The organism is Richelia sinica FACHB-800 (assembly GCF_014698825.1).
Taxonomy (GTDB): domain Bacteria; phylum Cyanobacteriota; class Cyanobacteriia; order Cyanobacteriales; family Nostocaceae; genus FACHB-800.
Map to the genome: position 1 here is coordinate 115343 of NZ_JACJTT010000005.1, position 57671 is coordinate 173013.

At 40.8% G+C, this 57671-nt stretch carries 45 protein-coding genes (2 of these 45 running past the window's edge); 26 read left to right on the forward strand and 19 right to left on the reverse strand.

What is annotated here, in order from left to right; all coding sequences use genetic code 11:
* Nucleotides 1-18: the end of a gamma-carotene 1'-hydroxylase CruF gene (gene cruF / locus H6G73_RS06380; protein ID WP_190602382.1), read on the forward strand. It extends 894 nt beyond the left edge of the window; 18 of the gene's 912 nt are visible here — the last part of the coding sequence; its start codon lies beyond the left edge, outside the window; it ends in the stop codon at nt 16-18.
* 232 nt (nt 19-250) lie between these two features.
* Entirely contained in the window at nt 251-1435 is a 1185-nt protein-coding gene (gene cruG / locus H6G73_RS06385) for a 2'-O-glycosyltransferase CruG (protein ID WP_190602384.1), read from the forward strand.
* 62 nt (nt 1436-1497) lie between these two features.
* Here cruG and rnhA read toward each other — a convergent pair whose 3' ends face one another.
* Together rnhA and H6G73_RS06395 are read right to left on the reverse strand one after the other, a co-directional pair.
* Nucleotides 1498-2406 (reverse strand): ribonuclease HI, encoded by a 909-nt coding sequence (gene rnhA / locus H6G73_RS06390; RefSeq protein ID WP_190602386.1) that lies wholly within the window; start codon nt 2404-2406, stop codon nt 1498-1500.
* A gap of 103 nt (nt 2407-2509) precedes the next feature.
* Nucleotides 2510-3793: a GAF domain-containing sensor histidine kinase gene (locus H6G73_RS06395; RefSeq protein WP_190602388.1), complete on the reverse strand. Its 1284-nt coding sequence runs from the start codon at nt 3791-3793 to the stop codon at nt 2510-2512.
* Nucleotides 3794-4840: 1047 nt separating this feature from the next.
* Here H6G73_RS06395 and H6G73_RS06400 point away from each other — a divergent pair.
* Nucleotides 4841-5794, forward strand: coding sequence for a sensor histidine kinase (locus H6G73_RS06400; protein WP_190602390.1), 954 nt, complete (start codon nt 4841-4843; stop codon nt 5792-5794).
* Entirely contained in the window at nt 5791-6465 is a 675-nt protein-coding gene (locus tag H6G73_RS06405) for a response regulator transcription factor (RefSeq protein ID WP_190602393.1), read from the forward strand. Before H6G73_RS06400 ends, H6G73_RS06405 begins: the two co-directional genes overlap by 4 nt.
* 13 nt (nt 6466-6478) lie before the next feature.
* Here H6G73_RS06405 and H6G73_RS06410 read toward each other — a convergent pair whose 3' ends face one another.
* Together H6G73_RS06410 and H6G73_RS06415 are read right to left on the reverse strand one after the other, a co-directional pair.
* Nucleotides 6479-7213, reverse strand: a complete 735-nt coding sequence (locus H6G73_RS06410; RefSeq protein ID WP_190602395.1) for a DUF4079 domain-containing protein — start codon at nt 7211-7213, stop codon at nt 6479-6481.
* A gap of 265 nt (nt 7214-7478) precedes the next feature.
* On the reverse strand, nt 7479-7859 hold the full coding sequence (locus H6G73_RS06415; RefSeq protein ID WP_190602397.1) for a hypothetical protein: 381 nt from the start codon (nt 7857-7859) through the stop codon (nt 7479-7481).
* A gap of 196 nt (nt 7860-8055) precedes the next feature.
* On the opposite strand from H6G73_RS06415, the gene H6G73_RS06420 reads away from it, so the two are divergent.
* Nucleotides 8056-9117 (forward strand): DMT family transporter, encoded by a 1062-nt coding sequence (locus H6G73_RS06420; RefSeq protein ID WP_190602399.1) that lies wholly within the window; start codon nt 8056-8058, stop codon nt 9115-9117.
* Nucleotides 9118-9199: 82 nt separating this feature from the next.
* On the opposite strand, the gene H6G73_RS06425 is transcribed toward H6G73_RS06420, so the two are convergent.
* The 3 genes from H6G73_RS06425 to H6G73_RS06435 form a co-directional block, all read right to left on the reverse strand.
* On the reverse strand, nt 9200-9967 hold the full coding sequence (locus H6G73_RS06425) for a PspA/IM30 family protein (RefSeq protein WP_190602400.1): 768 nt from the start codon (nt 9965-9967) through the stop codon (nt 9200-9202).
* A 208-nt stretch (nt 9968-10175) separates the two neighbouring features.
* Entirely contained in the window at nt 10176-10880 is a 705-nt protein-coding gene (locus tag H6G73_RS06430; RefSeq protein ID WP_190602402.1) for a PspA/IM30 family protein, read from the reverse strand.
* A 185-nt stretch (nt 10881-11065) separates the two neighbouring features.
* Nucleotides 11066-12499: an SPOR domain-containing protein gene (locus H6G73_RS06435; protein ID WP_190602405.1), complete on the reverse strand. Its 1434-nt coding sequence runs from the start codon at nt 12497-12499 to the stop codon at nt 11066-11068.
* Nucleotides 12500-12700: 201 nt separating this feature from the next.
* Here H6G73_RS06435 and H6G73_RS06440 point away from each other — a divergent pair, with 201 nt between their 5' ends.
* Together H6G73_RS06440 and H6G73_RS06445 are read left to right on the forward strand one after the other, a co-directional pair.
* Entirely contained in the window at nt 12701-13264 is a 564-nt protein-coding gene (locus tag H6G73_RS06440; protein WP_190602407.1) for a DUF721 domain-containing protein, read from the forward strand.
* A 628-nt stretch (nt 13265-13892) separates the two neighbouring features.
* Entirely contained in the window at nt 13893-14207 is a 315-nt protein-coding gene (locus H6G73_RS06445; protein WP_190602409.1) for a hypothetical protein, read from the forward strand.
* A gap of 138 nt (nt 14208-14345) precedes the next feature.
* Here the strand turns inward: H6G73_RS06445 and menB are convergent, their stop codons facing one another.
* A complete protein-coding gene (menB, locus tag H6G73_RS06450) occupies nt 14346-15179 on the reverse strand; it encodes a 1,4-dihydroxy-2-naphthoyl-CoA synthase (protein ID WP_190602411.1) in 834 nt (277 codons plus the stop codon).
* 338 nt (nt 15180-15517) lie between these two features.
* On the opposite strand from menB, the gene H6G73_RS06455 reads away from it, so the two are divergent.
* Nucleotides 15518-16132, forward strand: coding sequence for a TMEM165/GDT1 family protein (locus H6G73_RS06455; RefSeq protein ID WP_190602414.1), 615 nt, complete (start codon nt 15518-15520; stop codon nt 16130-16132).
* Between the two features lie 134 nt (nt 16133-16266).
* Here the strand turns inward: H6G73_RS06455 and H6G73_RS06460 are convergent, their stop codons facing one another.
* Nucleotides 16267-17175, reverse strand: a complete 909-nt coding sequence (locus H6G73_RS06460) for a tetratricopeptide repeat protein (RefSeq protein WP_190602416.1) — start codon at nt 17173-17175, stop codon at nt 16267-16269.
* Between the two features lie 379 nt (nt 17176-17554).
* Here H6G73_RS06460 and H6G73_RS06465 point away from each other — a divergent pair, with 379 nt between their 5' ends.
* A complete protein-coding gene (locus H6G73_RS06465) occupies nt 17555-18562 on the forward strand; it encodes a hypothetical protein (RefSeq protein ID WP_190602418.1) in 1008 nt (335 codons plus the stop codon).
* Nucleotides 18563-18683: 121 nt separating this feature from the next.
* Here the strand turns inward: H6G73_RS06465 and H6G73_RS06470 are convergent, their stop codons facing one another.
* Together H6G73_RS06470 and H6G73_RS06475 are read right to left on the reverse strand one after the other, a co-directional pair.
* Nucleotides 18684-19853 (reverse strand): homocysteine biosynthesis protein, encoded by a 1170-nt coding sequence (locus tag H6G73_RS06470; RefSeq protein WP_190602420.1) that lies wholly within the window; start codon nt 19851-19853, stop codon nt 18684-18686.
* A 199-nt stretch (nt 19854-20052) separates the two neighbouring features.
* Nucleotides 20053-22581, reverse strand: a complete 2529-nt coding sequence (locus H6G73_RS06475; RefSeq protein WP_190602422.1) for a mannose-1-phosphate guanyltransferase — start codon at nt 22579-22581, stop codon at nt 20053-20055.
* A gap of 439 nt (nt 22582-23020) precedes the next feature.
* On the opposite strand from H6G73_RS06475, the gene H6G73_RS06480 reads away from it, so the two are divergent.
* A complete protein-coding gene (locus H6G73_RS06480) occupies nt 23021-23212 on the forward strand; it encodes a hypothetical protein (protein WP_190602425.1) in 192 nt (63 codons plus the stop codon).
* Nucleotides 23213-23714: 502 nt separating this feature from the next.
* Complete coding sequence (gene glgP / locus H6G73_RS06485) at nt 23715-26279, forward strand: alpha-glucan family phosphorylase (protein WP_190602427.1); 2565 nt, start codon at nt 23715-23717, stop codon at nt 26277-26279.
* 26 nt (nt 26280-26305) lie between these two features.
* Here glgP and H6G73_RS06490 read toward each other — a convergent pair whose 3' ends face one another.
* Nucleotides 26306-27034, reverse strand: coding sequence for a DUF429 domain-containing protein (locus H6G73_RS06490; RefSeq protein WP_190602428.1), 729 nt, complete (start codon nt 27032-27034; stop codon nt 26306-26308).
* 37 nt (nt 27035-27071) lie between these two features.
* Nucleotides 27072-28871, reverse strand: coding sequence for a M10 family metallopeptidase (locus H6G73_RS24740; protein ID WP_190602431.1), 1800 nt, complete (start codon nt 28869-28871; stop codon nt 27072-27074).
* A gap of 1395 nt (nt 28872-30266) precedes the next feature.
* Between H6G73_RS24740 and H6G73_RS06500 the strand changes: the two genes are divergently transcribed.
* The 13 genes from H6G73_RS06500 (at nt 30267) to folP (ending at nt 46795) form a co-directional block, all read left to right on the forward strand.
* Nucleotides 30267-32084 (forward strand): GMC family oxidoreductase, encoded by a 1818-nt coding sequence (locus H6G73_RS06500; protein WP_190602432.1) that lies wholly within the window; start codon nt 30267-30269, stop codon nt 32082-32084.
* Between the two features lie 60 nt (nt 32085-32144).
* A complete protein-coding gene (locus H6G73_RS06505; RefSeq protein ID WP_190602434.1) occupies nt 32145-33233 on the forward strand; it encodes a ferritin-like domain-containing protein in 1089 nt (362 codons plus the stop codon).
* A gap of 73 nt (nt 33234-33306) precedes the next feature.
* Nucleotides 33307-33801, forward strand: coding sequence for a hypothetical protein (locus H6G73_RS06510; RefSeq protein WP_190602436.1), 495 nt, complete (start codon nt 33307-33309; stop codon nt 33799-33801).
* Between the two features lie 73 nt (nt 33802-33874).
* Nucleotides 33875-34543 (forward strand): pentapeptide repeat-containing protein, encoded by a 669-nt coding sequence (locus H6G73_RS06515; RefSeq protein ID WP_190602437.1) that lies wholly within the window; start codon nt 33875-33877, stop codon nt 34541-34543.
* A 136-nt stretch (nt 34544-34679) separates the two neighbouring features.
* Complete coding sequence (gene iolE, locus H6G73_RS06520; RefSeq protein ID WP_190602439.1) at nt 34680-35795, forward strand: myo-inosose-2 dehydratase; 1116 nt, start codon at nt 34680-34682, stop codon at nt 35793-35795.
* A 160-nt stretch (nt 35796-35955) separates the two neighbouring features.
* Nucleotides 35956-36348 (forward strand): YybH family protein, encoded by a 393-nt coding sequence (locus H6G73_RS06525; protein WP_190602442.1) that lies wholly within the window; start codon nt 35956-35958, stop codon nt 36346-36348.
* A 120-nt stretch (nt 36349-36468) separates the two neighbouring features.
* Complete coding sequence (locus H6G73_RS06530; RefSeq protein ID WP_199317631.1) at nt 36469-37473, forward strand: sugar phosphate isomerase/epimerase family protein; 1005 nt, start codon at nt 36469-36471, stop codon at nt 37471-37473.
* Nucleotides 37474-37482: 9 nt separating this feature from the next.
* Nucleotides 37483-39438, forward strand: coding sequence for a galactose oxidase early set domain-containing protein (locus H6G73_RS06535; protein ID WP_190602443.1), 1956 nt, complete (start codon nt 37483-37485; stop codon nt 39436-39438).
* A gap of 44 nt (nt 39439-39482) precedes the next feature.
* Nucleotides 39483-40895, forward strand: a complete 1413-nt coding sequence (locus tag H6G73_RS06540; protein WP_190602445.1) for a Dyp-type peroxidase — start codon at nt 39483-39485, stop codon at nt 40893-40895.
* 67 nt (nt 40896-40962) lie between these two features.
* Complete coding sequence (locus H6G73_RS06545) at nt 40963-42057, forward strand: hypothetical protein (RefSeq protein WP_190602447.1); 1095 nt, start codon at nt 40963-40965, stop codon at nt 42055-42057.
* Nucleotides 42058-42119: 62 nt separating this feature from the next.
* A complete protein-coding gene (locus tag H6G73_RS06550; protein ID WP_190602455.1) occupies nt 42120-44660 on the forward strand; it encodes a glycoside hydrolase family 15 protein in 2541 nt (846 codons plus the stop codon).
* Between the two features lie 427 nt (nt 44661-45087).
* A complete protein-coding gene (tpiA, locus tag H6G73_RS06555) occupies nt 45088-45813 on the forward strand; it encodes a triose-phosphate isomerase (RefSeq protein WP_190602457.1) in 726 nt (241 codons plus the stop codon).
* A 115-nt stretch (nt 45814-45928) separates the two neighbouring features.
* Nucleotides 45929-46795 (forward strand): dihydropteroate synthase, encoded by an 867-nt coding sequence (gene folP / locus H6G73_RS06560; protein WP_190602459.1) that lies wholly within the window; start codon nt 45929-45931, stop codon nt 46793-46795.
* Between the two features lie 3 nt (nt 46796-46798).
* Here folP and H6G73_RS06565 read toward each other — a convergent pair whose 3' ends face one another.
* Nucleotides 46799-47641 (reverse strand): SPFH domain-containing protein, encoded by an 843-nt coding sequence (locus H6G73_RS06565; protein ID WP_190602461.1) that lies wholly within the window; start codon nt 47639-47641, stop codon nt 46799-46801.
* Nucleotides 47642-48256: 615 nt separating this feature from the next.
* Nucleotides 48257-48904, reverse strand: coding sequence for a TetR/AcrR family transcriptional regulator (locus tag H6G73_RS06570; protein WP_190602463.1), 648 nt, complete (start codon nt 48902-48904; stop codon nt 48257-48259).
* Between the two features lie 134 nt (nt 48905-49038).
* Here H6G73_RS06570 and H6G73_RS06575 point away from each other — a divergent pair, with 134 nt between their 5' ends.
* Nucleotides 49039-50442 carry a cytochrome P450 gene (locus tag H6G73_RS06575; protein WP_190602465.1) on the forward strand — a complete coding sequence of 468 codons (1404 nt, stop codon included), beginning with the start codon at nt 49039-49041 and terminating at the stop codon, nt 50440-50442.
* A gap of 23 nt (nt 50443-50465) precedes the next feature.
* Here H6G73_RS06575 and lnt read toward each other — a convergent pair whose 3' ends face one another.
* The 3 genes from lnt to H6G73_RS06590 all read right to left on the reverse strand — a co-directional run bounded on the left by lnt (nt 50466) and on the right by H6G73_RS06590 (nt 56315).
* Nucleotides 50466-52028 carry an apolipoprotein N-acyltransferase gene (gene lnt / locus H6G73_RS06580; protein ID WP_242034128.1) on the reverse strand — a complete coding sequence of 521 codons (1563 nt, stop codon included), beginning with the start codon at nt 52026-52028 and terminating at the stop codon, nt 50466-50468.
* Nucleotides 52009-54597: a DNA topoisomerase (ATP-hydrolyzing) subunit A gene (gene gyrA / locus H6G73_RS06585; protein WP_190602470.1), complete on the reverse strand. Its 2589-nt coding sequence runs from the start codon at nt 54595-54597 to the stop codon at nt 52009-52011. The genes lnt and gyrA overlap by 20 nt, the downstream gene beginning before the upstream one ends.
* An 803-nt stretch (nt 54598-55400) precedes the next feature.
* The gene (locus H6G73_RS06590; RefSeq protein ID WP_190602472.1) at nt 55401-56315 is read right to left on the reverse strand and encodes a restriction endonuclease; all 915 of its coding nucleotides are present in this window, start codon (nt 56313-56315) and stop codon (nt 55401-55403) included.
* Between the two features lie 134 nt (nt 56316-56449).
* On the opposite strand from H6G73_RS06590, the gene H6G73_RS06595 reads away from it, so the two are divergent.
* Nucleotides 56450-57076 carry a hypothetical protein gene (locus H6G73_RS06595; protein WP_190602474.1) on the forward strand — a complete coding sequence of 209 codons (627 nt, stop codon included), beginning with the start codon at nt 56450-56452 and terminating at the stop codon, nt 57074-57076.
* 99 nt (nt 57077-57175) lie between these two features.
* Here the strand turns inward: H6G73_RS06595 and aspS are convergent, their stop codons facing one another.
* Nucleotides 57176-57671: the 3' portion of an aspartate--tRNA ligase gene (gene aspS, locus H6G73_RS06600; RefSeq protein WP_190602476.1), read on the reverse strand. The gene runs 1298 nt beyond the window's last position; only the last 496 of its 1794 coding nucleotides appear in the window; its start codon lies off the right edge, out of view; the stop codon is at nt 57176-57178.

The following is a 57671-nucleotide window of genomic DNA, read 5'->3' on the forward strand; positions in this document are numbered from 1 at the left end:
AAGGTTGCTCTTAAGTAAGCTGAATGAAAAGGTGCTGAGTAAATTCAGTAGACAAATACTCAGCACGCTTCATGCTTGTCTTGGGGGTGTGAAGCGCCTCTTCACACCCATACCCCTATTTTTGCTTGCAACTTGCTTTATCTGCGGATAAAGTCTGGGAAAATTTAATAATTGTTTAGACTCTTCTAGTTTGATTATCTGCACGTCTTAAGACGGCAAAGCGTCCACAAAGTTTTAATAGCTGAGTATTTTGATTATAGACAGCCTTCTCCCTCTCCTCTTACTCTTATTTCAAGTCCCAGCCACAGCCATTCTTTTATCTCGACTGTTGAAGGGGCCTATGCGCCATCCACCTCTACAACCACAACAGCCAACACCGGAAATGTTAGGTAGTGTGAGCATTGTAGTCCCGACTCTCAATGAGGCTTTACGAATTAGCCCTTTATTGGCTGGTTTAAGTCAACAAAGTTATGAAGTGAGGGAAATCATTGTTGTTGATAGCAGGTCTGTAGATGGTACACCAGACTTGGTAAAAGCTGCTAATACCAAAGACCCCCGCTTTCGTGTGTTTACTGATGACCCTTTACCACCTGGTTGGGTGGGTCGGCCTTGGGCTTTACATAATGGTTTTTTGCAAACTGCCAAAGGAAGTAAGTGGTTTTTGGGGATGGATGCAGATGTTCAGCCTCATCCTGGCTTGGTAGCAAGTTTAGTGGAGACGGCAGAAGCAGAGGGTTATGATTTGGTGTCCCTGTCACCCCAGTTTATTCTCAAATATCCAGGGGAATGCTGGCTGCAACCAGCTTTATTAATGACCCTGCTATATCGATTTGATTCTGCTGGTGTGAATAGTTCCCAAGCAGAAAGGGTGATGGCCAATGGACAATGTTTTTTATGCCGTCGTGAGGTTTTGGGGGCGGTAGATGGTTACAGTAGTGCTAAGGGTTCGTTTTGTGATGATGTCACTTTGGCGCGGAATGTGGCAGCACAGGGCTTCCAGGTGGGTTTTTTAGATGGGGCCAAGGTGCTCAAGGTCAGGATGTATGAGGGGGCGTGGGAAACATGGAAGGAATGGGGACGTAGTCTTGATTTGAAGGATGCTTCTTCCCGCGCGCAAATTTGGGGTGATTTGTGGTTACTGTTAGCTGTTCAGGGTTTACCTTTGATAGTTGTTTTGAGTTACCTCCTCATTTCCCCACCTATTCATCTGACCATGTCTTTGTTGCTGGGTCTGAATATATTTCTGCTGATAATTCGCTTTGCTTTATTATTAGCGATCGCTCCTTCTTATGATCGGACAAATTCCCAAGGTGGTTGGTTATTTTGGCTTTCTCCCCTAGCTGACCCCTTAGCAGTGTTGAGAATTTTTCTATCTGCATTCCGCCAGCCACGAGAATGGAGGGGCAGAGAATACGCTGATATGGTGTCTGGTTGAAAGAAAGCAGGGGTTATTGGTATGGCTGAGGCCATACTCCTGAACTTCTCAGTTACTTCACCCTATTCCACATCATTGCCTAGCTTGTCACCACGTTCTAATTCCCAAAGAATTTGATTTCCTTCTCTGCGTACCCGTGAAACTATCCAGTTACGCCAGCGCCATTGGTCTCCACGACTGGTGACAGCACTAGCATGAACATCCATTAAATCTGCTAATTCAGAACTGGTAATTAAGTAGCCTTTTTCTGCAATTTCATCAGCAATACGCAATGTTTCCACCAAGTTACGGAGTTGGGAAACTCTCATTTCCGGCGGTTTTTCGTCATTTGTGGTTGCAGCCGATGCTGTAGGTGGTTCCATAGTGGTTAAGTCTGATGCAAAAGTATTGCAATCCTGTGTATCTTTGTTAATTATTGTAGAGTTTAGTGCGGATTCTGATACTTTTGCTACTTTTGTTAAAGTTAATTTAGGTAAAGATTGGTAAATATTGGTAGATGGTAATTGTTGCAAAGAGGGGATTTTACCAGTAGCAAAAGAACGTGCGATCGCATCACATCTTTCGTTACCGATATTACCGGAATGTCCTCTCACATGTTGCCAGTTGATTAGCCGATTATTAAGATTGTCAAGACTTTCTAACAAATCTTGATTTTGGACTGGGTTGCCATCGGCTTTTTTCCAGCCTTTCTTCTTCCAGTTTTTCACCCATTTGGTGACACAGTTGATCAGATACTCGCTATCAGTGTAGAGATTGATTGGTTGGCTTTGTCCAGAGGCTTGGAAATATTCCAAGGCAGCGATCGCTGCCTGCATTTCCATTTTATTATTGGTAGTATGGCGGGAACCATCGCCCATTTCATAGACTGAGCCATCATTAAAATAAACCACCACACCCCAACCACCAGGGCCAGGATTACCTGTGCAAGCGCCATCAGTATATATACTTTCTATTATGCGTTGGGTAGACATAGTCAGCGATTTCAAATTCATCAACAAAGCAGAAAATTACAGAAAAATTAATTAGTAATCAAGCTAAAGAATAACTAAGATTAACACAATCATCTCCACAATGTTATTTAACATTAGGTGGCAGAATATTCAATAATAAGGGTAATTGTACACTTACTATTGTGCCTATATGGAAATCAGAGCGTATATTTAAATCTCCACCATGGGCATTAACAATTCGCTTACTAATTGCTAAACCTAAGCCAGTACCATCAGGTTTAGTGGAAAAAAAAGGCTGCATCACCTGAGTTAATATATTTGGGGGGATAGGTTCTCCATCATTTTGAATATCAATAGTAATTTGACCTGGACAACTCAAATTTAAACTGCATTTGACAACAGCACCTGGTGAACTAGCCTCAAAGGCATTACGCATCAAATTAATAAATACTTGTTTGAGTTTATCCCCATCTGCTAAAACTTTTACCATTTTATTAGCCGGAATAAATGCAATTTTTTTATCTTGTGCCTCTGCCATTGATTGCACATATATCAACAATGTTTGGATAAATTCATGTATTTCTAGTTCAGCAAGCTGTAAAACTTGAGGTTTGGCATATAATAAAATTTCATTTAGCAATCTTTCTAAACGATTGGCTTCACTAAGTGCTAAAAATAATCGCTCTTGAGCATCATCATTAAAAATATGTTTTTGAAAATACTTTAATCCCATTTTCATCGTTGTCAAGGGATTGCGAATTTCATGAACTATACTAGCTGTAAATTCTCCAATTGCTGCTAGAGTTTCTTGCTCAATTAATTTCCCTTGTGCTGCCTTTAATTCAATTGTTCGTTTTTCTACTTCTGCTGCCAAAATTCGATTAAATTGACACTGTTGTTGATAAAGTTGATAATGATCAATTGCTGTAGCGGCTCTTTCTGCAAATAATTCGACGATTTCAATTTCTTCAGGACTATATTTGCGCGGTTGTTGATGAAATGAGCAAATAGTACCAATGATTTCACCTTGAGCAGTTCGCAAAGGGATTCCTAAATAGGAACAATATCCTGCTGGTGCTTCTCCATATTCAGGATGTTGATTGACATCTTCAACTGCTAGGGAGTGACCAAGTTCTATGACTGTTCCTGTCAGTGAACCGTGCAAGGCATAAATATGTTCTCCTGCACCCATATCAATGCTACTAGCTAAAACATTTTCTAACCCAGCTTGACAAAGGGTAACAACTGACCAATGGACATCTATCAGTTCACTCACTCCACAGGCAATTTTTTGTAAATAAAGACTTAATTCTCCAGTCCGATAATTTAAAGACGATAAAAGCTCTATTACTTTTAACTGGCGTTTAATTAACTGGTTTGAAAAGTTTTGATCATCACTAGCTTGCATCGGTTGTTGTTTTAAATAGCCAGATATTAAGAGTATGTTGAATATTTGTATATATTTTTTAGTGAAATTTTACATTTATCAATGTAGCATCTAGATCATTAACGTGGATATGTTTTCCTTTTCAGCCTGTGTTTTTCTGTGTTTTCTATCCCTTCCAGATTAGGTGGTTTCTTGTTTCATGAATGAGACACGCTTGCATACAGAGTTTATATGAGATGTTCCTGAGAAACTGATAAAAAAATTTTCAACATCATATCATTTATAGAATAAGTAAATTTTTATTGTGAATAATCTTAAAACTTGTTTCTTGTATTAATATTATCTATTAATCAAATCCATAGATGAACAAGTGCAACTACATACCCTTGTCAAGGATGGAGATTTTACATTTGATGTCTATACAATAAACAATCTGAAAATAATATCACAAAAATCATAAATATTTATGAGTTACGCACAATTTACAGAATAATGAACCATGAAGACAATGAAGCAATAAGGTTTGAGAGAAATTTTGTGTAAGTTCTCATATTATTATTTCCGTGATGTTAACACATTTTCTAGCATGGTAGCTACTATATGAACCCTCAAATTATAGGGATCATCCCAAATGTGTAAGTTTATTTTTTCTGAGTTTTTAACTTAAAAAAGACATGACATGAACAAACCACGAAGATACAAATAACACGTATCGCTAAAGCGAAAGCTTCGCTAACGCGGAGCCTTTTCGGCTAATTATTCCGCGTTTTTGCAAAATAGAGATGCTCCCAAATCATAAGTTACAAAACTATATTGTATAGGTTATTATTGATGATTATATCAAAAGATAAGTTCTCACTTATTCTCTCCTTTGGGGATTAATCACTTAGTTTGGTTATAGTAATGAATGTGAATGCAAGTAATAGTGATGGTATAGACAGATTTATTTACGGAAAGATTCAAAATTTTTCCCTAAAATCACGCTTGATTATGGGAATTATATTTATATTTGCGTTCGGAGTATTTGGCTTAAATATATGGATAAATTTAGAAATTCATCAAATGATTATGAGGACTAATCCTCAAGCCAATTTATACATTTTAAGTTTAATTCCCCAAGTGAGAAATATGAGTATATTATGGCTGGTGCTGACAACAGTCATGACTAGCTTATTTATCAAGCAATCCCTCTTTTCATTACAACAAATGAATGATTGGGCTATCACTTGTATTACCAACCCAAATCCACAGGAAATCAAGTTAAAAGGTATCCCTAAAGAAATTAGAACCTTAGCACATAGTTGGAATGAACTGTTAATGCAGTTGCACAATATTAAAGAGCAACAGAGACAATTAATTAATGATTTAGCCCATGAATTACGCACGCCATTAACAATGATTTTTGGCTATTTGCAACGCACCTTAAAACGTAGCCAAAATTTAACTGATGCTCAAAAAGAAACCTTAGAAATGGCAGTAGCAGATGCAGAACGCATGATTGAAATTTTACAAGATTTCCTAGATTTAGCCAGAGCGAGTAATAGTGTCATGCCCTTACCTGCAACTATAGTCTTGATCAATGATGTATTGATAGACATGGCACAAATTACAGCTAAATTTGAACATAGAAAAATTGATTTAGATTTACCTCCTGTTTCGATTAAAGTCAAGGCAGATTATCAACAATTAATGCAGGTATTTAAACATTTACTCAATAATGCAGTGAAATTTTCAAATGATAGGGAACCAATTACTTTACAACTAAATGAAGGGAATGGTTGGGTAACTGTGCAAGTGAGCGATCGCGCTCCCACAATTCCCGAACAAGAATATGCTCGCATCTTTGAGCCTTTTTACCGCATCGATTCATCTCGTACCCGTGCAACTGGGGGGACTGGTTTGGGTTTAGCCATAGTCAAACGTTTGGTAGAAAATATGGGTGGTCAGATTGCAGTCCAACCCAGACCCATGCAAGGAAATACTTTTATGATCAAACTACCTAGCATAGATTCAAAAATATGACAGCACATATCCTGATGGTGGAAGATGAAGTTAAACTGGCCCGCTTTATTGAATTAGAACTCAACAGCGAAGGATATCAGGTCAGTGTTGCTCATGATGGAATTACAGGTTTAACCTTAGCACGAGAGTCTACACCAGATTTATTAATCTTGGATTGGATGCTCCCGGATTTATCTGGTGTAGAAATTTGTCGTCGGTTGCGAACTACAGGCAATCTAGTACCAGTAATTTTGTTAACAGCGAAGGATGAAGTAAGCGATCGCGTCACCGGCTTAGATGCAGGTGCGGATGATTATGTAGTCAAGCCATTTAGTATTGAAGAATTACTCGCGAGAATCCGTGCTCATTTACGTCGAACTCAAGAAACCGATAAAGACATACTATCATTTGATAATTTAAGTTTAAATCGTCGCACCCGTGAAGTATTTCGAGGTAATCGCACCATCGAATTAACAGCTAAAGAATTTGATTTATTAGAATATTTCCTCACTTATCCTCGTCAAGTTTTAACTAGAGAACAAATTTTAGAACAAGTGTGGGGTTACGATTTCATGGGAGATTCTAATATTATCGAAGTTTATGTTCGTTACCTCCGGCTAAAATTAGAAGAAAATCAAGAAAAACGTTTAATTCATACAGTGAGAAGCGTCGGTTATGCTTTGCGCGAATAACACTAATAATGAATCAACGCTGGGGAGATAACTGAGGAGATTCAATTGTACACATTTGAGTATCACACTTATATTCATACAATTTATAAATATAAGGCTCTTGCCAAGATAGAGAAACTTCTAATAGTGCTTTACTGCCGCTCATACCTTGGGCTATAAACAATAATAACGCTATACTATTTAAGATAATGTGAACACGCCGCCAAACATTGGTTTTATCTTTATAAATATCTGGTAAAATAGCTAAGGAAAAAATCATTAATAAAGCCGCAGTTAAACCATAGTAATAATGAGAAATATACCATTTATCAGTTTGCCGATAAATTCCCTCTTGACAACCAAGTATCACTAAACCCATACCAGTTAAAGTGGCAAAAATTCCCCGCCACCGTTTATCCTTGGCTTTATATAACAGAGCTTGGGCAGCAATAGTAGCAAGAAATAAGACAACAATAAAAATGACTTGAAAAGAATTCTTACTCCAAATTTTTTCATCAACAATATGACCGAAAATATCATTGCCTAAAGCTAAAAGGACAATCCCAACTACAGCACCTGTTAACCACCGACCAAATTGAACATGTTCTTGGCCGACTGCTGGAGAAATTTTGCTTTTACCTGTAGCTTTAGCTTCTAAACGACGTTGACGAGTTTGCCATGCGCGATGCACGATAATACCAATTAAAGGAAAAACTACAATTACAGCAATTACCGGATGTAATAATAAAATTATATCTCTGTAGGCCATATTCAGTACCTAAGCAAAATTAATTGCACATATTTATTGAAAACAAAAATCTCTGTATTTCTTACCTGTGAAGATTATCTCTCTTCAATATCAAATTTATTGGGCATGACTATTGATTAACTGAAAATGTGAGTAAATCAAGAAGGCAGAATACAGAAGAATAAAAGATTGTACAGCTAAATGCAGGACGAAAATTGATGACAAATATATGACGTAAAAATCTTGAAATTTTAACTTCTGAATTCTGCTGTCTATTGCTTTCCCCTTATTTAACTTCTTCTGGTGCAAAGGCAGTGATCTTACCAGATTTTAGGGCAACTACAACATCATAAGTTGCACAGTAAGAAATTGTAATATTATTTGCTTTGTTGTAGAGATTTACTACCATACCTGCACCACCAGGTTGCACAGAAATTGGTTCTAAATCACCAAAAAAATAACGTCTCAGTTGATCACCACTACCAAATTGCCCCTTACTTTTATTCAGCATATCGATTTTTTGTTTACTGCTTAAGCCTGTAGCATCTTTCATTTCCTGCTTCATTCCTTGGGCCGAGACAGGATGAATAGCAGGAAAAGGAGCATTAACAACAGCAAGCATTCCAGCGACAATTACAGTAGCAATGAAGGGAGAATGAGATTTCATTTGTCTATCCTTAATAATGCGACTATATTCAGGTTCACATTTACTACTGAATTACATCTGAAACCTCAATACTAATTATCTGAATTTATGCCTATAAATAATTAACAGGTCATTCAGCATTTTCTCAGAATCAGCTTATCTCAGTTTCAATTTTATACCTTAGAATGGATCAAATTGCTGGCAGAATTGTGGCTTTATGGGTGAAAAACGAAAAAAGAGGTCACATCTTATACTTAAAATTCCCGGACAAGCATATCTGTGGCTAGCAGTCTTGATTTTTGGTGCATCTAACGCTGTCACCCGCAAGTTAACAGAAATTGGTGCTCAAAATTTTATAGGCGATCGCAATCCCATTTCTTTGTGTAACGTTTTATTAGTGGGTAACTTGTGTGCGTTGTTAGTATTGATCACCATATATTGGCAACAGTGGAACCAGACCAACTTACAACAAATTTCAAAACAAGATTGGTTTTATCTCTCCATAGTTGCTATCTTATCTGGTGCTATTGCTCCCGGTTTGATTTTCCAAGCATTAGCACTAACTAACGTCAATAATATTATTTTAGTAGGTCGCCTAGAACCCCCCCTAATCATCGCTTTATCAATCTACGTACTCAAAGAAACAGTCAGTCTATGGGAAATTTTCGGTTCCTTGGTGGCTTTTTTCGGTGTAGCGTTAACCATTTTTCTTCAGACTCCCAAAACAACCATGGTTAATATGGCAGGTTTCACCTTGGGACTGGGGGAAGTATTGGCTGCGATAGTGGCAATTATCACCGCCATTTCCACAATTATTGGCAAACAAAAAATATCTCATATTCCCGCAGGTATCTACAATATATATCGCACTGCACTAGGCAGCATTATATTTTTTTTTATTGCCTTAACTCTCTATGGTGCCGACCATTTTATGGATGTATTCTCACCTTTTTTATGGAAATGGATGTTAGTTTATGGAGCAATAATCGTAGTTTTAGGGCAGTCATTTTGGTTAAAAGGTTTAAGAAGCACTACTACATCTGAAGCCTCCTTAGCAGGTTCTATGACCCCACTAGCAGGCATTTTAGCTGCCTATTTAATCTTAGGTGAAGTGCCGAACCAAGCTCAATATTGGGGTGGAAGTTTAATATTACTAGGAATTATCCTCAGTCAAATTGGGATTCACAAGCAACTTGCTGATCAAAGAAAATCTGCTGGGCAAAATTCTCTAACTAAAGAGCAAATGATTGAATCTGCTATGGGATTCAAGGGATTATAATTTCTTTTCTCATTTCACCAGAAATGCAAAATCCCACCACCAAGAGGTGTGGGATTGCATCAAATTATCATTATGCAAAACTTTACAGCTGATCCAATTGCTTGCGGAGGGCATCTAACTCAGCATCAACAGGTTCAGCGGCTTTAGGACTGGGGGTTTCTTGTGCTGCGGGGAGGGTTTTTGGTTCTGGTGCAGGTGCGAGGGATGCTTTCAACGCAGCTAATTCATCATCAATATCGCTGCTACCTTCCAACTGAGCAAATTGGTGTTCTAAATCTGCACCCACTAACTCCGCAGTAGATTGAGCGCGAGCTTCTTGCATTAATACCTTCTCTTCCATCCGCTCAAAGGCTGCCATGGCGCTGCTGGTATTCATGCCACTAACCATTGCACCCAATTGCTCTTGGGCTTTGGCTGCGGTAATCCGTGCTTTGAGCATTTCTTTCTTGGTTTTGGCCTCAGACAGTTTGCTCTCTAACTGAACCAGATTGCGCTTGAGAGTTTCTACCTGGGTTGTCTGCTGATCTAGACTGGTTTTGAGAGCAGTGCTAGTTTCTGAGTAGGTTTTCTTGCGCTCTAGAGCTTGACGGGCTAAGTTTTCGTCACCTTTTTGGATCGCTAGTTGAGCGTTACGTTGCCACTTATTAATTTCATTTTGGGCATCATTGTACTGTTTCTCAGTGCGTTTTTGTGCAGCGATCGCTTGAGCCACACCCTGACGCAACTGTACCAAGTCCTCCTGCATCTCCAGGATGGCTTGTTCTAGCATTTTCTCTGGGTCTTCGGCTTTACTGACCAAATCATTCAGGTTAGCACTAACTACTCGTTTCAGGCGATCAAATAATCCCATAATTTTGTTTTTCCTTTTGAGGTTTACGCACTTGGTGGACAGTGAGCTTGTTTAATTTTTAATAGCTACTTTTCAATCTAATCTTTTTACTTGGCATTAGTCTCTCTTTCCATTCTGAATCATCAAGAGGTAAATTAGCTAGATTCACTGCCTATACTCAGGATGAATCATCTGGAAATCAGGATTTTTGCTCAAGTTGCACCTTAGTTTATGTAGATTGTTGAGGGTTATTATCTGGTTGTGTGGTATCTGGTGGCATTAGCATTTGATTTTTCATCGCCGCCAATTCCCCATCTATCTCATTAGTAGATTTCAAATCCGCGAATCGTCGTTCCAGATTCTCGCCACTAATTTGGGCGATCGCTTCCGATTGTGCTTCAATTTGTATGAGCTTCTCCTCCATACGTTCAAAAGCCGCTAGACTAGACGCGTCACTCAGCCCATGGAGCATTTCCTGAAGACGATAAGCAGCTTCAGCTGAACGAGCGCGAGCAATATACATATCTTTTTTCGTTCGCACTTCGTTGATTTTTAACTCTAAACTCCGCATATCCTGTTTCAGCTTCTCCACCACCTCTTTTTGCTGCTCGATTTGGCTGAAAAGGGCTGTCGCAGTTTCTTGGTAAAGCCGACGTTTTGTCAGGGCTTCCCGTGCCAGTAATTCATTTCCTTGCTGTAAAGACAACTGAGCGCGACGATACCATTCTTCCTCATAGGAGCGGGCTGCTATGGCTTGTCGTTCCGTGCGTTTTTGAGTAGCGATCGCCTCCGCTACCCCGCGCCGAAATTGCACCAAATTTTCTTGCATCTGGGCAAAGGTCTTTTCCAGCATCATTTCTGGATCTTCCCGACTGGCTACCAAACTATTGAGGTTAGCGCGAATTACCCGCAGCATCCGCTTCATCACTTCCATTTCGCCTCTCCTTTCACTGTTTACCAGCCAGGAAACTATGGATTTTAGATTTAATTACAGGGAACAGGTAAGAACCTGAAATTCCCTTTCAGCCCAAAATTCCCCAATTCCAAATTGGTATTTTGGAGAGATGGGACTGCTACCTATATTTTGCTATATTTCTGTTCTATCTGGATTTGAGATGATTATTGTGCTTGTAACCGGGCTTTAATTCCTTGTGCCTCCAACCGCTTGATCATCTGTTTTACTTCTTCCTTAGTTTTTAAAGCACCAAGATAAATCAACCTTTGGTTACGAGATAAATAAGCATCAGGAACTACTTGACGTGCAGCATTTAAAGCAGCATCGCCTCGATTGTCCGTAACTACATAGAAAATACCATCTGCTGACGGTTTGATTTCTTCATCTAGTAAAGGTGCTGTATTCTTTGGCTCAGTTTGAGTTTTAGGGGTTGGAGCTTGTGATGCTGAACTAGGAACATTATTCAAACTAGTTAATGGAGCAACTGAAGAGGTGTCCGGTACAGACTGGAGATTAGCTGTAGAAGGAATAGGATTAATCGGTGGTCTAACAGTTAATGAATTGGGTAATTGAGTTGAATTAGGTAATTGAGTTGAATTAGGTAATTGAGTTGAATTAGGTAATTGAGTAGGCTTTGGTTGCTCCTTGGGACTTAAACCAACAACATCATTAGCATCTCTGACTTGAGTAAATTCACGAGCCGCTAAATTGGGATATCGAATAAAGGGCTTGAGTGATGGATCTGTTGTGGTCGTTGGTATATTATTCGTTGGTATATTATTCGTTGGTATATTATCCGATGTTCCCTCTGTCACCTCTGGAGTTGAGTCAGACTGAGGAGCAGAATTACCCGCAAATAACTTATCTAAATGCAAATGCGGCAAAGTGTTGGGATTAAACACCACATAACCCAAAGTGATACTAGCGAATAATAGCAACAGCATTGAACCTACACCCACTGGTGAAAGCAAACTATCACTACCATGACTAGACTGGGTTGCTAACTCTTCTTCCTCTTCTTCCTCTGCCGTTAAGCTTCGCAGCAAAGCTTCACTAGATTCTAAATAGTCATCTGGATGGGTAGGAGTTTCATCTGTATCAAGTAAAGTCTCCTTTTCCCCAGTTTTATTTGTTGGCACTAGGCTACTAGAAAAATCTGGTTGAGGTTCCGGTGTATTGACTGATGATGGTATGGGGCTAGAAGAGGGTATGGAAGCCTGGGAGGGTGTAGAAAATTGAGAGTGGGATGAAGGTGAGGAAATCTGTGAATTCGATTTATTGGTTTGAAATTTAGAAGGATTGAGAAAAGGATTGTACATTTCCCCATGATTAGTTGGTGCGGAAATTTGTCTGTCCTGGGGAATAACTTCTGGTTGAGCCTTGATTCCTGATGATTGATTTCTACCGAATGTTGTTGCTACTTCATTCCACTGCGGACGTTGATTTGCTGGTGGTGCTCCGTTGCGTGTGCGTCGATACCGAGACAATTCTTGATCTAGTTGTACTTCCAAACTGGCCAAAGCAGTGGCTAACTGAGGCTTTAAACTAGGTGCTTGAGATAAGCGATTAAAGGAATTGATATAAGTATTTTGACTCATAGCTACGGTGTCTTCAACACAGATGAATGAACTCGAAATAGACTTTGTGCCAATATAGCGATTATATGGGGATTGAGAGTAGGGGGTAGGAGAGGTAGGGGAAGTAGGAGAAGAAATAATGAATACAACTTCTACAATTTTTCCTCATCTTGTAGAAAGTCTATTCTATAACCAACTTAAGTGTTATTTACTTTCAATCAGATGTCACTCAAGTCAGTTAATGATATTTTAGGTGCTCTCAAGCAAACCCCTCAGTGGGAAGAACCCCCATTTCAAAAGCTGCTGAAGCTTTGGCCGGAAGTAGTTGGTGCTGGAGTGGCTAAACATACCCGTCCCCTATCGATTCAGCGTGATGTTTTGTGGGTAGCTACTTCTAGTGCAGCTTGGGCACAAAATTTGACCTTTGGACGACAAAATATTTTGAGTAAGTTAAATCAACAACTGAGTATACCTATAGCCGATATTCGTTTTTCTACTGCGGACTGGAAGAAATCGCCACTCAAACCACAAAATTTCACGGCTTCTGCAACAGACCATCCCAGCTACTTAGAGCATCAAACTATTACCCCTTCAGAGTTTCCACCTGGTGTCAACAATGCTCAGACTGCCTTTGAAAATTGGGCCAAAGCCATTAAAGAGCGATCGCACAATTTACCTCTGTGTCCTCAATGTCACTGCCCCACACCACCCGGTGAACTTCAACGTTGGGGAGTTTGTTGCCTGTGTGTTGCTAAACAGCTTTCTCCTGGGAACAATAGACATTGAACATCCTCAACACTCATCAAGAATTAAAACAATATGAAATTTTCAGACATTTTCTATCCCTAGCTTTGTTGAGCCTCAATACAACTCCTATTCCTTTCGACTTATTTTTTCCCTACTTTTTTCTCCTAGCCTGTAATCTAATGAGTGTAAAGTGTAGTTGATTTCTACCTCCTGCTTTACAATTAACCCCCTGGTCCAGATTCTGGACACAACATTCCATTCTCCAGTAATTAACTGCCCTGGCTCATATATTCGCTCAATGATGTTTCCATAACCGTGATAATTTTTTGCTAAAATATGTGTGTAATGCCGAATAATTAAGCCCAAGTTTACTTACAGTTATGAGCATAGTCTCGTTTACATAATGGGTTTAAAAAAATACCGCCAAATTTAAAACTTGCTACTTACCCTTGATCCCCATTCAGTTTTAATCAAAATTGTTAGGTAAATACTCTAACCATTATTTACAAATATAACAGGAATCTAAAAACTTCCTAAAGTTATTTTTTCATGATAATGGCTAGAACCTATAGCAAATAATCCTTTCTTGGCAATAATACCTGTTTTGTAATAGCCGGAAAATATAACTGTGATAACTAGTCCTTAACGGCACTGAAGATGAAGCCCAATGAAACCAATTAAAGTTTTAACATCTGCCTGTCGATATTGCCGTCATTATCAACCAGAAGGTCGCCGTGGTGGAGTTTGTCAGCAGTTGAGCGCACCAGTCCAAGCAGGTTGGAAAGCCTGTCCTTTAGCCGTACCTGCTTTTGCGCCACCTTGGGAAACTTTGGAGGATGCCTGGAGTTTACCAGTAGCACAACCAGTCCTATCTACAACTCACAAAGTCAACTCCAATTTAGATAACCTGACAATTACTGCTGTTGAAGAAACTCCATCCTCTGCCATACCAGGCACACATACAGAAAAAGTGCTCATTTAGCAGCTTTTTTACTACTGTCTTCACACCTGGTTGATTGACAATAAAATAAAATTTTGTTTGAAACATTTTGGTGTCGTAAAGTTTAGCGTAAATATTATGTCGCACCCTTATTAATACTCAGGTGCGATATTGATAGTTCTAAGGCAGCCAGGGAAAAGAGCGAAAATTAGGGGGGCGTTTTTCCAGAAATGCTTGTTTTCCTTCTGCTCCTTCCTCTGTCATGTAATAGAGCAAAGTAGCATTGCCCGCCAATTCTTGTAGACCAGCTTGTCCATCACAATCAGCGTTAAATGCTGCTTTTAAACAACGAATAGCAATAGGACTTTTTTCTAAAATTTCTTGTGCCCATTTAATACCCTCACTTTCTAACTCTTCTACGGGAACTACACAATTAACTAAGCCCATCTCTAAAGCTTGTTGAGCATCATACTGACGACAGAGAAACCAAATTTCTCTCGCTTTTTTCTGTCCTACTATTCGCGCTAAATAACTAGCACCAAAACCACCATCAAAACTGCCTACTTTCGGGCCAGTCTGCCCAAAAATGGCATTATCCGCCGCTATGGTCAAATCACAAATTAAATGCAACACATGACCACCACCAATGGCATACCCAGCTACCAAAGCAATTACAACTTTGGGCATAGAACGAATCAATCGCTGTAAATCCAATACATTTAAGCGAGGAATACCTGCATCATCAACATAGCCAGCATGTCCACGGACACTTTGGTCTCCACCTGAACAAAAAGCGTATTTACCATCAGTGTGGGGGCCTGCCCCTGTAAACAGAACTACACCTACACTTGAGTCTTCACGGGCATCACAAAAAGCCTCATATAGTTCAAATACCGTTTTTGGGCGGAAAGCATTTCGCTTATGGGGACGGTTAATTGTGATTTTTGCGATACCGTCAGCTTTTTCATAGAGGATATCTTCGTAGGGTTTGACGGTTTTCCAATTAATTTGCATAGGGATAAAGTAGGCTATTGTGCTTGAAAATTTTAGCGCGGCCAGAGAGGGTATAGTTTAACTAAATCCTCAAAACAGCTGAATTTCTTGACTCTCAATACGCTAAGATGTACGATATAAGACAAATCGAAGGGGAGTAGCTGCTGGCATGAACTAAAAAAGCCAGCGCATCTAAATCAACATACTGGCGATAAGCCTGGTTTAGATGGCAAAGAATTAAAGTATTTGAAAGCGAGACCTTCACTGAGTTCACACCCGAAAGCGTGTGAGCTTCAGTGAGGTCTTTGTTGTCTCTTGAAGCTCCATGTTGGCGGGAAATTAATTAGGAGCTAAAAAGAGTGCTAACAGCTTTTACCGCAGGTTTATTACTAATTACTGTTTCCGAACTAGGGGATAAAACATTTTTTATTGCTGTAATTTTGTCAATGCAGCATTCACGACGATTAGTATTTGCTGGGGTAACAGCTGCTTTAGCTGCCATGACAATTTTGTCAGTGATATTTGGTCAAGCCGCTTCCTTGCTGCCGAAAATTTATATTCATTATGCTGAAATAGTTTTATTCATTGCCTTCGGTTTAAAGCTCATCTATGACGCTAGCCGGATGTCAACTGCTGCTGATCAAGAAGTAGTAGAAGAGGCAAAAGAGGCGGTCGAACATGCACATTTACAGGAACAACAAAAAAATCCTTGGACAATATTGTTCAAGTCTTTTATTTTAACCTTTGCAGCCGAGTGGGGCGATCGCACCCAAATCGCCACCATTGCTTTAGCCGCAAGTAATAACCCGATAGGTGTCACCGCAGGTGCTATCTTAGGTCATGCTATTTGTGCATTAATAGCTGTCATTGGTGGGAAATTAATCGCTGGTAGAATTTCCGAGCGACAAATTACCTTTATTGGTGGACTTCTTTTCATCATCTTTGGTATTGTCGCCGCTATTGGTAAACCGTGACATAGAGAAGAAGAAGACAGAAGTTACAGGAGTTGCAGGAGTTACAGAATAATTCATGCAATTACTGCTCAATTATTGCATTTTTAAACTTCTGCCTTCTGTTCGCGCAGCGTGGCGTAGGCATACTCGTCAATTTACGGACTAGGTGTACTTTCTGGGGAAGGAGTAGAAGCGGGAGCAGCACCAGGTGCAGAAGTGGGAACAGCTAATGTCGCAGCTTTGTTAATCTCATCTTTGTACTGAGCAGGTGCTAAAGCTGAAGCACTTTCAAACAAAGGCTTGGCCTCATCCATCTTCCCTTCTTCCTTTAAAAGCATTGCCTTGGCAAAAACAGGACGAAAATCCTTCCCATCTTTTTGAATGGCTTGATCATATACAGAAGCTGCTTGAGTGAAATTCTTTTGAGAAGCATAGACGCTGCCTAAAAGTACCTGAACGGCAATCACATCTACACTTCCAGGCTGAATTGTATTGGCTTGATTAGCGGCAGTGAGAGTGTCTTGTAACAAACCAATGGCAGCTTCAGGGCGTTTTTCACTCAATTGCAAACTCACCATGCCCTGTAGAGCTTTAAGGTCACCAGGTTTAGTGGTTAAAATTGACCGATAAGCTTGTGCTGCTCCCTCCTTATCACCAAGTTGCTGTTTGGCTTGTGCTAGTAAAACAGCATAATCCGACTCTTGGGGATTAAGTTTAACTAGCTTTTCTAGAGGTTCAATGACAACTTGAATATCAGCAGGTTTAACCTCCGCTTGAGATTTTAAACTCAATAACTGTAGCCGTGCTTGTAAAAGTCCCTTCAGGGCTGTTTGATTTTCTGGTTCCCGTTGTAAGACCAACTCATAACCCCGAACTTCATCTTCCAGTTTTGTTTTTTGACCAGATGCAGCTACGTTGCTGTTATTGCTATTAGCATTGTTTGGCGATATAGCTGGTTGATTATTAAAAGCACCAATGATAGGCAGTATAGAAATGCCAATAAAAGCTAAAACTGCAATCACTAAAAAGACCTGAACTACCAAGCGGTTGCGTGGTTGAGCCACAATAGTATCCTTCCTGTAAATTGAAATGCAATGAGAATCATCAAAAATCGCCAAGCCAAAAAATCGAAAACTTTGCGGAATACGGTGATTTGACTGTGAATTTTATAACAAATATCTATATATCCTGCTAAAGTAAGTGATGACTTTAGGGGGAGCCGTGAGAATTGTAGCTATGCTATGCTTCCGAAACTGAACTAAAGACGCTAGATTACACATTTAGTGTTTAAATGTGAGATTTTGCGTCTTTATTTCGCACAGGGAACGACAGGGTAGCTAGATTAAAAGGAAATATACTTTAATCAGCTAGCTGTACCAACCCTCTTTCCAGCTGCTTTATCAAATCCCACAATGGGATGTGTCTCCGCCGCAAGGAGTTTTTATGACTTCCGACCTGATGCCGTCTTCTGAACCCTCCCATTCTCCTGCCTCTAATGAGGAACAAAATAAAACCCAGATTGTTGCTAATGTGAATACAGTAGCAGAACCAGTCACTCCAGCTAACAATTCATCAGACAACCCTAGCGAGGGTCAATCTGAAGGAAATGCTCTCAATCGCCAGCAACCGATTCCACCGCCTAGCGAACCAATGCAATATCGAGCTATTGGTTTAGTTAGAGGTTGCTATTGCGCCAGCAGTGAACAGTTTACACAAGGAATGCTGGTGACATCAGATGGTGTAGAACTCAATGCCGTCCTGCTCGGTCGGATTATGAGTTTAGTCAAAAATCATTTGGATCTAGAAAAAGAACATCTGTGGGTAGTTTATCCCCGCACCAGACAAGAAAATGATCAATTACATTTGCAGATTGTCGGCGTTTGGGAGCCAGAGAACCTGGCGAAAAATTTCCCAGATGACGATGAGGATGTAGATTCAGAGCAATTAGAGGCTCCTAAGAATACTACCGAGAAAAAATCTTCAGAAAATCCAGAATCTCTGATACCCTCCTCAGAAATTCCAGACGGTGGCTTTTCTGTGCGTGGTGAAGTTGTTTACCAGTCTCATGATGCTAAAAATTTAGTAGTCAAGATTAAACAGGCTCCACGTAAACCTACAGATAAGCCTAAATATTTTAAATTGAAGCTACAGGGTGTGCTGGTAACAAAGGCTGTAGGCAAGTTTTGGGACTTTAATGTCAAGCGAGAAGCTGATGCCTTAGTTGTAGAAAATGCGGAAGCGATCGCTGATTTACCCAAAAAACGCAGACCTCCTTTCAAACCAGGTGGACCGCGTGGTGGTGGTAGCAGAAAACCATTTCCTCCTAGACGCAATGGCGAAACCCCACGTCCCATTAAGAAAAGAGGTGATGAATCCGCACCAATTTCTAAGCCGATTTCAAAAGCACCTGCTCCTAAACCTGTAAAACGGCCAAAACCACCAGAGTCATAAGTGCTGAAGCTTAGATAGCTAAATAATTAATCATAAGTGCTGGGGGATGTTATTTCTACTCAGCACTTATTAATTCTGAACTCCTGTTCGCCCAGCGTGCCGTAGGCATACTCCTGCCCCCTCAAAAATCCAACCACCTATCCTGTGGCAGAAAAGAACGCTCCATCGGGATTGAGGCTACTGGCTCGGTGAGGGTAAATTTACCAGCTTCTATCCATTGTTTTAACTCTGATGCCACTTTCCGCGATAAAAATAGGCTGGCTAGGGGTGCAACTCGCACGTTGCGATTTTCAATGGCAATACGTCCAGATTTGAGTTGTGCATAACTGACTAAGCCAAAGGTAGGACGAACACGTCGGGGAATAGAAAAGTCTACTATTGGCGCTACTAAGTCTTTGTCTTGGACTGCACAGTGTTCTATGACTGATTCGTTTAATACAGGTAGAGGAACACCTACACCCATCATTAAGGAAGGCCCATAGCTTTTAAAATAACAACCCCGTACCCAACGAGCGTCCATTTGTTTGGCATCACCAATTAATGCTAAGGTTGCAGATGGGCCAATGGGTGTACGGTTAGGCAACCGCTTTTGTAAGGGAAAATGTTGTGTGCCTTCCCAAGCGACATAACCAATTCCACCGCCTAAAAAAATGCGTGTACCAATACCTACGAGTTGCAATTCAGGGTCATTGAGTAGGGGAGATATTGCACCTGGGTTGGAATAAACGGCGTTACCTAATCTGGGTTGTAGGGGACCAAGATAGGTAAACAGTGGGCGATCGCCTCCATTCACCCCAACAATAAAATTTTGATATAAATTGCGGGGATTAAATAAATAAAATTGATTAATAGTGTCGCGGGTAATTGTCGTCTCAAAGGTGGCTCTGGGATAACAATCTGTAACTTGTCCCACAGCCCTCACATGTATGGGTTTACCGGCGATTAAATCCTCAATCACATGGCCACCACCACGTTCTTTGACTTCTTCCCCATCAATAGAGTCCACGGAACAACTTGCACCCAAATACAAGTCAACTGCACCAAACCCAGAATATGCTTGTACCCCATCTAACCAACAACGACGAATTTTAATTGGTGGGTCGGTATGTCCTAAGTTAATAATTGCACCGCTTGATTCCATTGGCTCGAAGGTGCCAGTTGTTATTACGTCAACTTCTTTAGCAGCTTTAGTCACACCCACTGCTGCTACTCGCGCTTTTAATTCTTCGACTGTTAATACTACTGCACTTTTTCGAGTAATTTTGTCGTTAATTTCGGCAATTGTTCGCATATTGGCTCGTATTTGGTTGCACTGGAAGGAACTAGGTGGACGGAGAGTAGGTTATGGGAAGAAGTGTAGAAGTATGGCTACGCCACACTACGCGAACAGGAGTTTAAAAATGCAAGAATTAAACAGAAATGGCATTAATTATTCTGTAACTCCTGCAACTCCTGTAACTTCTGTCTTCTTCTCTCTGTCCCCTCATTCTTCACACTTCCAAAGCGTGATTTTCTTGTTCTCTTTCCACAAATTTTTGCACGCGGCTACGATAATCTCGTAAAGTCTCGTCTACCCAATCGCGATCGCTACCATTTACGTATAAATGTACTAAAGGTTCGCTTGCATCTGGTAAGACTAAAATCCAATTATCATCGTAGGGTTGACAAATTTTTACCCCATCAATGAGTTCTAGATTTTGGGCTGGGTGGGTTTCTACTAAATAGCGCATAAGTGCCCCTTTGGCTGTCCAAGGGCACCTAATGGTGTAGGTTCTGTGAATGACGCGGGGTAATTCGGAACGAACAGCAGCCAGCGATCGCTCTTGAATTGTTAACATTTCTATTAACTTGGCAATACAGAACATGGAATCAAAACCCGGATGTAGTTGGGGGAAAATAAATCCGGTGTCCCCACTACCACCTAAAACCACATTAGAGTTTTTCTGGCAAGCTTCCATCAAGGCTGTGGGGTTAGCTTTGGTGCGGATTACTTTACCATCATGACGACGGGACACTAGTTCTACTGCACTGGAAGCGTGAACCGGCACAACTACAGCACTTCTGGGGTTAGAAGTTAAAATCATATCCACCATTAAGGCTGTCAAAGTTTCTCCCCGGATGGGATATCCTGATTCGTCTACTAAAATCAGTTGTTCACCATTGGCAGATACTTGTACACCAAAGTTAGCTTTGAGGGCTTCGACTACGTGGCCTAGCTGGGTTAACAGTCCTTCTCGGTCGGTGGTGGAGACAGCATTTTTATTTAAACTGGCATTGAGAACTACCGCGTCTGCCCCAAATTTATCTAACATTTGGGGTAATACTGCCCCAGATACTGCATACACATAGTCAATGACTACTTTGGCGCGACTGTGGCGTAGTGTGTGGACGTGTAATAATTTTTCAAAGGCTGTGCAATAGCGGTCAATCACTTGGCTGGGGTATGCTACATCCCCAATTTCATGGAGTTGGGCCCGGCGCATATCTTCTTTAAAATAAGCCCCTTCGATTTTCTTTTCTTGGGCTTTGGAGATGTTAATCCCCTTACCATCCATGAATTCAATCAAAATATAATCAGGGCGGTCTGGGTGGACACGCACATGGATACCACCAGCTGCACCCATGGTGGGAATAATGGTGCGGGTAATGGGAATGGCTGTGGCATCAAGGTTTTGAATATCTACACCTACGGACATTAAACCAGCAATGAGCGATCGCGTCACCATACGGGAGACGTTACGCTGGTCACGGGAAACCGTCACCTGAGAACGGGGTTTAAGTGTAGAACCATAGGCTGCACCTAATTTCACCGCAAATTCGGGAGTAATATCTACATTTGCTAATCCCTGTACTCCCCGTTGTCCAAATAAATTTCTTTGAGCAGTATTACCCCAAATTAAATTGATATTTAAAACCGCACCAGATTCGATTTTTTTACTCGGCCACACTCTGACACTAGGGCTAATTTGTGCTTCTTCTCCCACAGTAGATAGAGAACCCACCACAGCCGCTTCTAAAACATGGGCCCGTCTATCGACACGAGTTCCTCGTGAAATTACACAAGCTGATAGGTGTGCTTCATCACCGACAATTGCCCCGTTCCAAACAATAGGACGCTTCAAATTGGCATCAGCCCCAATGGTGACATTATCACCAATCACAGTGCCATCTTCAATATTGACTCGCGCCCCAATTCGGCAGTTACTACCAATTACAGCCGGTGTTTCAATAATCGCTGAAGGTTCAATGTAAGTATTTTGTCCTACCCATAACCCAGGGGATACTTGTTGATAGGCAAAATCTAGTTTTACTTTACCTTGTAAGGCATCATATTGAGCTTCCCGATAAGCATCTAAATGACCAACATCACACCAATAACCTTGAGCAATGTAACCATACATTGGTTCATTTTTAGCTAATAATAAGGGAAATAAATCTTTAGAAAAATCACATTCTGTATGTTCTGGTAAATATTCTAAAACTTCTGGTTCGAGAATATATGTACCGGTGTTAACGGTATCCGAGAAAATTTCGCTTGTTGAAGGTTTTTCTAAAAATCTGTTAATTTTGCCATCTTCATCTGTAATCACTACCCCAAATTCAATGGGGTTAGGAACACGAGTGAGAACTAAAGTTGCTTTTGATTTTTTCTGTTTGTGAAATTCAATAGCGGCTGTCAAGTCAAAATCTGTAATACTATCTCCGCTAATGACTAAAAAAGTTTCATCTAACAGTTCTGCGATATTTTTGACACAACCTGCGGTTCCTAAAGGCTGGTCTTCTTCGATAGCGTAGGTCATTTGTACCCCGAAATCGCTGCCATCTTGAAAATAATCGCGCAACACATCAGGTAAATAATGCAATGTCGCAATTACTTCTGTAATTTGATGACGTTTAAGAAGATTAATGATGTGTTCAGCAATAGGCCGATTGAGGATAGGAACCATTGGTTTAGGCAAATCGCATGTTAACGGGCGTAACCGCGTCCCTGAACCACCTGCCATAAGCACTGCACGCATAAAACCTCCTATTTGCAGCCTGTACTGCACCAAGATTTAAGTAAATATCTTGTGTTTTCCTCTATTTAGTCTCCTATGGATGTTGATTTTTGTGGAACTTCCACAAGACGCATCTGGAGATATAAGACTGAGAATTTTAAATTGGGGATTAACCACCAGTTTCCAGGCAAGGTGGAATTGATCCAGTATAATTGGAAATAGATATGTTCTTTAGTTTACACTAAAAGTAAGTTATACTAACCTCATCAAGCAAAAAAATAAATGCTTAAGTTTTTGCTCAATGGTAATGTGATGCGATTTTTTACCCTCAGTTTTCTGTTTTTCCTGTTCATACTTTGATCGCAGCCAGCCATAAATTTTCTCTTTCCTCGGTAGAGAAGCAAGATTGTGTGATAGCTTGTAAATAAAATTCTGTCAGTTGCTCACGGAGTTGATAGAAATGACCAAATTAATTATTTTGGGCTTGATAGTAGTTTATGTTGGTGGAGCTTGGAAATTCTGGAAAGGATTTTCTCGGACTAATTTTAATCCAACTTTGGTGAATCGTCTGGGCTTTTCGCTGCTGTGGCCAGCTTTATATGTAGTTAATGAATCTTATCGACGTAATTTTAAAAAAGCGTTGAAGGGTTAGTTATTGTTAATTGCTTTACATCAGGGTATAAGGGTGTGAGAAAGAAATTGTTTATCTCATAAAGATTGTTTTCTCCTTAAGTGTAGAGATGTTACATATAACCTCTCTACATAGTTTATTACACTGACTGATGAGATGAAAATTTGAGATTTTTTGCTGATGATGAAAACAATCCCAAACTGGCAATTTACATCTTCTATGATGGTTAATTTGTGTTGTGGAGGTATCCCCAACAGGTAATGTAAGATTGTCAATCTCTAGTTCAACAACGCCAGGCTTGTATCAAAATATTAATTTTGGTGACGTAGAGAGCGATCGCTCTCCGCTCTTTGCGTTAAGAGGTGATAATAATTTGGGTGTAAAATCCAGCCGTAAGCGTCAGAATAGTAATTCATGCTTAACAAAGTCATAGGATCTTCAAAAAACACTGTATAAAGAGTTGGCAACATTAGGACAAGACAGTAAACAATAGCCATAGCAGAATTTGGAGTTTTGCCAACTTATGCAGCCAATTCGCACTTTTAACGTATCGCCTTCATTACCTTCTCGACTAGAACCATTACGAAAATTAGCGTACAATCTACATTGGGATTGGAATGTCGAGACAAAAGACTTATTTCGCCGTTTAGACCAGGATTTATGGGAATCCAGTCATCATAACCCAGTGCTTATGCTGGGAACCATCAGCCAAGCTAGGCTGTCTGAAGTGGTGGAAGACGACGGTTTTTTAGCGCAAATGGACCGCGCTGCCCGTCAATTAGAAGATTATTTGCAAGAACGGACTTGGTATAAGAAACAACGGGGTCAATCTCCTAAAGAATGCTACGCTTATTTCTCCGCTGAGTTTGGCTTAGTAGACTGTTTACCAGTGTATTCTGGTGGCTTAGGTGTTTTAGCTGGAGACCATCTCAAATCTGCGAGTGATTTAGGTTTACCCTTAGTTGGTATTGGTTTGCTTTACCAACAGGGATATTTTGCCCAGTATCTGAATATTGATGGTTGGCAACAAGAACGTTACCCCATCAATGATTTCTATAACATGCCCTTGCATTTAGAACGCAATGCTGATGGTTCTGAATTGCGAATTGCCGTAGACTATCCAGGCCGTAAAGTCTACGCTAGGGTATGGCGTGTCCAAGTGGGAACAGTCCCCTTATATATGCTGGACACTAATATTGAGCCTAACAACCCCTACGACCACGATATCACCGACCAGTTGTATGGGGGTGATATTGATATGCGTATCCACCAGGAAATTATGCTGGGTATTGGTGGTGTAAGGTTGTTGAAAGCTTTGGGGTATGAAGTCAGTGCCTACCATATGAACGAAGGTCACGCGGCTTTCTCAGCCCTAGAACGCATCCGCATTTTGATTCAAGAACAGGGGTTGAGTTACCATCAAGCTAGACAGGTGGTCGCTTCTAGTAATATCTTTACTACCCATACTCCCGTGCCTGCGGGTATTGATTTGTTCCCTCCTGATAAAATTTTGTATTACCTGGGGTACTACGCGGATATCTTTAATTTACCCAAAGAACAATTTTTAGGGTTGGGAAGGGAAAATACGGGGGACTTATCCTCACCTTTTAGTATGGCGGTGTTAGCCTTGAAAATGGCCACATTTTCTAATGGTGTGGCTAAACTCCACGGTGTGGTTTCCCGGCAAATGTTCCAAGGTCTGTGGCAAAAAGTCCCTGTGGAAGAAGTACCAATTTCTTCTATTACTAACGGGGTTCATGCCCGCAGTTGTGTTGCTAAGTCTACACAAGAGTTATACGATCGCTATCTGGGACCCAACTGGTCATCTGCACCACCCGATAATCAGCTATGGGAAAGAATGGACACCATTCCCGATGAAGAATTGTGGCGCAATCACGAACGCTGCCGTCTAGATATGATTGTCTATGTGCGGGAGCATTTAGTCAAACATTTGCGCGATCGCGGTGCTTCTGCTTCGGAAATTGTCCAAGCGAAAGAAGTGCTTGATCCCAATGCCTTAACTATCGGTTTTGCACGGCGATTTGCTACCTATAAACGTGCTACCCTATGGATGCGTGATTTAGAAAGAATAAAGCGCATTTTACTAGGTAACAAAAACCGGAAAGTGCAATTTGTGATTGCGGGAAAAGCACACCCGAAAGATATTCCCGGTAAAGAATTAATTCGTGATATCAATCACTTTATCCGCGAACACCATTTAGAAAAACAAGTGGTATTTGTTCCTAATTACGATATTCACATTTCCCGGTTAATGGTAGCCGGTTGTGATATTTGGTTAAATACCCCCCGTCGTCCCCGTGAAGCTTCGGGTACAAGCGGAATGAAAGCCGCTATGAATGGCTTACCTAATTTAAGTGTACTAGATGGTTGGTGGGATGAAGCTGATTATGTCCGTACAGGTTGGGCCATCGGTCATGGGGAAAATTACGAAGACCCCAATTATCAGGATGAGGTAGAAGCTAATGCCCTCTACGATTTATTGGAGAAGGAAGTTGTTCCCCTCTTTTATGACCACCGTGATGTAGATGGGTTACCCCGTCCTTGGGTGGAAAAAATGAAAGATGCAATTCGGTTAAACTGTCCGTTCTTTAATACAGCACGGATGGTGAGAGAATATGCCGAACGAGCATATTTCCCCGCTAGCGATCGCTATCATACCCTGACTACCGATAACTATGCCCCAGCAAAAGAACTAGCTGCATGGAGAGGAAATCTCAGCGACCATTGGTTCAGTATCAAAATCAAAGATATTGATGTATCTGCTAGTGCTGATATTGAGGTCAATCAAACCGTAGCGGTGAAGGCCAAAGTTGATTTAGCAACACTCAGCAATGATGATGTGCAGGTGGAACTGTATCAAGGTTCCATAGATGCTAACGGTGACATCGTTAACGCTATTCCTGTGGTCATGGACTATCAAGGGCCAGACTCCCAAGGTTTAAGTATTTACACAGGAAATATCACCTATACCACCTCTGGTTTACAAGGCTTGTCTCTACGGGTATTACCCAGACATCGTTACTTATCGAATCCTTATGAACCCAGGTTAATTGCTTGGGCTGAGTAAATCAACTGGGAATTTTGGATTTTTAATTAGTCCGAAATTCTTTGGGGAATGACAATGTAACCTGTACTTACATCTCCTAAGACCAGGTTACGTTGTTCCCCCCAAAACCACCAATAAGCTGCAACGTAAGCACAAATTAAGCTATCGAGTTGGTCTTCTAGGTTTTTGAGTCCTGCACCAGTGTAGGGAACATCCGCAGGAAGGGAAGGAGAGACTAAAGATGGTTGGAGGGTGGGAAGAACTTTGACGATGTAATTATAAAGTTTGATTAGTTCTAAACGACGTTCGCTGAGTCGTCCTTTTTTATATTTGAGGATACGTTCTAAACCGAATAAATTAACTATAGCTGGGTGGGGAAAAACTTCAATTTGATATCTACCTGGTTTTTTTGGTTCAATGGTAGGAGCATGGGCAAAACCACCGGATTCTAATTCTAAGCCAAAACTAATGGTGCGATCGCTAAACGGTAAATTTTGATTAGCTGGGTAACAACCAGCGTGATATTTACCAAAGTATTTGTGACTAAGTTGGTCCGGAAGACGACTACCTGTAGCATTGGGAATGAGGGTAGGTGCATCTACAGCAATTATCGCTGGTTCCTCTGGTTTGACAGTTCGGTCAATCCAATTCAAAATATCTGCTATGCTGTCCTTTCGCTCTAAATCCAGTAGTTGCAATTGTCCATCATGTAATTCCAAGCAACAAAGGCCACTGGGTTGAGATTTCCAACCAAAATCAATACCAAGACATTTCATTCATTTTTCTTTTTAACTGACAATTGGCAACCAATGATTAGATAAAGATAATATCTGTGGTAACTTGAAAACCGGAGTTAGTATTCAACGTTGCAAACTGATTACCATTAAAGTTTAAAGCACCAGTAGCACTATTGTAAGTAAATAAATTCAGATTTGTTGCCGTTGCTCCAAAGCTAGCACTTTGAATTTGAATTTTATCTCCACCCACACGGGAAAAGTCTTTAATCACATCAATGCCTTGTGAGACAGCACTAAACACGAAGTTATCTGCATTCAACCCACCATAGAGAGTATCATTCCCCGCACTACCCATCAACACATCGCTACCAGCACCACCATTGAGAAGATCATTTCCATTTCCACCGGTGAGGTTATTATTAGCAGTATTACCTGTCAGGGTATCGTTGTAGATAGAACCAATGGCAACTTCCATATTTATCAAGCTATCTCTACCAGCTTGTCCATCTAAACCCACACCTATACCTAAGTTGACATTGACCGCTGAAGTGGCATTTTGATAATTAACAATATCAATACCTGCACCACCATTGAGAGTATCGTTACCTAAACCACCATTGAACGAGTCATTACCACCATCACCATTAATGACATCGTTACCCCTACCCCCAGCAAAGGAATTATTACCACTATTACCAATCAGGGTATCGTTGTATGCAGAACCATTAATTACTTCAAGATTAAATAGGGTATCTCTACCTCCCTGTCCATCTAAAGCAATACCAGTAGCTAAGTTGACATTCACTGCTGATGTCACACTTTGATAACTAACCGTATCTATTCCCGTACCACCATCAATAGTGTCATTGCCAGTATTGCCAGTGAGAATATCATTACCTGCATTACCTTGGAGATAATCGTTACCTGTACCCCCATTAAAATTGTTAGCAGCATCGTTACCAATAATGGTGTCATTGCTAGCACTACCAATGACATTTTCAATAGTCACGCCATAAGCGATCGCTGTACCATTGGTAGTTGTATAGTAGGTAGTGTTAGTTGTATCATCCCAATCTTCATAGGAAGTGCCATTGTAAGCACTTTTGCTGGTCAGCATTCCCCCTTCTCTTAAATCAAAGCGGTAGGAATCATTAGTGCTTAACCGAGAGAAATTGAGAGTATCTACACCACCACTATCCCAAATACTCAGTTTAGTGGCTTTAGTGGTACTACCTCTATATTGACTGCCATCACTATAGCCAAACACAGTATCAAAGGTATAAGTCGTGTTGCCACTGTTATAACTTCTGGCACCATAAAGGTATTGAAGTGCCTTAATGTCATAAGGCATAGGATTGGATGCAGAGTTACCAGTAAAGTTATAAGTCATCACTGAATTGGTGGTGTTATCTTCACTGGATGGGAGATAAGGAGGTTCACTTGCAAAACCAGGATGTTTTAAACCCAAACCATGTAGAGTCTCATGAATCAAACTCATGAAACCATGAGTACCAACACCCCCTTGAAATCCATTCGTGTCTAAATTATGGTCAAAGTCAGGATTTAAAAATACATCCCCAGCTTGATTAGTGCCAGTAGGATAGTAAGCATAGGCGTATCTAGCATTATTAGACAACATGTAGCGGATTTGTCCATAGCTAGATTCACTGTCGGATACTTCCACGAAATTGACGTTAATTAATGGCTGAATGATATTGGACAGAATATAACGAACATTTTGTTTAATTGCTTCGCTAACTGGAGAAACTGTTTCTGTACCGTAATATCTTCCACCATTGAAAAAACTAAAAGTAATAGTATTTGTTTGCCATTTATAGCCACTCAAGAGGCTATCTATTTGGTAATCTCCACTCATAGCCCCGCTCCTCCTGACATCTGCACATCAGGTACTTTTTGAACTTATTTTTTAGTACAATTACTGAATTAATTGCTCTTGGTGATTTACCTAATAAAACCCTTCTATTCCTTACAAGTCCTGAATTATCGTTCAAGTAAGTGAGGAAAAGAAATATATTTCACTGAGCAGATATGTCTGCCATAGTTATAATATTGACTTATTTCACACTGATAAAAAAGGTCAATAACACCGAACTATTAAATGGGATAAAAGACGTTTATGCAGTAGAATTACGGCTTTAAGCAAAATCATATTCCGTATCTTATACACTATTCCTCAATGCGCTAATTCACGAAGCAAGATATGGAATATGCCGCTTGGATAGTTCAAATAAAACCTCTCAAAGCTTGATCAATTTATGCTTTCAGCATCTCATGGAGAGGAGGCTGATCAGAAATGGAAATTCTCTTGGTGAATGTATTTATGCTGATGATGTCCTCTGTATACATAGCTAGAGAAAAGGCATCAGCAGTAGTAATTATCCTTAGCTAAAAAATATATTCATTCCGTTATTTATGGCAATTCTCAACAACAGTATGATTGTGATATTTGATAAAAGAGCAATTAAGGAGCTTTCAGGAAATAAATAATCTTGTGGGACTTGATAACAAACCCAAAACAGGGTTTTTAAATTTGGCAGTAAAGTTTATGCAAAAACATCAAACCCAGAATTTGAGTATTTTTGTTTAGCACTAACTTTCTATTGCACTAGATGTTTATTGTGCATAAAAAGTCTTGTTGATAAGGGTTTTTGAGTTTAGTTCCCGTGCTTTTGAGAAAAGTTAACAAATCCCCTGTTCAGCTAAAAACATCTATTTTGCCTAGTAGAAGTGCCAATAACTCTTGTGGTGTGAGCATTTTGACCAATCTAATTATGGAAATTGCATGTGTAAAAATCTAAAGGACAGTTAAGTCGCGTATACTTTCATGTATTTATGTTTACTTACGGATGAATTCCCACGTATTTGCAGTTTTGATTATAGGTGTTGTTACCAACGCCATAATTTACAAGCTTTGTAAATTTACAGATACAATTCATCGAAAAATTCAGAAATCGACTACCAGAATCGTCTTCACTCTGAGCAGGTAAATTTGCCCTTCTAAATTCAGTGGAATTAGAGATAACCTACGAGCAAGTTACTAAACCCTATGACAAATATACTGTGGGGACTTTTGTTGAAGAAGCCGCTGGCCACCATCGAAATAGATGGAATTCCTTAATTCACTCCCTCCCATCATTGATTAATTTTTGAAAAAAAATATTTTCCACGCAAAACTCCTTTCAGGATCTGGAGATATTGCCCCATAGATTCATACCAAAGAGTCCAAAAAGTCATCTTTTAGGAGTAACTAATGAGTCACAGTCAGACACGTGTCGCATCTGTCGATTGCCAGACCGTTGCGGCAACAACATATGATGCAGTTATTGTCGGAGCAGGAGTGGCTGGAGCTATTGTTGCCAAGGAATTGAGTCAACAAGGTAAAACAGTCTTAATCCTAGAGGCAGGAAAAACTAAGGATTTCTCCCTTGCAGGCTTTCAAAGTTATGTAGATACCTTCTACAGTGCTGCATCCAAAGACGCAAACGCCCCATATCCCAAAAATCCCAATGCTCTAAGTCCTAATGAGATTGGAGATTATTTTATAGAAAGAGGCCCGATGAAACTTGGGGGTTCCTATACGAGAGTTCCTGGTGGCACAACTATGCACTGGGAAGCGAAAACCCCACGTATGTTACCGGAAGATTTCCAGTTACAGACTCTCTATGGTCAAGGTCTAGATTGGCCAATTAGCTATGAGGACCTGATGCCCTACTACCGCAAAGCAGAACATGAAATTGGGGTTTGTGGGGACAGGGAAGAGCAAGAAAAACTGGGTGTCATATTTGAAGAAGGCTATGTTTTTCCTATGGAAAAGCTGCCTCCTTCCTATTTGGATCAGCAAGTAATTGAGAAAGTAAGTGGGACTAAAGTTCAACTCTATGACGAAACTCTGGAATTGAGCTTTGCGACTTTTCCACAAGGTCGTAATGGTGTACCCAATCCTAAATATGATCATGGTAATGTCTTCGTTCCTGAAGGAGTTGCTGCTACCCATCCTGTTCAGTACGGGGAACGTTGCCAAGGAAATGCTAACTGTGTCCCTATCTGTCCGGTGCAAGCCAAATATGATGCCCGCAGAACTTTAGTGAAAGCTTTCCATACTGGTCGAGTTCATTTGCTTTCCCAAGCAGTGGCTTACCAGGTAGAGATTAATTCTGAAACTGGTCGTGTGAGTGCCATTCACTATAAACGCTATGATGACCCTAATTCTCCTCAACATATCACTGGAATCGCTAAGGGTCATTTATTTGTCTTAGCAGCTAATGCGGTGGAAAATGCCCGTTTGATGCTTGCTTCTGAGTTGCCTAGCACCAGCGGACTAATGGGTCGCAATTTGATGGATCACCCTTTCACCTTAGCTTGGGCTTTAATGCCAGAAGTAACGGGAACTATGCGTGGGCCTCTGGTGACATCGGGTATCGGCACATTTCGTAAAGGTGCATTTCGTCATAAACAATCTGCCTTCGCGGTAGATATTCACAATGATGGTTGGGGATGGGCTACCGGATCACCCTATACGGAAGTTTTAGATGCCGTTGACAATAAAAACAAATATGGTGAAGAACTGCGGCAAACATTGATTAGTCGGATTTCCAGGCAACTGCTGTTAGCTTTCATGTGCGAATTACCCCCCGACCCCAGTAACCGAGTCACCATCGATCCAAAATACAAGGATCAATTGGGTAATTATCGACCAGTTATTTCCTTCAACCTATCTGATTACTCTCTTCGCACCTTGGCCTATACGAGAAAACTTTCTCGTGTGATTTTTCAACGGTTGGGTGCGGAAGACTATACTCACTATGATCCTTCAGACCCTGCCTATTTTGAGTTTGAGGGTGAAGGTTACTTCTACAGAGGAGGGAACCACTTTTCTGGCACTCATGTGATGGGAACAACGCCACACAATTCAGTGATTGATAGATATCTGCGTTCTTGGGATCATAATAATCTCTACCTACTTGGTGCAGGAAGTATGCCAACTATTGGTAGTTCAAATACGACACTAACCGTTGCAGCACTGAGTTTTTTGGCTGTTGAACAGATGCTCAAAGACTTGAACTCTTAGGATTCGCAATTAGCTTTATATCCCTTACAGAATCGAGAACACATTGTCAGCAACTGGATTATGACTACAGAAAATAGTTTGAAACTGATTACGACAGTAGAACGATTGCATTACTATCTGATTCAAGCGATGAAGATAGAACATGCCACTATTCCCCCTTACATGACAGCGCTTTATTCCCTGAAACCAGGAAAGAATTTAGAAGCTTTTCATATTATTCGTGCTGTTGCTGTAGAAGAAATGCTACACCTCACTCTTGCTGCTAATGTTTTTAACGCAGTGGGAGGAAATATCAAATCAACTTTGACTGCACCTGATTTTATCCCTTCATATCCTACCTATTTGCCAACGGGGGAGACGGATTTTCAAGTGGGTTTGGGCAAGTTTTCCCAAGAGACTATAGCGACCTTTCGTCAGATAGAACGGTCTAAAGATGTTCCTGAAGATAAGCCATTAGTTGTGTCTCGACCCCTGCAAGAATATTTGCTGTCGGTTCTGGGCTACGATCCCACCAAGAGTTTCTATAGCATTGGCTTGTTCTATGCAGAGATCATTCGTGGGTTGAATGCTTTGCATCAGGAGATGGGTGATGCCCTATTCTGCGGTGATCCTGGGCGACAAATTACCCCTGAATATTACTATAGTGGTGGCGGAGATATTATCCCTGTTACGGATTTGCGTTCAGCGATTAGGGCGCTAAAAGTTATTCAAGAACAGGGTGAAGGGACAAGAATCGGCACTATCTATGATGCAGAACGAGAACTAGCCCATGAATTTCGGTTTGAGCAGTTGGAATTAGGGCAATATTATGTGGTGGACAAGGATGATCCGGAAAAATCTGATCAACCCCATCATCCAACAGGTGAAACCTTTACTGTAGATTGGGACGCAGTTTATCCGATTAAGGAAAATGCCAAACTGAGCGATTATCCCCCAGGTTCAGAATTGTATACGGCAGCAGTGGAGTTTCAGTCTGCCTATAGCAACTTCTTAGCTGAGATTGAATACGCTTTTGATGGACATCCTGAAACTTTAATTCCCGCAGTTGGGGGTATGTTCCGGCTGAAGGAAAAGGCTACTAGCTTAATTCGTAATCCTATTCCTGGTCTAGATGGTGTGAATGCTGCGCCTATTTTCCGATTGGATTAATTTGCTCATCCTTTTGAGAAATGAGAAAAGAAGCTGAAAAAAATTAGCAATTTTTGTGGAGGTCAATATACTGATGGATATTAACGCACCAGAGTTTATGGAGTATTTTCTCGATATCTCTGTGGCCTTAACTGGTTTTTCTCGGTTTCATCTCCAGGGAACCGGCCAAGCTGGTCTTTATTTCGCCACAGTTCGAGACATCATTGGTGAAGATTTATTTGCAGAACTACTAGAAACCTTTCATCGCTTGCAAACAGCAGCCCAAAACCAAAATGATGAATCCATTTTAATTAATGGAATTCGTATAGAAATACTGGGTTCTGAAAAATTAGGAGCGATCGCTCGCAATATTATCAAACTTTGGTACGTTGCCACATGGTACCAACTGCCACAAGATTGGCGAGATACCTTTGGCACTAAGGAAAACGATAAAACCTTTATTCCCAGTCCACAAGCCTATCCAGAAGGACTCCTATGGCCAGCTATTGGTGTTAATCCACCAGGTGCAAAAGGTCTGGGATATGGGACTTGGAGCGAACCTCCTGCGGTTAGTCTGCAAAAAAGCTAATGCTGTCTAACAACTGGTAAGTAAAGACCCGACTTTCCTACTCAAACAATTACTAACATCCCTCAGGATTAACATGAATACTCAATCTTGGTTGCGTAGACTCTCTACAATTGCCTTCTCAATTGTTGTGAGCTTAACCATCTTTAGTTTGCCTGCTCACGCTTTTGTCGCTACAGATTACGAAAAGTTAATGGTTACCAACGCCTGTACTGGTTGCGATCTATCAGGAGTAGATTTATCGAATAAAGACCTATACGGTAGCGCTCTGGATGGAGCAAATCTGTCTAAGGCTAATCTCTCTGGGACTCTACTTAATGATGCAAAACTCAAAGAAGCAAATCTCACAGGAGCAAACCTCACGGGAGCTATCATGATGGGAACTGACTTCTCAAGGGCTAACCTCTCTAATGCTAATCTTGCTGATGGAGATTTGTATAATGCCCTACTCACTAATGCAATTTTATTAAACGTCAACTTAAATAACGCTGATCTCACATCTGCAATTATCAGTGATTCCGATTTGTCTAATGCGGTGGGGACACACACCAAGTTAAAAGGTGCAATTCTTTCTCGTTCCAATTTATCAAATGCAGATTTTTCTAACAGCTTCATGAGAAATGTCAGACTATCAAGTGCCACTCTCAAAGCAGCCAAATTTGTTGGCACTGATTTGTCCAATTCCCTGATGCCTGACGGGACTACTTATAACGGTGATATCAGTAAATTTGGGGCTTATCAATAAAATTTGACCCCCCGTACATAGGAAGAAATCGCAATGAGTTTTAGAGGATTGTTAATCAGCTTTAAACTCATTGCTGATGATTTGAACATCCTTGTTTACTCACTGCTCAAAAATAAAGATAAGGAATGAATTATTCATGTTGGTAAATAATGAACAAAAGATAGAAAAATCTGTGATTTTTCAGAAAATGAAATTTCTTAGTCGGTTGTCAGCTTTGTTATTTATCTTGGTTTTATTAGGTATAAATAGCTTTGCTTTACCTGCTAGTGCGGCTACAAGTAAAAATAATTCGGTTTTGGTATCTTTAGTTCCCCCTACATCTAAACCAGCAATTTTAGACCCCACATTTGATCCCACAAAAGTTGATTTGGGAATTACACCAACTGGTTGGAGTAATAGTGATGACCAGACTATTGACCTCAATCCTCCCATTCCTTACCAGCAGATTCTCAGTGAAACGGCACTATCGGGGTTTACAGGTTCCCAGATGTCACCTAAATACCCCCAAGACCTGGAAGTTTTAAAAAAAGAGTTAAAACAGCGTCAAGTCAAAATTTCTGAACCTTGGGTAGGAACTTTATTTACCGAGGGAAAGAAAGAAGAAACATTGAAAGAATTTAAGAAACAAATAGCCTTCATGAAAGAAATGAAGGGCAAAAAAATTGTGGTAGCTGAATTAGGTTATGCCGTTCATCAGAAGAAATGTGTAGATCCTTTAGTGAACAGACCCCATTTCACTGACGAGCAATGGTCAGATTTAATCACAGGACTAAACCAACTGGGTGCGATCGCTCAAGAAAACCGTATGCAGTTAGTCTATCATCCCCATATTGGCACAGGAGTGGAGGATTTGGCTGATATTGACCGATTGATGAGCGGCACTAATCCTGAGACTGTCAAGCTCCTGTTGGATACTGGCCATTTATATTATGCGGGAGTTGATCCCTTAACAGTCACGAAAAAATATGCTAATCGCATCAAACATGTTCATTTGAAAAATATTCGTCAGTCAGAATTAGATGAATCCAAAAAAACTGGTCGTAGCTTTTTAGATTCTATCCGTGCAGGTATATTTACCGTACCGGGAGATAGTGCTGGTGCAATTGATTTTCAGCCAATTTTACAAGAACTTGCCAAAGCTAACTATCAAGGATGGTTGATGGTAGAGGCAGAACAAGATCCTAATAAAGCTGAACCCTTAAAATACGCACTCATGGCTCGTAAATATCTGCGAAATCAAATAGGGTTTTAATCTTGGTTGAATAGGGAGTAGCCAGGTATTGAATTAATTTGCCCATATCTGGCATTACTTTTTCTCTATTCCCTAATTGCAAGAATTTTCGGGAATTGTATGAATTGAAACGGTGTAAATAAACAGGTGATAAATTACAGGTAAAAATGGGAGTGAGCATATGAGTTCAAGAGATAGGGAAGAGATTAGGAGAGTATTTGAAGAAGTCTATCCCGAAAATGTCAGGACGAAAAATATAGAAGGATATGCAGAAATGTACACAGACAGTGCACTGTGGATGCCTCCAAATGGCCCTGATCGTTGTGGAATTACCGACATTATTGAAGGATTTGCCTCTCAAATTGCCCATCAGAATATCGACCCAATTTTCACGGCTGAAGAAATTGAAGTTTTCGATGATATGGGCTATGTAATTGGTTTATCTATCGCTACTATTACTCCCCATGATGGTAGTCCCACAAAACAGGCTCGTTATCGAGCCTTATGGTTAATGAAAAAAGATTGTGGTACATGGAAAATTGACCGGCAGATTTGGAATAACAAACATGTGTAAGCACTAATCAAGGAGATTGCTGTTAATAATCTCTGGCAAGTTAACACCACCATTAATTATAGTCATATCTTTTCTCAATTCTCATTCTGAGAATACTAGCAAAATAGGATAAATCATGTCATGGTTCACCAATCTAAATCGCCTGATATTTACTTAAGTTTTTTCATGTTTACTACTAATTTGCAACCAGATAACTTAGAATATCGGGATACACTTGTTAAACACATTCAAGAGCTAAAAAATTACGGCTATAGCGGTTTTGAATTTCCCATTGCCCCAACTGCAACGCAAGATTACGACAAAGATTTAGCTGATTATGCAAATTTGCGCTGTTATTTAGACGAACAAGGATTAGCAGATATTAAAATTACTACTAATGTTGGTGCTACTCGCACCTTTGACCCTAGTTCTCCCTACCCTGAACAACAACAAGAAGCTTTAGAGTATCTCCAATCTAGGGTTGATATTACCGCAGCATTAGGCGGTGAAATTATGATGGGGCCAATTGTCATCCCCTATGGTGTTTTTCCGACTACAGACTTTAATAATCCTATTTGGAGTGATGAACTTCAAGAACATCTGGCCATCCGCTATGCTAACGCCCAACCTATTCTCAATCGATTAGGTGAATATGCAGAATGCAAAAACGTTAAATTAGCTATTGAACCCATCACGCATTGGGAAACACCAGGCCCAAATAAATTATCTCAATTAATTGAGTTTTTAGATGGTGTGGAAAGTAAACAAGTGGGAGTAGTAATAGATAGCGCCCATGAAACCCTAGATGGAGATGGGCCAGAGATATTTAAAACTCAAGTAAATCACTTAGCAGGGCAAGGGAGACTCCATTATATTCAAATATCTCCTCCTGATCGAGGGGCTGTGCATACAAGTTGGCTACCTTGGCAACCATTTTTAGAAGCAATTCTCCCAGTTTATGATGGGCCAATTGCTATCGAAATTTTTAATGCTATCCCGGCTTTTATCAACTCACTGCGGTTAACGCGACGTAAATTTTGGATTCCTGGAGAAGATTGTCCAAATCAATATCCTAGTGCCTACGAAATCGCTGAAAAGGCTATTCAAACTACCGAGCAAGAGTTAAATAAGATGTTCTATTCATAATCAAAGTCAATGTTAGCTAAAAAATCACAAAATAAAATAATTGTTTCGGTTTTTGTTGCTTTTATCCTGGCTGTAGCTTTAACAATATGTGGTTGGGAAAATGCTATTGCTGCGCCAAAGGCCGGACTGAAAAAAGAAATGGGTGTATGGGAGACAATTCCTATGCCTCCTCTAGAAAATCGAATGCAATCTGTCCATACCTTACTTTTACCTAACGGCAAGGTATTAAGCTTGAGTGGTAGCAGTTTCCGCACCACTCTGGTTAAAGATGAAAATGGCAACAACAACTTCATAGAAGGAGTTGATGTCAAAGATGATAATGTGATTAATAATTCTTCTTTGTTTAATCCCACAACAGAGAAATTTGAGCGCATTTCTACACCACCAGCTATCCAATATGGAGAAACTAACGATTTATTTTGCTCTGGTCATTTACAACTAGCTGATGGCAATGTTCTGGTGATTGGTGGTACTGGACGCTATTATCCTGGAGGAGCATTTACAGGTTCTAGACAAGTCAACCTTTATAATTGGCAAACAGGTAAATGGTCTACTTTAGGGCAACTTAAACAAGGGCGTTGGTATCCAAGTTTAATTCCACTAGCTGATGGCAAAATAGTTATTTTTTCAGGGCTAAAATTAGATGCTCCTAATCAAATTAATCCTAGTTTAGAAATCTACGATCCCAAAACTCAAAAATTCCACTACATAGACCTGACCAAGATTAAAAACAGTCCTTTTAACACCAAACTCAATGATGTGGACAGCTACGATAGCATTGACCTCTATCCTAGAGTTTTCCCAATTAGTGATGGCAGACTGTTGATTACTGGAGATGATGGAGGAATTGCTGGAGTTTTAGTTTCCCAAGCCAGTAAAAACAGCTATTTAATGTCCATCAAAGAAAATGGAGAAGGCAACTTTTCCGTGAGTTTTGAAGTTGGGCCCATCAAGGAAGAAACATCAAAAGCTTATGGTACTGCCCTTCAAGTTCCTAATTCTGAGGATGTTTTATTACTTGGGGGTCTGATAGGTACTAATGATATCAATTTTGGGCGTGGAGGTAATACAAAAGGTTTTCCCGCAGGTTCCAGGGTTGCTTCTAGTCTCCAACGTTGGATATCTCCTGCAAAAAGTGGAGAAAAAAATGGTAAATGGGAATATATCGATAAATTTCTCAGCAAGCCAAGAGCAAATTTGGAAGCAGTGATTCTTCCCACCCAAGAAGTTTTGGTGATTAATGGTGGTGAATATCCAGAATATAAACCTGTTTATGAACCTGTATTGATGACTCCTAATTCCCAAGTTGCGGGGGGTTACAGTACCAAAATCTTGAATTCTGCTAAATTACCCAGACTGTACCATAATGGGGCAGTTTTGTTGCCAGATGCTCGTGTTTTGGTGATTGGTGGTAATGCTAACCGGGCTGCCAGAGAAAAAGATGGAACTGTTCACGTAAATATTGTGCGAGATTCGCAGACATATTATAAGTTTCCTCAACTGACGGATAAATCTGGTCAGGCAAAAGAGTTCAATCTAGAAGAGTATTATCAATCGCCGCAAAGTTATTTTGCCCAAGGAGACACAGAACCGTTTGTCCCGGCGGAAATTTGGCAAGCAGAGATATTTAGTCCTCCCTATCTCTTTAAACCTGGTTTGCGTCCGAAAATTCTCAAAGCCCCTGAACAGCTGAAATATGGTCAATCAGGAACAATATCTGTGAAGAATGCCACAGAAAAAGGTTCTTTGGTGTTAGTTAAGTTAGGTTCAGTCACTCACTCTTTTGATTATGGTCAAAGATTAGCAGATTTAGCGATCGCTAATGTTGCTTTAGGTGAAGAATCTGCCATTGATTTCCAAGTACCAACCAACGCCAATCTTTACCCACCAGGATACTACATGATGTTCTACCTCAATGATGTAAGTAAACCTTCCCACGCCAAAATGATCAAGTTGGCTGCTTAAAGCTGATTACAGGTGACATTTTCACAAGTCAGGAGTTCATCAAAATGGCACTTACAGAAGAAGATTTACGACAACTACCAGAAGATGGTATTGACCCAGAAAATCCTGGTCAATATCAAGGTTTACTTGAAGACTTACAAGGTAACATTCTCAAGGGACATGGGCGAGATTATAGTGTACATCTGTTTTTGCAATTCCAACCAGATAGAACTCAAGAAGTTAAGCAGTGGATTCAAAACTTTGCCCAAACCTATTTAAAATCTGCCAAACAACAATCAGATGAAGCATTACGCTATCGACAGGAAAAAGTATCTGGTGGTGTATTTGCTAACTTATTTTTATCTCGTTATGGTTATGAATATCTAGAGATAGAACCATACCAAATTCCCACAGATCAGCCTTTTCGTCTGGGTATGAAAAATGAAAATATCAGAACTGCTTTAGGTGATCCCAAAATTGAAACTTGGGAAACAGGATTTCAAAATCAAATTCATGCTTTAGTGCTGATAGCCGATGATGACATCATTTCTTTATTGCAAATCGTGAATAGAGAAACCCAACAAATACGCCAAATAGCTGATATTATTCACAGAGAAGATGGCTTTATTCTCAGAAATCAAACAGGGCAAATTATCGAACATTTTGGTTTTGTGGATGGTGTCAGTCAACCTCTATTTTTAAAAAGAGATATTGTCAGTGCAGGCATCAATGACTGTGGCTTTAGTCAATGGGATTCTAGGGCAGCCCTAGATATTGTTTTAGTAAAAGACCCTAATGGCAAAACAGAAGATAGTTACGGTAGCTATTTGGTTTATCGAAAACTCGAACAAAATGTCAAAGCTTTTCGTCAAGACCAAGAACAACTAGCTAAAAACCTGAAAATTAAAGATGAATTAGCTGGAGCATTAATTGTTGGTCGCTTTTACGATGGTACTCCGGTGACTCTCTCAGATATGCCAACTTTCTCAAATATGCCCACGAATAACTTTAATTATGAGCATGATAGTGCTGCAACCAAATGCCCATTTCATGCTCATATTCGTAAAACTAATCCCCGTGGAGATACGGGTAAAGTTGAATCTTCACCAGGGTTTGATGAAGCTTTAGAAGTAGAAAGAACACATCGCATTGCTCGACGAGCAGTTAGTTATGGAACTCATGATCATCGGCAAGAACCAGAAAAAGATTCGGGATTACTGTTTCTGTGTTTTCAAGCTGATATTGAAAATCAATTTAATTTTATGCAAATCAGATGGGCCAATGCTCGAAACTTTGTTCAGGTTAACGTGGGGCCAGATCCGCTAATTGGTCAACCGGAAGGAACTCAGAAATGGCCAGGAATTTGGGGTCAACCAGAAACCGTAGACTATAACTTTAAGCTATGGGTGAATATGAAAGGTGGGGAATACTTCTTTACTCCTAGTATTAGTTTTCTAAAAAACATTGCTAATTGTTGATCAAGGTAATTCCTTGTTTACACACAAGGCATTATTTGACAATCAAATATAAACAGGAACTTGAATAATGAATACTTCAGTCATGCTAGATGTCGCCATTGGACTGGTGATTATCTATATTGCCGCAGCCCTGATTGTATCAGCCACTCAAGAATTAATTGCCTCCATTTTGCAGTGGCGTTCTCAGCATTTAGAAGAGTCTATATTACAATTGATGTTGGGTCATGATGCCACAGAATTGCAAGAAATTAGGAATTTTCGAGACCAAATATATAAAAATCCACTCATTCAAAGCATGAATCATAGTTCGATTTCTTTATGGTCAAGATTTACATCTCATGTAGTTGTAAATTGGCAAAAGAGACATCAACCTAGTGGACAAGAAAGGAAACAGGAAGAAGAAAGAATTTACGAAAAATTATATTCTACTTCTTCTCCTAGCTATATAGAGCCTGCCACATTTGCGATTGCACTGATTAATGAGTTGCGAAACAATACATTGCCATTTGAAACCCTCCAAGAAGTGATTACATTTCTGGAGTCACCAGACAATAAAGATAAAATTCCCCAATCTCTGTCCAAAACTTTGTTAATGTTAGCTAACAGTGCCAAAATCAAAATCAAAGCCGGGGAAAATGCTCTCCTATCTTTTCAAAAGGAGATAGAGACTTGGTTTGATACTTCTATGAAAAGATCCGCAGGAATTTATAAACGCAATACGCAGCTAGTTTGTTTTGGATTATCCTTGCTCATTACAGTTTTTTTCAATATTGACACCCTCTATATTGGCGAAAAACTACTGAATGATTCTACCCTGCGAGCAACCCTAGCTAATAGTGCTGGACAGCTTTTTTATAATTCCCAAGTTGATGCTAATGGAAAACTGAACATTGAACAATTGGAAGCAGACTTTCCCAGGATTTTTAATACTAGTTTACCCATTGCACCTTTTTATGAAAACTTTGTCAATTTTCAAGATTGCCCAGGTGAAAATATCTGCCCATTTAATCCAAAAAAATTGAACCCCAGCAAGTTTTTATCTGGATTATTGGGATGGCTGATTACTACATTAGCAGCGTTCATGGGCGCTCCTTTCTGGTTTGATTTACTGGGTAAGTTAGTCAATGTCCGTGCAACTGGTGGTAAACCTAATAACTCTTAGGGTAAATTTTCCCTTTCTTGATAGCTTGTCAAAAAAAAATCACTTTTTCGAGTTGATTAAATATGCAAAAATCAAAATTTTCAATTCTCCTTATCTCTTTTGTGTTTGTATTTGTCAATTTCCTCTCTGTGCTGTTCCAACCCAGTTTAGCCTTGGCAGATAATGCACCCTGTGCCCCTGGAGTTGCATCTATTTGGGCCCCAGCGGCTAAAGATTTTCTGGGAACTTCAGCTAGCGAGAAATCAAATGTTTATTTCACTGGTGCAGAAGGTATCCTGACAGAAGTTTTTTACCCGACCTTAGACCGAGTGCAAAATGTTGACCTGCAATTTTTGGTCACTGACGCAGCTAAGACTTGGGGTGATGAAGAACGGACACAAAAGCAGCACGATATTAGTCTAGTTAATAAGCGATCGCTCGATTGGCAATCTATCACCACCGACGACGACCGTCGCTGGAAAATTACGAAAAAGATTTTCACCGACCCGAATCGTCCTACCGTCATTCAACGAGTTACATTCGAGACCCTAGAACCAGGAAAAACCGTCAAAGACTATAATCTTTACCTTCTGGGCAATCCAGCCATCAATAATACCGGTAGTGGCAATGGTGCTTTACAGTGCAATGGCCAACCATCCAATGGTGCCGACAACTCCCGGACACTATCTGCTAACAACCGCACCTTTTTAGTAGCGTCTGAGCCTAATTCCACCTCCTCAGCCCTCACTGCTTCCCTACCCTGGAAGACAGTTGACGGTAATGTCATGGTGTCTAATGGCTTTGTTGGTCAAAATGATGGTTTTACCGACCTATTCGGTGGCAGTAACGATAAAACCATGAACTGGCATTACGATGGAGCCTATCAAGGTAACGTGGCTCAAATAGGGTGGCTGGATTTTGGCAATACCAATGCTGCCAGCATTTCCTTTGATGTAGTTCTGGGATTTGGTAACAGCGAGTCAGCAGCAATGGATGTAGCTAATGCCACTCTCACAAGCGATTTAGCAGCCTTGGAAAACACCTATATTCAGGAATGGGTAGGCTACAATCAAGGACTCAACAATCAAGGTGGTCTAGCTGATGACCAGTATTACTTAGCAGCTATGACCCTGCAGAGCATTCAAGACAAGAGCAATGGGGCGATGATTGCAGGACTAGGGACACCTTGGGGTGAAACTAATAACGATAGTAATCAAGGTGGCTACCATTTGGTGTGGTCACGAGATTTGTTTAAATTTGCTAGTTCTTTGATTGCCGCAGGTGACACAACTTCCGCCAATAAAGCCGTTGACTACTTATTCAATGTGCAAATGCAGTCCAATGGACGTTTCCCACAAAACAGCTTCGTTGATGGCACAATCTATTGGAATGGCACTCAGATGGATGAAACAGCCATGCCAATTATCTTGGCTTGGAAACTAAATCGCACTGACCTGTGGCCGAAAATTAAGCTAGCTGCTGAATTCCTAGCCAAAAATGGAGCCTACACTCAACAGGAACGTTGGGAAGAAATGTCAGGCTATTCACCTTCGACTATTGCAGCGGAAATAGCAGGTTTAGTTGCAGCAGCTGACCTCGCCAACAAAGCTGGAGATACTGGTGCAGCTAGCTTTTACCTCAAAAAAGCAGATGAGTGGCGCAACAATGTAGCTAATTGGACATTTACAACCACAGGCTTTCACGGCAACGGCAAATACTATATCCGCATTACTGAGAACCAAGACCCTAACGATGATGTCGAACTAGAATTTAAAAACGGTACAGGCAAGCATGGTGAACGCTACATCATTGATGGTGGATTTCTAGAACTAGCCCGTTTAGGGGTGATGAGTCCCAATGATTGGACAATATTAGAAACCATCCCTGAATATGATGCCATCCTCAAACAAACTTTAAAAGACAAGGGAGAGGCTTGGTTTCGTTACAATTACGATGGATATGGAGAAAACAACGACGGTCAAAACTTCAATGGCACTGGTCGCGGTCGTCTCTGGCCTATCTTCACTGCTGAACGCGGTATTTATGAAATTGCTAAATCAGGTAATGGTTCGGTAGGAAAATCCTATCTCAATGCGCTCAAAGCCTTTTCCTCAGAAGTTGGATTCATTCCTGAACAAGTTTGGAATCAAAGTACCACCATCACAGGTTGGGAAACCACAACCCCTGCTGGCTATACCCCTGGTACTGCCACACGTTCCATGCGTCCTTTGAGTTGGGCTTTGGGTGAATACATTAATCTCATTGCAGCAATCAACAAAGGCAAAAGTGATGCCCCAGCAGTAGTTTGTCAGCGTTATGCTTGCGATCAACGGCAAACTGATGTCACCTTCAATGTCAATGCCACGACAAAACCCGGTGAAAATATCTATCTAGTTGGGAATAATGCCCTGTTAAGCAATTGGGAACCATCTTCGGGGATTAAGCTTTCCCCAACAGCCTATCCTAATTGGAACGTCAAGGTGTCTTTGCCTGTTTCCACCACCTTTGAGTACAAGTTTGTCAAACGCGATGGAAATGGTAATACTATCTGGGAACAAGGACAAAACCACTCCTTCCAAACTCCAGGTAGTGGCAGCATTACACGCAATGATACCTTTCAATAAACCTGAGCATTAAGTTACTATAACCATTCTAGAGACGTTCCCTGGAACGTCTCTCTTTTTCACCAGATGCTTAAGACCTATGGGTCATATCCCTGTGAGGTTCTCTACCTTTGAGTCTATGGCACTGCATACTCACCTGAAAAACTGGGGTTAATATACTTTCATACCCACCTAATCACAAATCCCCAGTGGTAGTGAATCGGGGATTTCCACTCTTCAGGGTATGATGCGCTTCAGTAAGACCAGCCAAAGTACCAGGACAAGAGTCCTGGTCTTTGACCTGGTAAAACTTCAACAGAATTAGGCAAATTTTGAACAACTCAACTAGCAAATAACCTCTTTCCGCTATTGGGAGACAAGGAATGTCCGAAAAAGTAGTAGAGTGAAAATGCATCTATGTAGCGTTAGGATCTTAACTTAATCACCTGTGCGGAAAATAGTTATTGCCGGTAACTGGAAAATGTTCAAAACTCAGGCAGAATCCCAAGAGTTTTTAAGTGGATTTCTGCCTCAATTGGAAGAAACGCCCTCCGAGCGAGAAGTGGTCATCTGTCCACCTTTCACTGACCTCAGCGTTTTATCCAAATCTTTGCACGGTAGTCGCGTACAACTGGGCGCACAAAACGTCCATTGGGTAGAAAACGGTGCCTACACTGGCGAAATAGCCGCTCCTATGCTCACAGAAATTGGTGTGCGTTATGTGATTATTGGTCATAGTGAAAGACGGCAATACTTTGGAGAAACAGACGAAACTGTTAATCTCCGTCTTAAAGCTGCTCAAAACTATGGACTCACCCCCATTCTCTGTGTTGGGGAAACCAAGCAACAGCGAGATGCAGGAGAGACAGAATCACTAATAATCAGCCAACTCCAAAAAGGCTTAGTAGACGTTGACCAAACAAACTTGGTCATTGCTTATGAACCAATTTGGGCTATTGGCACTGGTGATACCTGTGAAGCTGCTGAAGCAAACCGCGTAATTGGCTTAATTCGCAGTCAATTACAAAATCCCCATGTATCAATTCAATACGGTGGCTCGGTCAAGCCCAATAATATTGATGAGATTATGGCTCAACCAGAAATTGATGGTGTGCTTGTGGGTGGGGCTTCCCTAGAACCTGATGGTTTCGCCAGAATTGTCAATTTTCGCTAAAACCTAATTGACAAAATTTAACCAGTTCCCATTATCTGAGCAAACAATCCAATTGTTTCTACCCAGAAACGTTACCAGGTGTTTCCTGGTAACGAGTGTCCAGCGAAAATCAACTATGTATCAAAACCTCACCGTTAGGGGACGCTGCTTTGTATGGGGACAGCGTACCTATATTATGGGTATTTTAAATGTCACTCCTGATAGCTTTAGTGATGGGGGTGAATTTTATACTACCTCTGCTGCTTTAGCTCAGGTGCGAGAAATGGTAGCTTCTGGTGTAGATATTATTGATGTTGGTGGTCAATCGACTCGACCAGGTGCAGAGCAAATTTCTTTAGGATCTGAACTAGAACGAGTTGTACCGATTGTTCAATCTATCCGCCAAGAATTTGACATACCAATTTCCGTAGATACAACAAGAGCTACAGTTGCTAGGGCGGCGGTAGAATCTGGTGCAGATATAGTTAATGATATTTCTGGTGGAACATTTGACCCGGAAATGTTGACGACGGTAGCTGATTTACATGTACCAATTGTGTTAATGCACATCCGGGGAAATCCCCAAACAATGCAAAAACACACCGATTATCAAGATTTAATTGGAGAGATTTATAGTTTTTTAGCACAGCAAATTGCTGCGGCTAAAGTTGCTGGGATTGACGAAAATCAAATTATTATTGATCCAGGAATTGGGTTTGCGAAAAACTACGAACAAAATTTAGAAATTTTGCGTAACTTGCCGTCATTTCGCCACCTAAAATGTCCAATTTTAATGGGCTTATCTCGAAAAAGTTTTATTGGCAAGATTTTAAATCAACCAGATCCCAAAGGACGAGTGTGGGGAACAGCAGCAGCGTGCAGTGCTGCCATTGGTTATGGTGCGGATATTCTTCGAGTTCATGATGTTCGGGAAATGCGTGATGTATCTTTAGTTGCAGATGCAATTTACCGACATCAAGCACATTCTGAAACCACAGCTTAGTCTTTAACCAGCGCCATTACCACCATTTTTATTGGGACTTTCTTGGTTAACAGACTCGGCAATCAATTCTTGAAACATTTCTGTCGAATTTGCAGGGTCTACAAACACAATTTTAGCGTTGTTGCTCTCACCTAATTTTTGGCTGGCTTGCACATAATCTTGCGCGACCAGATAGCGTAAAATGTCTCTACTTTCAGGATGAGAACGTAGAGCTTCCGCAATAATTTGCATGGAAGTTTTGGTTCCTTCAGCTTTTTTAATGGCGGCTTGTCGCTCCCCTTCAGCTTCAGAAATCAACGCTCGTTTTTTGATTTCGGCGGCTCTTTCTTCTTCCATTGACTTACGCACACTTTCCGGTGGTGTAATGCGTTGAATATCTAGCCGGAGGATATCTACTCCCCAACTGGTAGTGGTTTCATTCAACTGGTCTAATATGGCTTTGTCCATATCAGCACGAGACAAGTTAGTTTCTTCAACGGTGTGTTGGGCAATAATTTCTCTGAGTGTGGTGGTTGCTAGTTGGACTAGTGCTCCTTCTAGGTCGTCTATAGCATAAAAGCTTTTTTCAATATCGCGAATCCGCCAATAGAGGATGGCATCAACTTCTAGATAGATGGTATCTTTAGTGATGACATTTTGGGGTTTAATATCTGTAAATTGTTCTTTAAGGGTATCTTCAACAACGATCTGATCCACTAAAGGAACAATAAAGTTGAGTCCTGGCTTGAGGGTGCGATGATACTTTCCTAATCTTTCTACTAAGGCTTCATTTCCTTGGGTAATCAGTTTGGCTGACCCTAAAGCATAACCGATGAGGGCTAAGGCTATAGCGATAATTGGTTCCATATATATATGCTCCTATTCAGCGTGTCGCAGAATTGAGTGTAAAAGGCATAGTAATAGCTTGTCCTACTTGTTCAGTCTAATGGGTTTAGGTTTATGTTTTTATAAACATCAGTATCAATGGCTGATGGCATGGGATGGGGTTGGTTATGGGTATTGAATGAGCCAAACAGGCTGTACGGGGGCGAAAAGTTTCGATCGCTATTAAAGCACCTTAATTTAGATGCTGGCAAGGTTAGGGGTAATATAGTAGGGGACAGGGGACAGGTGACAGGTGACAGTGCTAAAAGCCTTTGTTTGTCTAAGTTTTAGTTGTAGTTAATGTCCTAACTGTCTTGTCTACGGCTATACCAATTAAAAATTAAAAATTAGCAATTAAAAATCCAAAAATCTAGATGAAACAAGGTTTTCCAAATTTTTATCTAGTTATGTTAAGGGCGGTTCCTATTGATACTTCGGTTAATAGTGTGAAGTTTGGAGACTCACAAAGAGGGTGACAGAGGAGCAGGAAAATGAGGATTTTGATTCAGGTATGGTATGTGAGAGTAAAGAAAAGGTAGGTTTTCTTTACTGTGAGTCGCCTTAATTCTGGCTCAGAATTGGGTCTCATCCTGATATCTAACCCAAATAGCTTTGCAGGTAACTGAAGGTGAACCGCTTCATTTCTGCTACCAGACGTTGGCGAAATGGTTGTTCTTGACTCAGGGAAAGCCACATTAAGTTACTGATGGCTTTGACTACTACAAAGGCGATCGCTTCGTAATCTGCTGTTTGCAAATCCACTGTGTTGGAGTTGGTTGGACGTTGAGCCAGTAACCTGGCCAAATCATGGATGAGTTGAGCATCAGCAGCATCTTCGACTGCTTGGATTTCAGGTATATTACCTTGAATTTCCACGAAAATCGCAAAGTAACCAGGATTATCTGAGAAATGCTGCTCGGTGATGTCGATCAACTGATCAACTAGGGCCGATAAGGGCAGTTGTGCCAGATCAGGATTATCCAGTATCCCCAGGCGTTGATGCAGACGTTGTTCATATCGCAGGGCTAAAGCCTGCATGATTGCCGTCTTATCAGGGAAAAATTGATAGAGCGAACCGATGGATATCTGAGCGCGAGCCGCGATCGCGTTGGTCGTGGTGGCGTTATAGCCCTGAGTAATAAACAGTTCTTCTGCTACATCAATAATTCGGTTAACTCGCTCCTGACTGCGGACTTGTCGGGGTTTACGCCGCATTCCTCCTGGATTGGATGGGTTTTGAGTCATAGCTATCTCCATAGTTTCTCCACATAAGTGAGGATTAATCACATTTATCTTGACAATAAATGAGCAATGCTCATATTATTAAAAATGTGAGTGTTACTCATTTATTAAAGTAGTTCCTAATGGAGTAAATTGCAATGAGCCAAAATTTACTGACCCTACCCCATCCCCATCCAGCAACAGCCCTCAAAGAAATCAGCTGCGATCGCTTGGGATTTATGCAACGCTGTGCCCAAGACTATGGAGATATTGTTCCCCTGGAACTTGGAGACCAATGGTTTTGTCTTTTGACCAATCCTCAATACATTACCGAGGTCTTAAAAGACCGACTTTTGTTTATCAAGGGCAAAGATTTACAACAACTGCGTGGTGTTCTAGGTAATGGTTTGTTGAACAGTGAGGGGGATTTTTGGCTACGGCAACGGCGACTTGCCCAACCAGTTTTCCACCAGCAGCAGATTAACAGTTATGCCTCGGTGATGGTGGAATACACCCAACAAATGTTGGCAACCTGGCAAGATGGGCAAATTCATGATGTCCATGAAGCTATGATGCGGCTGACCCTCAACATCGTCATGAAGACTCTGTTTGATCAGGATGTGAACGATGGAGCAGCAGGTACTATTGCCCACGCTTTAGATGAAGCGATGAATTGGGTTGAATATCAAGAAACCCAGGATGTGATGTCAGCACTAACAGAAATTGGGGAGATGCAACAGCTTAGTGCAGGGAGGGATTTTCCACAGGCTACCCAAGAAGCCTATCAGGATATGGATCAGCGTTACCAAGAGGCGATCAAACTGCTTGATGAAACCGTATATGCCATGATTAACCATCGGCGCTCCAGTGGAGTGACAGGCAAAGATTTATTGGGAATGCTGATGGAGGTTGAAGATGCGGATGATGGTAGTCGTATGACTGACAAACAACTGCGAGATGAAACCACGACGTTAATTTTGGCAGGACATGAAACAACAGCTAACGCCCTTTCCTGGACATGGATGCTTTTAGCCCAGCATCCCCATGTACGAGAAAAACTCAGTGCAGAACTGAAAACGGTGTTGAATGGACGGCCACCAACTATGGCTGATTTACCCCAATTGCCTTACACCACCTGGGTGATCAAAGAATCTATGCGGCTCTATCCACCGGCAACGGACGTGTCACGGGAAGCAACCCAAGACTGTGAAATTGGCGGCTATTTCATCCCCAAAGGAACAACCTTAATTGCTAGTCAATGGGTTATGCACAGAGACTCGCGTTATTTTTCCGACCCAGAATTGTTTCAGCCAGAACGTTGGGCCAATGATTTAGAAAAACAGTTACCCCGTGGTGTGTATTTTCCCTTCGGTGATGGGCCTCGCGTTTGTATTGGTAAAAGTTTTGCTTTGATGGAAGCGGTCTTGCTCCTGGCAGCGATCGCGCAAAAATTTCACCTGGATCTCATCTGTGACCAAACCATCGAACTTCAGCCCTCAATTACGCTACGCCCTAGATATGGAATTCAAGCTGTATTGAAAGCAGTCCCAGCTACAGCATAGAGGATTATTTACATTCGTCTCAGTCAAGTTTGTTCATCAGAAATTGTTCTCGCTGCAACCCAGGCTAGGGTACTGGCGATGAGTAATAAAGGCATTAACCAATCTCCCCAACGCACATATAGGGTTTGGGTTGGGCGACGGTAAATAGTTTCTGTGTGGGTTTCGTAGGTGTTATAACCGGAAATCCACAAAGTTTTGCCGTGGGGGTTGACAAATGCCGAATATCCTGTGTTAGTAGCTCTGACTGCCCATCTATCGGTTTCAATGGCCCGCATAATATCTTGGGCATGGTGTTGGGCTGACATAGCGGCGGTGTAATGGGCATCGTTGGAAGAACTGAGGATAAATTGTCCACCAGCAGCAGCTTGACGACGGAAGATTTCGGGAAAGGCTGATTCGTAGCAAATTCCCACAATTACTCGCCCCAAGGGTGTATCAAAAATCTGATTGGATGCACCATGTACTTGATGTTCATCTAGGGGTGATAGACGTTGAATCAGTCCACCAATAATTTGTTCAAAGGGAATATATTCTCCTAGAGGTACAAGTTTTGATTTGTCGTAACGGCTGATAATTTCTCCGTTTCCAGCCACGGTAAATAGGCTGTTGGTATAACTTTTCCCCCGTTCACCAAAGGCACCAACCCAAACAATTACACCTTTTTCTCTCACCGCTGCCAGTAGGGGTGTGTTTTTTAAGTCCCGTTGAAAAAATGGTAATGCGCCTTCTGGGGTGAGAATGCCATCTACACCTTGAGTAGCTAATTTCTCATAGCCTTCGGTGTAACCTGTGATGGCACGGCGTAAACCTTCGGGCAGGAGTTTGATTTTATTGGGGATATTGCCTTGAATAATGCCGATTTTTAAGGCTGTACTGGGGTTGTCTTGCAGGGGTTGGGTGTAGAGATAAAAGCCGATGAGGTGGGAGATAATGAAAATGACGCAAGCAGCAGCTAAATAAGATAATTTTTTGCGACTATGGCGATTAATCCAGAATTCGGCAATTAAACCATTAATAGCTACAATCAGGGCGGTGATAGTAGTTGTACCGGAAATTTGACCTAAATGTAAAATAACTAGGTTTTGGGGTGACTGTGTATAAGCTAGGGAACTCCACCACAAAGGCCCAGCACTCCACAAACTTTCTAAAGCACACCACAAGGCTGTACCCATGAGAACTCTGAGCACAGGTTTTTGTTGAGTTAGGCGTGCCATTAGACCTGCCCACAGCCCGACTAAGATACCACCCCAACAGCTAATGAATGTCCAGCAAAATAGGGTGATGGCCAAGCTAGGCCACCAAGGCACGCCCAACCAGTCCATGGGGTGAATCCCAGTGATCCAGGCAAGGGCGACACCATGATAGCCAATTGCCCAGGTAAAGCCTAAGAGAATGGGGTGGGATATTTTTTTTCTGGTAGATTTAACTACCAATACCCACAGGGGTGCAAGGGCAAACCAGGCAAAAAACCATGCACCAACGGGGGCAACCGTTATCCCCATGGCGATACCACTGAGGAAGGATAAACCAAAGGGGAGAAAGAAAGACAATCTCTCTCCCTGTTTTTTATTCAGCGTCTTCAGCATCGCTAGCATCAGGGGGAACGATCGCTACCCCGGTAATAGCATCATCTTCATCTAAACGCTGGACTCTCACTCCTGTGGCAGAACGGGATTGAATGGAAATGGCGTTGATGGCTTGGCGAATGATAATACCCCGATTTGTCACCATCATGATTTCATCGTCACTGTTAACAATTCTCAGGGTGGCGAGGTTATCTTTGGTTTTGCGGTTTTTGAATTTGGTGGCCATTAAACCTTGTCCCGCCCGATTTTGCAGGCGGAATTGGGCAACTGGCACGCGCTTGCCATATCCACCCATGGTAATGACCAATACCCAAGGGCCGACGCTGTTATTACCGGCAACTTCTGGGTTTTCTTCGTTATTTTCTATGTCTTCGGTTTCAGGAATATCTTCGATTTCCACGTCTGTATCTGTGTTCAAAGTATCCAGAATGGCAGCGGGGAGAATATCCATTCCCACCAATTCATCGCCGTCTTTGAGCTTCATGGACTTGACTCCACGGGTAGCCCGACCAAGGGGACGCAGTTGTTCATGGTTACACCGGAAGTGAATGGCCATCCCTTGGCGAGAACCAATAATGACGCTATCTTCGACTCTGGCCCGACGTACCCAGCGTAGTTGGTCGCCTTCTTCTAAGGAGATGGCAATGAGTCCGTTGGCACGAATGTTACTAAAGGCTGCTAATTCGGTTTTTTTGATGTTTCCGCCTTTGGTTAACATCACTAGATATTCTTCGCTGCTGAATTCATCAACGGGGACGATGGAGGTGATTTTTTCTTCCTTGGGAATGGGGAGCATTTGCACGATGGGTGTACCCCGACTGGTACGGGAACCCACGGGAATTTGATAAGCTCTCAGACAGTAAACCACGCCGCGATCGCTAAAGAATAATACGCTGTCATGGTCACAGCAGGTTAAGAAATGCTCGACGGTATCATCATCTTTGACTTTAGCGGCGGCTTTCCCTCTGGTGGCCCGGCTTTGAGCCTCAAAGGTATTCACAGGCATCCGCTTGATATAACCTTGTTCTGTGAGGAGAATGATGGCTTTTTCGTTGGCGATTAAATCGCGATCGTCTAATTCTCCTTCTGCGTGGGTGATGACTGTGCGTCGGGGTGTGGCAAATTGGGTTTTGATTTGCTTGATTTCTGTTTCAATAATTTCTAAAACCCGTTCTTTCCTGGCCAGAATATCCTGTAAATCGGTAATTTGCTTTTGTAATTCTTCGTGTTCCAGGCGGATTTTATCTGCTTCTAGGGCTGTTAACCGCCGTAGCTGCATTTGTAAAATCGCGTCGGCTTGCACTTCTGATAGTCCATAATTACTAATTAACTCACCCTTGGCTGTAGGTGCATCTGGCGCATGGCGAATTAAGTTAATGATGGCATCTAATTGGGCAAGGGCAATTAATAAACCTTGCAAAATGTGGTCTCGTTCTTCGGCTTTTCGCAGTTCGTAACGGGTGCGACGTTCAATAGTTTCAATGCGAAAATCGAGAAATACCTTTAAAAACTGGTTGAGGGTGAGGGTTTGGGGTTCACCGTTCACCAGGGCCAACATATTCGCGCCAAAGTTGGCTTGGAGTGGAGTTTGTTTATATAGGTTATTTAAAACAACACGGGGATAGGCATCCCGTTTTAATTCAATCACGATTCGCATCCCGTCGCGATCGCTCTCGTCGCGGATATCTGCGATCCCCTCTATCTTTTTATCGTTTACCAATTCGGCGATTTTCTCAATCAACGCCGCTTTGTTGGTTTGGTAAGGCAATTCGGTGATGATAATTGCTTCCCGGTCTGGACGGTTGCGTTGTTCGATGGTTTCAATATTCGCCACACCCCGCATGGTAATGGAACCCCGTCCGGTGGTGTAAGCTTCTTTGATGGCGGCTGTGCCTAAAATCTGCGCCCCAGTGGGAAAGTCTGGCCCATGAATATGCTGCATTAACTGGGTATCGGTGATTTCTGGATTGTGAATCATTGCCACCAATCCATCAATCAATTCACCCAAGTTATGGGGAGGAATATTCGTGGCCATACCCACGGCAATCCCAGAGGAACCATTCAGCAATAGTTGGGGAATACGGGAGGGTAAAACCGTGGGTTCTTGTTGGGAACCGTCGAAGTTATCGATAAAATCGACTGTTTCCGATTCAATATCTTGGAGTAACGATGAGGTGGTGAGGGCTTGCAGACGACATTCTGTGTACCGCATCGCTGCTGGTGGGTCATTATCAATGGAACCAAAGTTCCCATGACCATTAATTAAAGGCGATCGCATGGAAAAATCCTGGGCCATGCGAACTAAGGCATCATAAACCGCTGTATCGCCGTGGGGGTGATATTTACCCAACACTTCCCCCACCACACGGGCGCATTTCCTAAACGGGCGATCGTGTGTTAAACCTAGCTCGTGCATAGCGTAGAGGATGCGACGATGCACAGGTTTGAGACCATCCCTGGCATCTGGCAGCGCCCGACCCACTATTACGCTCATGGCGTATTCCAGATAAGACTGCGACATTTCATGGCGCAAATCTGTCGGGATAATCCTCTCCTGTGAGGTTGTCATAACCTAAAAAACTCCAGAAATTGTAGATTTTAGCCTTGATAGTTGACAAAACGCAAAATTATGTCAAATTAATCTTGAATAATTGTCATATTTTGATATAATTCTAACATATACTCGCTTTTTTTGCTGGCAGAGAACCCTTAGCAAAAGTCGCTAAAAACTTGAATATTCTATCACTAATAATTATCGAAAATATTATTTTGTTGCATGGATATTTTTTGGCTTAGATAAAACATCTAAACAAATTAACTGTTGCTCATAAATTTATGATTTTTTATGATTTTAAAATATCTATTTTATGTTGGTGTCACATGCTTGATTTTTCACCAAAATCTAATCATATAATCTATATTTCAGAAAATTAAAAATAACATGCTCACAAAGCAATATAATTCTATTTAACAGAGTATAATTAAGTCAATCAGAATGCCCAATTTCCAAAAATTGCATCTTAAATATAAAAGTGCCAATTCAGTTTTTAATTATAAAATTTTATACAAATTATATTTAAATCTGCACAAAATAGTCAAAATCATCGATTTTCATATAGCTGTAGCTAATGTAATTAGGACATTAGATAATCTTTATCCAGCAGATTGCAAGTGTATAATTTACACACATGAATAATCTAACTCTTGTGGTGCGGGGATCTTGCCCGCTATATTTGTGCTTCACTTAAATGAAATTTGCTGTAAGCAACTTTACTGTAATTTGGCATGTTTCCTATATTTTTCTATTAAATTTTTATTTATTAGTTTCTATATAAAAGATTAAAAATAAATTTATTATATATCACTTATTTTTCAATCATCTGTAAAATAATCAGAATCTATTTTTTTAATTTCGTAAATAGATACAGTTGATACACCCACATGATTATCAATCATCAATTGTGCTAATTCTTGCCCATCTATTAATACAATTTTGCTATCTATGATAGACACATAATCTCTAGCTTCTTGAGAAAACTTAGAAGTAGTGATAAAAACACCTTTTCTCGCTCTTTGTCCATGCAAAGCACCAACAAACTTTTGAATTTCTGGTCTACCAACAACTGTATTATCCCATCTTTTAGCTTGAATATAAACAATATCTAAACCTAATTTATCTTCCTTAATTATCCCATCAATTCCGCCATCATTGCTTTTACCAATTGCTTTGCCTGCATCACGTCTAGAACCGCCATAACCCATTTTCACTAATAAATCGACTACCAACCGTTCAAAAAAATCAGGTGAACAACTTTTAACACGATTCAATAATTCTAACTCTAATTCTTTTCTGATTTTCTGATAACCAAATTCTATAGATTCTTGTGGAGTAGTTTCAGATATTTCGGTTATTTCTATTAATTCTGATTTATCATTATCTTTTTTACTGGTTTTAAATTCTATAAACTCTGGAAATTGATTGAGAAATTTGAGATTAATTTCCGCAGGATTTTGACTTAATACTTCTTTTCCTCGTTCTGTAATTTGAAAAAAACCACGTTTTGGATCTTGTAATAAACCAGCTTTTTTCAAATGAGTTCTAGTCCAACCTACTCTATTATCAAAAACAGCTTGCTGTCCACTGGGTAATAATTCCTTTTTTTCCTCATCACTTAAATTAAAAACATCAGCTAAATATGTAATAGCTTCTCTTAAAGAATGTTCCTTACCATCACCTGCATATTGCAACAAAGGAAGCATAATAGATTGAAAATCAGGAATAGCCATTTTTCGCAAATTCTTAAATTAAGCAATCAACTTTTATACCATATTTTACCCTCTCCTCTGCGCCTGGAGTGTCTCTGCGTGAAATAAATCTATAATATAGAAGATAGAAAAACTACAATCTAACTTATAAACGTATGACAACACCACATCGTCCTCAAATTCTCAAATCTAGTGAAACATACACATTTCGCAAATACTTTGATTTAAGATTTGCACCTGCGGATGTTTTACAAGAACTAGGAGCAACCTTAACCAAAAGTACAATTAATTTACCAACAAGTAACAATCAAATCCCTCGATTAACTGATTTAAAAGAAAGATTAGAAGAAGCAATTCAAAGAGTGAGTTTAACCAGTGAAGCAGCACGAAGAGAAGTTTTAATTGCTCCCATTTTATTAGAAATTGCCCACATTACCCAAGCAACAATTAATATTGAATATCCCATAGAAATAAACCAATTTTTACGAGGTGATTTAGATTATTACCTACAAAGTCAACATCAAGTATTAGTAGTAGAAGCAAAACAAGCAGACTTAACACGCGGTTTTACTCAACTAGCAGTAGAATTAATTGCTGTAAATGAATGGATATCAACAGATGAACCCATATTATATGGTGCAGTCACCACAGGAGACATTTGGCAATTTGGTAGTTTTCAACGTGATCAAAGAATCATCACTCAAGACTTAATGTTATATCGAGTTCCCACAGATTTAGAAATATTAATGAAAATTTTAGTAGGGATTTTAAATAAAAATTAATCAAAATATCTTTAATTCTTCCTTTGCATCTTTGCATCTTTGCGTGAGAATATAACCAAAAATAAACCCCCTGCAAAAAGCAGAGGGAATAATCAAACCTTACTCTTTCGCTTTCGGTTTAAAAGTTGAAGCAACGTGCAATTCTTTCAACTGCTTCCCATCTACACCAGAAGGTGCATCAGTTAATAAACACCGTGCTTGTTGTGTCTTCGGAAAAGCTATTACATCGCGAATAGATTCTTCTCCAGCTAACAGCATCACCAACCGATCTAAACCATAGGCAATACCGCCATGGGGGGGTGTTCCATATTCAAATGCTTCTAATAAAAAGCCGAATTTATTTTGTGCTTCTTCTGGTGTTAAACCAATAGCTTCAAACACCTGTTCTTGAATTTCTCGTTGATAAATCCGCCGGCTACCACCACCGATTTCAAAGCCATTCAAAACTAAATCATAAGCTTGAGCGCGAGCGGTTTTCAAGTCATGTAAATCATCTGGATGGGGTGCAGTGAAGGGGTGGTGTAATGCTTCTAGACGTTTTTCATCCGCATTCCACTCAAACATGGGGAAATCTGTAATCCAGAGTAAGTTAATT

Coding starts and splice junctions, on each gene's coding strand:
- rnhA (WP_190602386.1), bottom strand. CDS start 2,406: ATGTCTACCCAACGCATAATAGAAAGTATATATACTGATGGCGCTTGC.
- H6G73_RS06395 (WP_190602388.1), bottom strand. CDS start 3,793: ATGCAAGCTAGTGATGATCAAAACTTTTCAAACCAGTTAATTAAACGC.
- H6G73_RS06400 (WP_190602390.1), top strand. CDS start 4,841: ATGAGGACTAATCCTCAAGCCAATTTATACATTTTAAGTTTAATTCCC.
- H6G73_RS06405 (WP_190602393.1), top strand. CDS start 5,791: ATGACAGCACATATCCTGATGGTGGAAGATGAAGTTAAACTGGCCCGC.
- H6G73_RS06410 (WP_190602395.1), bottom strand. CDS start 7,213: ATGGCCTACAGAGATATAATTTTATTATTACATCCGGTAATTGCTGTA.
- H6G73_RS06415 (WP_190602397.1), bottom strand. CDS start 7,859: ATGAAATCTCATTCTCCCTTCATTGCTACTGTAATTGTCGCTGGAATG.
- H6G73_RS06420 (WP_190602399.1), top strand. CDS start 8,056: ATGGGTGAAAAACGAAAAAAGAGGTCACATCTTATACTTAAAATTCCC.
- H6G73_RS06425 (WP_190602400.1), bottom strand. CDS start 9,967: ATGGGATTATTTGATCGCCTGAAACGAGTAGTTAGTGCTAACCTGAAT.
- H6G73_RS06430 (WP_190602402.1), bottom strand. CDS start 10,880: ATGGAAGTGATGAAGCGGATGCTGCGGGTAATTCGCGCTAACCTCAAT.
- H6G73_RS06435 (WP_190602405.1), bottom strand. CDS start 12,499: ATGAGTCAAAATACTTATATCAATTCCTTTAATCGCTTATCTCAAGCA.
- H6G73_RS06440 (WP_190602407.1), top strand. CDS start 12,701: ATGTCACTCAAGTCAGTTAATGATATTTTAGGTGCTCTCAAGCAAACC.
- H6G73_RS06445 (WP_190602409.1), top strand. CDS start 13,893: ATGAAACCAATTAAAGTTTTAACATCTGCCTGTCGATATTGCCGTCAT.
- menB (WP_190602411.1), bottom strand. CDS start 15,179: ATGCAAATTAATTGGAAAACCGTCAAACCCTACGAAGATATCCTCTAT.
- H6G73_RS06465 (WP_190602418.1), top strand. CDS start 17,555: ATGACTTCCGACCTGATGCCGTCTTCTGAACCCTCCCATTCTCCTGCC.
- H6G73_RS06470 (WP_190602420.1), bottom strand. CDS start 19,853: ATGCGAACAATTGCCGAAATTAACGACAAAATTACTCGAAAAAGTGCA.
- H6G73_RS06475 (WP_190602422.1), bottom strand. CDS start 22,581: ATGCGTGCAGTGCTTATGGCAGGTGGTTCAGGGACGCGGTTACGCCCG.
- H6G73_RS06480 (WP_190602425.1), top strand. CDS start 23,021: ATGACCAAATTAATTATTTTGGGCTTGATAGTAGTTTATGTTGGTGGA.
- glgP (WP_190602427.1), top strand. CDS start 23,715: ATGCAGCCAATTCGCACTTTTAACGTATCGCCTTCATTACCTTCTCGA.
- H6G73_RS06490 (WP_190602428.1), bottom strand. CDS start 27,034: ATGAAATGTCTTGGTATTGATTTTGGTTGGAAATCTCAACCCAGTGGC.
- H6G73_RS24740 (WP_190602431.1), bottom strand. CDS start 28,871: ATGAGTGGAGATTACCAAATAGATAGCCTCTTGAGTGGCTATAAATGG.
- H6G73_RS06500 (WP_190602432.1), top strand. CDS start 30,267: ATGAGTCACAGTCAGACACGTGTCGCATCTGTCGATTGCCAGACCGTT.
- H6G73_RS06505 (WP_190602434.1), top strand. CDS start 32,145: ATGACTACAGAAAATAGTTTGAAACTGATTACGACAGTAGAACGATTG.
- H6G73_RS06510 (WP_190602436.1), top strand. CDS start 33,307: ATGGATATTAACGCACCAGAGTTTATGGAGTATTTTCTCGATATCTCT.
- H6G73_RS06515 (WP_190602437.1), top strand. CDS start 33,875: ATGAATACTCAATCTTGGTTGCGTAGACTCTCTACAATTGCCTTCTCA.
- iolE (WP_190602439.1), top strand. CDS start 34,680: ATGTTGGTAAATAATGAACAAAAGATAGAAAAATCTGTGATTTTTCAG.
- H6G73_RS06525 (WP_190602442.1), top strand. CDS start 35,956: ATGAGTTCAAGAGATAGGGAAGAGATTAGGAGAGTATTTGAAGAAGTC.
- H6G73_RS06530 (WP_199317631.1), top strand. CDS start 36,469: ATGGTTCACCAATCTAAATCGCCTGATATTTACTTAAGTTTTTTCATG.
- H6G73_RS06535 (WP_190602443.1), top strand. CDS start 37,483: ATGTTAGCTAAAAAATCACAAAATAAAATAATTGTTTCGGTTTTTGTT.
- H6G73_RS06540 (WP_190602445.1), top strand. CDS start 39,483: ATGGCACTTACAGAAGAAGATTTACGACAACTACCAGAAGATGGTATT.
- H6G73_RS06545 (WP_190602447.1), top strand. CDS start 40,963: ATGAATACTTCAGTCATGCTAGATGTCGCCATTGGACTGGTGATTATC.
- H6G73_RS06550 (WP_190602455.1), top strand. CDS start 42,120: ATGCAAAAATCAAAATTTTCAATTCTCCTTATCTCTTTTGTGTTTGTA.
- folP (WP_190602459.1), top strand. CDS start 45,929: ATGTATCAAAACCTCACCGTTAGGGGACGCTGCTTTGTATGGGGACAG.
- H6G73_RS06565 (WP_190602461.1), bottom strand. CDS start 47,641: ATGGAACCAATTATCGCTATAGCCTTAGCCCTCATCGGTTATGCTTTA.
- H6G73_RS06570 (WP_190602463.1), bottom strand. CDS start 48,904: ATGACTCAAAACCCATCCAATCCAGGAGGAATGCGGCGTAAACCCCGA.
- H6G73_RS06575 (WP_190602465.1), top strand. CDS start 49,039: ATGAGCCAAAATTTACTGACCCTACCCCATCCCCATCCAGCAACAGCC.
- lnt (WP_242034128.1), bottom strand. CDS start 52,028: ATGCTGAAGACGCTGAATAAAAAACAGGGAGAGAGATTGTCTTTCTTT.
- gyrA (WP_190602470.1), bottom strand. CDS start 54,597: ATGACAACCTCACAGGAGAGGATTATCCCGACAGATTTGCGCCATGAA.
- H6G73_RS06590 (WP_190602472.1), bottom strand. CDS start 56,315: ATGGCTATTCCTGATTTTCAATCTATTATGCTTCCTTTGTTGCAATAT.
- H6G73_RS06595 (WP_190602474.1), top strand. CDS start 56,450: ATGACAACACCACATCGTCCTCAAATTCTCAAATCTAGTGAAACATAC.